Genomic DNA, 57,671 nt, shown 5'->3' on the forward strand with positions numbered 1-57,671 from the left:
CTCATGATTGATTTGGGTTGCAACGCACCTTCACATGGACGCAAACGTGGGAACGAAATCGAGTACCTTGTTTGCCAGTACGTACGCTCCAAGTAATCTAAATGCGCAGCCACATAAAAACAATCGGTGCGCCACTCTTCTAAACCAATCAAGGCACCAATACCTATTTTATCAATCCCTGCTTTGGCTAATCTGTCCGGCGTTTCTAAGCGGTAGTTAAAGTCCGTTTTGTTACCTCGCAAATGATGTTCCGCATACGTCGATGGATGGTAAGTTTCTTGGTACACCATCACGGCATCTAAACCCAATGTTTTTAGTTCTGCGTATTCGTGTTGATCTAATGGTTGAACTTCCATGGCCAAATAATTAAATGACCGCTTAATTTGAGGAACCGTATCACGGAAATAATTCATCCCAACTTTGGTTTCATGCTCTCCAGTCACCAAAAGTACACTGTCAAAATTCATCGCTTTAATCGCATCAATCTCGTTAGCAATTTCATCTTGATTCAAGGTCTTTCGTTTAATTCGATTCTCCATCGAGAACCCACAATAAGTACACGCGTTTGCACATAGGTTCGAAAGATAAAGAGGAATATAAAACCCCATGGTATGGCCAAATCGCTGGCGAGTCAGGCGCGCGGATTCTTGAGCCATTTGCTCTAAATACCCTTCTGCGGCTGGTGAGATTAACGCTTTAAAATCGTCTAAATTACGCTTTGGTTTGTTCAACGCTCTTTCTACGTCTTGCGCTGTTTTACTGTAGATGGAGAGTTTGACCTCATCCCAATTCAGTTTTTTCCATTCATCAGTAAACATCATCGTCTTTCCTTAGCCTCGGGAGTTAATCCAAAAATGCCGTTAATGGGCTCGATGCCACCGCTTGAGAACTCACAGACGCCAATCCATTTTCATACGCTAATCGTCCAGACTGAACCGCCAACTTAAATGCCGTAGCCATCGCCACTGGATTTCTTGCTGCAGCAATCGCGGTGTTCACCAATACCGCATCAGCACCCAACTCCATCGCAAAGGCCGCATGCGATGGTGCGCCAATTCCAGCATCAACCACAACGGGCACTTTTGCTTGATCGATAATAATCTCTAAAAAATCACGACTCACAATGCCTTTGTTTGACCCAATAGGCGCACCCAACGGCATCACTGCCGCACAACCTACTTCTTCAAGTCGTTTGCATAACACCGGATCAGCGTGGCAATAAGGCAAGACAATAAATCCTTGGCGAACTAATTCTTCCGCCGCTTTTAATGTCTCAATCGGATCGGGCATTAGGTATTTTGGATCTGGGTGGATTTCCAATTTCAACCAATTAGTTTGCAATGCCTCTCTGGCTAACTGAGCCGCAAAAATCGCTTCTCGGGCATTTTTAGCTCCAGATGTATTAGGCAGTAAATTTATGCCCGCTGTAATAATTGGCTTTAAAATGTCATCCTCAGGATTGCTCACGTCCACTCGTTTCAATGCCATCGTTGCGAGCTCAGAACCCGACTCAATTAATGCCTGCTGCATTATTAACGAATTGGGAAATTTTCCTGTTCCAGTAAACAAACGAGAAGAAAATGATGTATTTGCGATAATCAATGGTTGTGTCATATCAGCCTCCTGCAATGGCTTGGAATAAGGAAATCGATTCACCGTCAGATAAACCACGTTGTTGCCATTCACTTCGAGGAACGATTTGTTGGTCAATAGCTAACGCACACCCTTGAGTTTCTATTTGTTGATGAGATAGAAACATGAATAACGTCATTTTCTTTTCAACCCGATGCACAACCCCATTTAATTCCACACTAATTAAATTATTCACTGACCGATTCTCTCTCTTTATTACATGTTTCACGTGAAACATCGTTAAAATCACTTGGTGACTGACAGACAGGACAACAATGGTCTTTGGGAATACCCATCGTCGACCAAGATAATGACTTACCATTAAATTGATGCAGTGAACTCCATGCCATCCACTCAGGTTGCGTTAAATACTTAATTGTCTCTAAGGCTTGTAGATTACCGATCATGCCAACCACTGGCCCAATAATTCCGAAAGATTGACAGTTTTTCGTTTGTTGGCTTTCAATAAAAGGGAACAGACAGTGATAACAAGACGACGATGTGTTGCCTAACTCATCACTCTTATTTGAAAACAACATCAATTGTCCTTGCCAACCAATCGCTGCGCCAGAAATTAAAGGCACCTGATGTTGAACACAGGCGGCATTAATATTGTGACGTGTTGTTAAGTTATCAGTGCAGTCTAGAACAACATCTACCTGTGTAATGAATCGTGAAAGCGCAGGTTCTGTTAGGTGCTTCGTTATCACCTCAATCGTAATCGTCTTGTTTATTGATTGCAGTTCTTGAGCCATCGCTAACGCTTTGTTCTGTTTTATACTCTGCTCACGATAAACCACTTGCCTCTGTAAGTTACTAAGATCAACGTCATCGCCATCGGCAATAATCAACGTCCCGACACCTGCGGCAGCCAAATACATTCCAACAGATGATCCCAATCCTCCGCAGCCAACCATTAGCACGGTGCTATTTCGAAGAGACACTTGTCCTCGCTCACCAATATCAGGCAGCATGATTTGTCGGCTATAGCGAAGGAAATCTTGATCGTTTAATCCTTCCATCAACAAATTACTCATCCATCACCTCAAGTGCATTTTGCGTTTTAAGAAGGTAATCGGATGTTCTTGGTTGGGCTAAAATCGCAGAAAACTGATTGACGGCTTTTTCAATATTATCGGCTTGAGTGATAGCTCGAACGACCGCAATGCTATCAACGCCTGTTTGCCACACTTGCTCAGCCACCGTTAAATCAATACCACCGATAGCAACGGTTGGTATATCACCCGCTAATTTTCTGTTGTTCGCTAAGTTAACTAAACCTTGAGGTTCTGATGGCATGTCTTTGGTCGGCGTAGGGAAAATATGACCAAGAGCTAAGTAACTTGGGTTCAGTGCTTTAACGGTCATTAACTCACTGTCATCGTGAGTAGATAGTCCTAAACAAATACCGGCATCAGAGATGGCAAGTAAATCGGCCACTTCAATGTCTTCTTGTCCAAGATGAATACCAAACGCGCCATGCTTTATTGCTAGTTGCCAATAGTCATTAATAAAGACTTGGGCATCATACTCACGGCCGAGTCTAATCGCTTTGATGATCTGGTTTTCTAAATCAGGGTGTTCTGGGTTTTTAATTCGTAATTGAATGGTTTGAACATTAAGTTTAAGTAAGGTTTCTATCCATGCCACATCATCTACCACAGGGTAAAGGCCAAACTTTTCTCTATCTATTGCTGGGAAAAAATACATCGTTTGAACTCCATATCAGTGTTTCACGTGAAACACTGATAGTAATTTTATGGGTAAAAAGAGAATTAACTTTCCAGTGTTTCCGCACCAAACGCTGGATGATAAAGCTCAGAACCGGACGCCTTAAACTCTGCTGATTTTTGACGCATCCCTTCAAGTGGATCGTCAATCATCTTAATGTTTATCGCTTGGTCTAATGCAACTTGATCAATATCTTTGGCATACTCACGAACCTCTTGTGAAATTTTCATTGAGCAGAATTTAGGTCCGCACATTGAACAAAAGTGAGCTACCTTGCCCGACTCTTGAGGCAGCGTTTCATCATGAAATTCACGAGCCGTAATCGGATCAAGAGACAGATTAAACTGGTCTTCCCAACGAAATTCAAAACGGGCTTTTGATAAGGCGTTATCTCGAATTTGAGCACCCGGGTGACCTTTGGCTAAATCACCTGCATGAGCGGCTAATTTATAGGTGATCAAACCAATCTTAACGTCTTCTTTATTCGGTAGGCCTAAGTGCTCTTTTGGTGTGACATAACAAAGCATTGCACAGCCGTACCATCCAATCATGGCCGCACCAATTCCCGACGTTATATGATCATAGCCAGGAGCAATATCAGTCGTTAACGGGCCTAATGTATAGAACGGTGCTTCATGACAGTGCTTGAGTTGCTCGTCCATGTTCTCTTTGATCATGTGCATTGGCACATGACCCGGCCCCTCAATAATCACTTGAACATCGTATCCCCAAGCAACCTTAGTTAACTCACCGAGCGTTCTCAATTCAGCAAACTGTGCTTCATCATTGGCATCCGCAATTGAACCCGGACGTAAGCCATCCCCTAAAGAAAGAGAAACATCGTACTTCGCACAAATCTCACAAATCTCACGAAAATGCGTATATAAGAAACTTTCTTGATGATGCGCTAAACACCATTTTGCAATGATAGAACCGCCGCGAGAGACAATTCCGGTGACTCTTTTCGCCGTCATTGGTACATAACGAAGTAATAAACCAGCATGAATCGTAAAGTAATCTACACCCTGCTCCGCTTGCTCAATTAAGGTATCTCGCATCACTTCCCAGTTTAGGTTCTCAGCCACGCCATTTACTTTTTCAAGTGCTTGGTACATAGGAACAGTGCCAATGGGTACTGGGCTATTGCGTAAAATCCATTCACGAGTTTCATGGATATTTCGACCAGTAGATAAGTCCATTACGGTATCGCCGCCCCAACGCGTAGACCAAACCAACTTCTCGACTTCTTCTTCAATCGACGAACTGACCGATGAATTACCAATGTTGGCATTAACTTTAATTAAAAAATTACGACCAATGATCATTGGTTCTGCTTCTGGATGATTGATATTGGCAGGAATAATCGCTCGCCCTTCAGCGACTTCGTTACGTACAAATTCAGGGGTAATTTCTTTTGGAAGGTTGGCACCAAAACTGTGGCCAGGATGCTGATGATTTAGTTGTTCATCTGCAAATTTTTGACGTCCCATGTTTTCACGGATCGCGATGTATTCCATTTCTGGGGTAATAATACCTTGGCGAGCATAATAAAGTTGGGTAACACATTGTCCTTTTTTCGCTCGACGAATGGTTGGTAGATTGCCATAACGAAGCTCATCTAATGTGTCATCAGCCAATCGTTCTTGGGAGTAAACCGAACTAACCCCACCTAGCATTTCTGTATCAGCTCGTTCCTCTACCCAACGCTCACGCAATTTTGGCAAGCCTTGATAAACATCAATGTCGTAATTTGGATCGGTATAGACCCCAGACGTGTCATACACCTGGATAGGTTCATTTGGTTCAAGAATTGGATTTTCTTTACTGCCACCGACTAAGCTATCAGCCAGAGAAATTTCACGCATAGGCACGCGAATATCAGAGCGTGAACCTTGAATATAGACTTTGCTTGAGTTGGGGTATGGTTGAACCGATAACGATTCGATATTAGTTTTAGCATCTAAACGTGCTTGTTTACGACTTGACGACATAGCAAAATTCCTTGGTAAAAATAGAATAATTGCTTGTCGGATTTGAGTTGTAGCAAGAGGTTCTCAGTATGAAATAAAATGTATCTGTAAGCTTTTATCACTCACGCCGATGTTACTTTCAATAATAATAAAATTATAATGATTCTATTACCTATCAAATAATTCAGCTATTTTTCATAACTAAGATGTAGATTATCTCTTGTTCCCTTCGCAGGTATTAGCCTGATCAGGTTCTACGGATCCCGCAATGCGGTCTCAGCTCGTACTTTAAAAAAGTACTAAGCACTCCGACAAGTTTCTTTCAGAATTTCTTGGTGAAAAACTGAACGTTATCGGAGTATAAAGAAAGTAAATTGAAATTGAAACGAAGAAAGGCATTGTTTCACGCTGGTTGGTGGAGTTTGCGAGTTAAAGCATGTCCAACTCTAACTCACAGACAACGGTAAATTAGATTCCAATCTACCGTAATAGCAATGTTCCACGTGAAACTACTTATCACCTTTCATCAATTTTTTAGCCATGTGCTTTAACGTCGATGAATTATATTCTCGATATGACCCAATTTTATTAGAGCCATCATGATCACGACCATGCTCTAATGTTTTAGATACCGCTACACGTTGAGATGAATAAATCCCAGTATGACCACTGAAGTAATAAGCGGTATAACACGCTAACGCAAAGTAAGGTAAGTAATCCGCGCCAAACAACTCAACCCCCATGATTGTACACGCTAGCGGAGTGTTAGTTGCTGCTGCAAATACGGCTAAAAATCCTAAAGCTGCAAACAGATCAACTGGCGCTCCCATCACCCAAGCTAAGAAGTTACCGAAGGTTGCACCAACAAAAAACAGTGGTGTCACTTCTCCCCCTTTATAACCCGCAGCTAACGTTATCGCGGTAAGCAATAACTTCAAAATCCAGCTATACCATTCTGCTCCGCCAGCACTAAATGCTGAGGTAATACTCACACCGCCATCCCGACTTGGGTATACCCCTATACCAATATAATCGTAGTTACCAATAAGTTGAGTGATACCAATCACCATTAAACCGCCAACAACCACGATGAGATATGGATTTTTTAACGTGGCATTAAATAGGTCTTTAAAACCATGGGTTAATTCGCCAAACAAATAACCCACAAAACCAAACGCAATCGCAGCAACAATTACCTTAGCCATCAATACCAGATCAATATCAACCACATGACCAAACAAGGTACTGACTTGATCAAAACTAATTAAGTAATGAGTATGATGAGCACCCCATGCAGAGGCGACGACATTCGCTAAAATTGCCGCTAACAAAGCAGGAATGATTGCATTGAATTTAATTCGACCAATAAATAACACTTCAAGCGCAAAGATAGCGCCAGTAAATGGGGTACCAAAGATAGAAGCAAAACCCGCAGCAACACCAGCAGTCAGCATCATTCGTCGGTCATCTTCAGATAACTTAAATACTCTTGATAACCAATCCGTTGTTGCACCACCAATCTGAACAGCGGTCCCTTCTCGACCAGCAGAACCACCAAATAGATGAGTAATAACGGTTGTGATCAGAACTAAAGGCCCCATTCGAACTGGAACCCCCTCACCAGCCTGATTTATCTCATCCATAATCAAATTATTACCACCGGCTGAGTTCTTACCCCAGTTACGGTAGCTATAAACAATCACTAACCCTGCAAGAGGCAAAAGGTAAATTAACCAAGGGTTATTGATTCGAGTCTGAGTTGCCTCGCTGAGCAACCATAAAAAGAAGGCATTAAATGAACCAACGAGCAAAGCAACCGGAAGTATAAGTAAAGACCAACGGAATACTTGGAAAATATTTTGAAAATTTCGATTAAGAGGATGTGCCATGAATTTCTATCTTTTAATATATGGTTAATCAAAAGGATAGACTATCTTAGAAGAGAAGAGAAATAACAAACAGCTCTACTATAGACGGATCTATCCAAAAACTATCAGAGTTATCTGATAAGGATACGCTACAGTAGGAATCATTATCTCTAAATTAGAGCGGTTAAAGGTGGAAATCCATCACCTGATGAACGGTACGCATACCAATCAACAGAAGAAATGCTACTCCTATCATTAATAAATGGCAAATAAAAAGGCGCTTAATTATTTAAGCGCCTTTTTAGTAACTCTTGTAAATAACTTACCAAGTAAGTACAGGAGTGTAACCACTCACCGCATTAACCATTTTAGTATTTACACTTTCGAATCCTTTCCAAAGTTTTTTAGTTACGTTTGATTTTTTCTTTCTTGATTGCTGTTTGCCATACATTTCTTCGTTCAGCATATTTTTTGCAGCAACTTGACCAAGATAGACAGAACCTAAATCGTAATTCATTGTTATAAAACCTTAGCGATTAATTAAGCAACGAATTGTACTGCTTACCTTCCAAAAAACAAGATCTAGATCACACTTTATTTACATAAAAAAATGAAATTTATCGCTTTGTTGGTGTTGCTAAGTATGTAGACTTACGAACATCGTCTCCAAATGTACTCTGGATTAACGCCGTCATCTCCTGCGAATGTATAGAATCAGCTGTCTTTTGAATATTCAATAACGCATCAATTCCATAGCCATGTATTGTGTACCTCGTAAATAGCCAGGCTTGTTGTGATGAGTTATTTTTCATCGGAGACAAATCAACCACTAACTGTTTTGCAGCAGAACGGGTTTCCTCTTCGGACACTCCATTTAATAAATCAGCAATCACTTTATCTATCGCTGATTCAATAAGCTCCGCATTTTTTGGGGCAACTTGAGCACCAACAATCCAATTACTTCGTAACTCACCATCAAAATTTATGATTTCTGCATAAGGTGCATAATCTAAGCTCAGCTCTTCACGCACATAAGACATCAAACGTTTAGATACAATGCGTTGCATCATATCGTTCATAAACAAGGTTTTTGCAGATAGCTTCTCATCAGCCTTATTCGCAATAAAATGAGCGATATAGTGACTGTTGTTTTCGGTATTAACTGCCATTGTAAAGCTAGGCTCAAATGATTCTTTGTAGCCTGCGGCATAGTTAACTGGTTCAGAATTAGCGAATTGAATACTAGCCACATATTGGCGAAGTAATGGTTTTAACTCTGTTGGTTTAAGATCAGCAACAATCACTAACTGATAATTTCTATTCTGTTGGAATAATAATTGATGTATTTGTTTTATTTGATCATCAGTTACGTCAGCCACTCCAGTGCCTTCCAGTAATCGATGGCTACTCGTTACTACATACGTATTGTGGTTAATCGCTTGAGTAAATTTACCTAATGGCGTTTCTAGGTATGCACTGCGGTTTTGATTAAACTCCTGTTTTACTGCTTTAAGCTGGTCAGCATCGACTTTTATCTCAGACATCAACGTTGATAAGATAGCAAAACTTTCTGCAACCCCTTCTCTATTGGTGAAGACTTCAATGCCATGATGAGTAAAGTTAATATATGGATAAAGCTCAATATCATTACGTCTTAGATGGGCATCTAATTGAGACCCAGTAAGGTCGCCTAATCCACTGCGACTAACAACAGGAATCGCAATGTTTGCAGCCGGGATTAAGTTTGAAGTCAATGCTGCCATTCCCCCTTTGCTTGCTAACGAGATACTGATGTCATCCCCTGAGTTCACATCTCTTAAATACAGTACATTAATGCCATTATCTAACGTCCAGCTTGTTAAGTTTCTTTCGCTCGATATTAATTCTTCTGAAAGAATACTTCCAGAAATAGCAGGAACAGGGAAAGCAGAGGTAACATTATTAAGTAAAGGCTTATTACCCTGCTTGTTATACAGAGATCTTAATTCAGGAATTCTTAGTTTAGTCGCATCAATACTTTCACTCGCATCTAAACCAATACCAAATTGGTAAGTGCTTGATAGCAAATCATCCATATGTTGATTAACAACCGTAAGATCTACCATAGAGATAAAAGCTTCCAAGCTTTCTTTATAATCTAAAATAGACTGACTTGGTTGCTGGTTAACGATATTCATTGATTTGTTTTCAGCATGATCAACCGCGTTTAAATCATCTTGGTTTTTACCAATATTATCTAATTCATATTGATAATATTTTACGATGTCTTCTAGCTCATTGGCCGTTGCACCATAGTCACGTAAAGAAGCCAACACCTCTAAAAATTGCGTTTCACTTTGCTCTCTGTAACGTGCGGGGAATGATACTGAAGAAATTGAATAGCGACGGTCTGAAACAAAATATTCTGTCGAATAAATCCACTGAGCTGGCATTGCTGCATCTAAAAATGCAGCATTCATTCTTTGTTCAATTAATTTTTGAGTAATGTAATCTAACCAAAGCTGATGTTGTTTTTCTCTGCTTTGAACATTCGCGTTTCCACGATCAATAATCATATTGATGCTTGGTGCTTCGCCACCCGCAATATAACCAATAAAATCAGATGTATTTAATACCTCCTTTTCCATTGTTGTTACCGTAGTGGTGCCTTTTTCCCAAGAAGTGAAGTGTTTTTTAACGAGTTTAGTCGCTTGCGCTAAAGTAACGTCTCCCGAGATAATGATTTCAACTAATTGTGGTTGATACCATTTCTTATAAAACTCGCTTAATGTTTCTGAAGACGCTGACACAACCGATTCTTTATCACCAAGAGGATCATAAGCATCATATGAATTGTTAGTCATGTGCTCATAAAATTGTGTCGATATGTTTTTCTCTTCAAGCCGAGAATATCGAAATTCACCAAGGATAACGTCTTTCTCTTTTTCTACTTCTTTAGAAGAAAGTTCAATACCATCTCCAATATCTCGCATCCAAGTAAGTGCGTTGTTTAATTCACTATTATTTGGAAGATCTAACTTATAAACGGTTTCCTCATAAGAAGTATACGCATTAATATCAGCACCGAAACTGAGTCCCGCATTTTCAAATAAAGAAATTACGTCATTTTGAGAAAAATGTTCACTTCCATTAAACGCCATGTGTTCTACGAAGTGCGCATATCCCTTTTGGTCTTGTGTCTCTTGAAATGAGCCAGCGTGAATAATCAGTCTTACTGAGACCTCTTTTTCTGTGTCTGGATAAATATGGTAACGAAGTCCATTATCAAGTTGTTCACTGACCCAATTAGGATCTGCTTTTATTGGGGTCTCGGGGTGAGTTGCGCAGCCTATAACGAATAAAGAAAAAGCTATTGGTAACCAATAAGTTTTCATAATGCATCCTGGTAATTATATTTATATTTTATAAGATCGTAATCTAAATATAAATCACACATAAATGCAACAGATAGATCTAAACGATTATTATTACGGACGTTTATTTTGTAATTTGCGAGATAAGTACTCCCAACACGCGTGTTCTTATAGTGGGGGGGATCCGTGGCTCTTTTCTCAAATCGCAGATAGCAAAAAGGCTCATACCTTTCGATATGAGCCTTCTCTAAATATGGCAGGGGTGGAGAGATTCGAACTCCCAACACGCGTGTTCTTATGGTGGGGGGATCCGTGGCTCTTTTCTCAAATCGCAGATAGCAAAAAGGCTCATACCTTTCGATATGAGCCTTCTCTAAATATGGCAGGGGTGGAGAGATTCGAACTCCCAACACGCGTGTTCTTATGGTGGGGGGGATCCGCGGCTCTTTTCTTAAATCGCAGATAGCAAAAAGGCCCATACCTTTCGATATGAGCCTTCTCTAAATATGGCAGGGGTGGAGAGATTCGAACTCCCAACACGCGGATTTGGAATCCGCTGCTCTGCCAGTTGGAGCTACACCCCTGTTGTGCGTGCTATTGTAATGACTTCCACAATAAAATCTACACTTTGAACGCTAAAAATATGAATTTAAAACAAAAATCCTACTTCTATCGCACTATTATTCCGAAAACGAATAGAATTTAATCGTGTTTTATCTTATCAACAAATTGATCGACTCGTTTCCAGTTCGTATATTCAACTTCTTTAGTTGGATCCGTCTCCCCCCCCGTCATTCTCATGATGAGTTGAATCATAAAACGATCAAAGAAATTATAACGAGGGTAAAATAACGCACCAGCAAACGTATCTTGCAAAGCAGGCACCCAAGAAGACTTCAATAAAAACTTCTTAAAATACGCACTGGTTTCTGGGGTATCTTTACCCTCTTTACGAGCAGTCAGATTCACAATAAAAAATGCAGACTTCGCTTGCTCCAAAGCCACTTGATGTTGAGAGATAAATTGATACAACTTCTTATTCAAGTGACCGTAACGGATAGAAGCACCAATCACAACACGATCATAATCTGAAAACGAAACCGTTAACGGCTGATGTAAATCCACTAATTCACATTGGACATCACTCCCTAACTTAGTCGCAATATAATCCAATATCTTAATGGTTTGACCTTCACGACTTGAGTGAAGAAGTAATACTCTTTCCACAGTAAACCCTTTTATCTTTCTAATACTAAAAACTAACTACGCCAAAACGTCGGCGTAAACAAAATAAGTAAGGTAAAAACTTCCAAACGACCAAATAGCATTGAGATAATTAAAATCCATTTTGCTGAATCATTTACCTCTCCAAAATGCACCGCAACCTCCCCCAACCCCGGACCTAAGTTATTTAGTGTTGCAGCAACCGCTGAAAACGCGGTTAATTCATCAATGCCAGTCGCAATTAATGCCAGCATACAAACAACGAACACCAATGCATAAGCAGAGAAAAACCCCCACACTGCATCAACCACTCGTTGAGGTAAGGCTTTTGTCCCAATCTTAATCGTAAAAATAGCTCTTGGGTGAATAAGGCGCTTTAGTTCACGCATCCCCTGCAGAGAAAGTAACAATATACGGATAACCTTCATCCCGCCACCGGTTGACCCAGCACAACCACCAATGAACGAAGAAAACAGCAATAAAACAGGTAAAAACAATGGCCACTCAGAAAAACTGGTTGTCGTAAAACCTGCCGTCGTTGAAATTGATACCGTCTGGAACAAAGCTTGATCTGCCGCAGCACCAATTGAGTCATAAGTACTGTGCTTTAGTAACAATAAGAAAGTAACTAAAAACAATAATACTTGGATAAAAATAAACGCTCTAAACTCAGGGTCTTTCCAATAATATTTAGGATGAACACCGCCGGAGGCGAATGCAGCAAAGTGCAATGAGAAATTACAGGCAGAAATAAGTAAAAAGACCACCGTGATAGCGTTAATTATAGGACTATTAAAATGCCCCATACTCGCATCATAAGTAGAGAAACCACCAATAGCTATCGTTGAAAAGCTGTGAGAGATGGCATCAAACCAATCCATTCCTGCTGCCCAAAATGCCAAAGCACACGCAATGGTTAAAGTAAGATATATATACCAAAGTACTTTTGCGGTTTCTGCAATTCGTGGCGTCATTTTGGAATCTTTAACCGGCCCAGGGATCTCAGCTCGATACAGCTGCATACCACCAATACCCAACACTGGTAAAATTGCCACCGCTAAAACGATGATCCCCATACCACCAAACCATTGAAGAAGCTGGCGATAAAATAGAATCGCTTTTGGCAAATGGTCTAATCCCGTAAGAACCGTAGCACCTGTTGTCGTTAACCCAGAAAATGATTCAAAAAAGGCATTGGTTATCGAAATATCAGGTGTTCCTGATAGCAAAAATGGAAGCGCACCAGCACTACCGATTACCATCCAAAACAAAACCACGATGAGAAAGCCATCTCGAGATTTTAACTCTTGTTTATGTTCACGGTTAGGGAACCAAAGTGCACCACCTCCTGCTAATAATAAAAAAAAGGTAATAACAAAAGGCACACCCGCACCATCACGATAAATAAACGCGACAAGAGCTGGGGCTAACATGAAAAAACTAAAAACCGCGAGTAATGTACCCACGATTCGAATAATTGAACGAAACTGCATGATTTATTTAACGCTTTGCGTCACTCGCATTCTAATGGTTTATATGAATTGAATTACTCTGTTGGAAATTCAATTTTGGCACCGCTTTTATTAATCACCGCGGTTTGAAATTCAGTAATGACACGTTTCTCTAGTTCTAATGTCATTACAACCTTATCACTATAATCCGCTGCCACCTGTTGTCCTTCATATTGGTGCAGTAATGTTTCGACCAAACTCACTAAGTTATAGTCACAATGCAAAATAATATGAGTTGTAATGCGTTTTTCTTCTGTTTCTATCAATTTAAGAGCTTGCTGAACTCCACCACCATACGCTTTAACAAGACCACCCGTTCCTAGCTTTATCCCACCAGAGTAGCGAGTCACCACTGCGGTGATTTCCCCAATACCACTGCCACTGAGTTGAGCAAGTATTGGTTTGCCTGCAGTACCTGATGGTTCACCATCATCGCTAAAACCCCATTTCATAGAATCTTCAGGCCTTCCTGCAACAAATCCCCAACAGTTATGCCTTGCATCAGAATGCTTTGTTTTTATTTCAGCGACAAACGCTTTGGCTTCATCAATTGATGCCGTTCTAGCGAGGTAGGTAATAAAGACACTCTTTTTGATCTCTTCTTCAAATACCGCCATCGCTTTTGGTACTTGATATGGTTGATCACTCATAGACTACACTGTTAGTAAAAATGGAACTTTAAAGTGTATCACTTCTAATGACATTTACGCTTTCTAAGCTGAATTTATTCGCCAAACGAAGAAAGCAAATTTGTGATCAAACAATATAAACGTAAACAAAATGTTAAATTTAATTTGATATCTGTTTACTTTAGCATCACTATTAACTGGTCAAACCAGATTATCATAATAACGAATACTCGGATCTGGTTCTTATTTCATGGAGATAGAAAATGATTTATCAAGGTGAAAACCTCTCTGTAGACTACATCGAATCAGGCATTGCTCACCTAGTGTTTAATGCGACAGGCAATGTGAATAAGCTCAACCTTGCCACCGTACATTCTCTTGGCGAAGCTATTGATGCGCTTTATAAACAAGAGGATTTACAAGCCCTCCTGGTTTCATCAGGAAAAAGTGCTTTTATTGTGGGGGCGGATATTACTGAGTTTCTAGGGTTGTTTGATATTCCACCAGAAGAACTAAGCGATTGGCTTCATCAAGCCAACGTTATCTTTAATAAACTAGAAGACCTCCCCGTACCAACACTAACGGCGATTACCGGCTTTGCTCTAGGCGGTGGTTGTGAATGTGTCCTTGCTACCGATTTCCGCTTAGCAGATGAAACCGCATCCATCGGTTTACCAGAAACACAGCTTGGCATTATGCCTGGTTGGGGTGGCTCTGTTCGTTTACCTCGCTTAATCGGTGCCGATCCTGCAATGGAAGTGATCACAACTGGGAAACCTAAACGAGCAAAAGATGCGCTTGCATTAGGCATGGTTGATGGGGTTGTTTCACGTGAAACCTTGATAGACGCGTCTATTTCTATGCTTAAGCAAGCAATTGCAGGTGAATTGAATTGGCAACAGCGTCGTGAACAAAAGAAATCGCCATTACAGCTATCCCCATTAGAAGCCGCAATGTCATTTAATGTCGCTAAAGGCATGATAATGAAAATGGCAGGTAAACATTACCCTGCGCCAATCACTGCGGTTAAATCAATCGAGCAAACCGCCGGAATGAACCGCGATGAAGCACTGGCGATTGAGAACAAAAACTTTGTTGCTCTAACTCGCACCGAAGTAGCAAAATCATTGGTTGGTATTTTCTTAAACGATCAATTCGTTAAGAGTAAAGCAAAACAAGCAATTAAAAATAGTGAACCCGTAACAAGTGCTGCGGTTTTAGGTGCCGGGATCATGGGCGGTGGTATCGCTTATCAATCGGCATCAAAGGGCGTACCTGTTTTAATGAAAGACATTGCTCAACCGTCGTTAGATTTAGGTATGAATGAAGCCTCTAAACTACTGAATAAGCAGTTAGAGCGTGGGCGTTTATCTGGTTTGAAAATGGCTCAGGTACTCTCTTCTATTACTCCCTCTTTAAACTACGGTGGTATAGATAGCAAAGACGTTATTGTTGAAGCGGTTGTTGAAAATCCAACAATTAAAGCGGCAGTATTAGCGGAAGTTGAAAATGAAGTTAACGAAAATGCGATCTTAGCGTCGAATACTTCAACTATTCCAATTTCACTATTAGCAAAATCACTAAAACGTCCTGAAAATTTCTGTGGTATGCATTTCTTCAACCCTGTGCATCGTATGCCGCTTGTCGAAGTTATCCGTGGTGAAAAAACGTCACAACAAACCATTGATCGTGTCGTTGCTTACGCCTCTCAAATGGGTAAAACCCCTATTGTTGTTAATGACTGTCCAGGCTTCTTTGTAAATCGTGTTCTTTTCCCTTATTTTGCGGGCTTTAGTTTATTACTTCGTGACGGCGGAGATTACCAACAAATAGATAGAGTAATGGAAAAAGAATTTGGCTGGCCAATGGGACCTGCTTACTTACTTGATGTGGTTGGTATTGATACGGCTCATCATGCTCAAGCAGTGATGGCACAAGGGTTCCCTGAACGCATGGCTAAAAACGGTCGTGATGTAATTGATGCGATGTTTGATGAAAATCGCTATGGCCAGAAAAATGGCACTGGATTCTATGCTTATGCCGTAGATAGAAAAGGTAAACCAAAGAAAAATGTGGATGAAAACACTCACTCAATCATCGCAACAGTAACAGACACAACTCAACCTTATACCTCAGAGCAAATCAGTGCTCGAATGATGATCCCAATGATAAATGAGGTTATTCGTTGTTTGGATGAAGGCATTATTGCCTCACCAGCAGAGGCTGACATGGCACTTGTTTACGGCCTAGGCTTCCCTCCATTTAAAGGAGGTGTGTTCCGTTATCTTGATTCTATTGGGTTACCAACCTATTTAGAAATGACAAAAGAGTTTGAGCAATTAGGTGCTGTTTACCAAGTACCAGAAAGCATTAAACAAAAAGCAGCGGCTGGCGAATGTTATTACCCAGCGCCTAAAGCATCATCTGCATCGGTTTAAGGAAGAATTTATCATGAAAAATGTCGTTATTGTTGATTGTATTCGTACGCCGATGGGACGTTCTAAAAATGGCGTATTTCGTCATACTCGTGCGGAAGATTTATCTGCACATTTAATGAAGGGCTTACTCGAACGAAACCCAAAAGTCGATCCAACTCAAATTGAGGATATTTATTGGGGCTGTGTTCAACAAACGTTGGAGCAAGGCTTCAATATTGCACGTAATGCCTCTTTACTCGCGGGATTACCAAAATCTATCGCAGCAACCACAGTTAACCGTTTATGTGGCTCATCTATGCAAGCACTGCATGATGCCTCTCGCGCCATCATGGTGGGTGATGCAGACATTTGTATTATTGGCGGTGTTGAGCACATGGGACATGTTCCAATGAATCATGGTGTCGACTTTCACTCAGGATTATCAAAGAGTGTAGCCAAAGCCTCTGGCATGATGGGATTAACCGCTGAAATGCTAGGAAAAATGCACGGCATTACTCGTGAACAACAAGATGCTTTTGCGCTTGCTTCACACCAAAAAGCACATAGAGCAACGATTGAAGGTCACTTCGACTCTGAAATTTTACCGATTGAAGGTCACGATGAAAATGGTGCACTCACCTTGGTAAAACACGATGAAGTCATTCGCCCTGAAACCACACTAGAAGGGTTAGCCGCGCTTCGTCCTGCGTTCGATCCTGCGAATGGCACCGTAACTGCGGGCACCTCATCTGCATTATCAGATGGCGCATCAGCAATGCTAATAATGAGTGAAGAAAAAGCCAACGAATTAGGCTTAACCATTCGGGCTAAAGTTCGATCAATGGCAGTATCTGGATGCGATCCTTCCATCATGGGTTACGGGCCAGTTCCTGCCACCCATAAAGCACTAAAGCGAGCAGGTTTATCGATTGATGAGATTGATTTGTTTGAATTGAATGAAGCGTTTGCTGCTCAATCTTTACCTTGTATTAAAGATTTAGGTTTACTTGATGTCATGGAGGAGAAGGTTAACTTGAATGGTGGAGCAATTGCCTTAGGTCACCCACTTGGCTGTTCAGGATCTCGTATTTCCACCACATTAATCAATAACATGGAGCGTACAGGCGCTAAACTTGGTGTAGCTACAATGTGTATAGGTTTAGGCCAGGGTATCGCTACGGTATTTGAACGACCTTAAAAAACATACAATCTGAATAAGTCATTATTCAAACGCTAGAAACTAAAAAAGTCGCCTTCTTGGGCGACTTTTTTCGAGTTGATACCTAATTTGGTATCGCTTTTATCATCTTATTTTTTTGAGATTATTTTTGTATCACGCGCTTGGTGGAACCAAAAACGCTTTCTGCCTGTTGATTTAGACATGAGATATCCTTCTTAACTTTAGTATAAACATGCATCAATACGATGCGCTTGTTTAGCCTGAGAAGAGATATTTATCTTATGTAATTTATACATAGAGAAGTTGTACGTTCTTTACCTTTTCCATCTACTTAATTTAAAATTAAGCAGGTAGCCTAATAACGATATTAGGTATAAAGCCAACGCATTTCACAACTTCGATAGCACACGGTCATATTACATTATAAATAGATCCAGTTAGGCTTATTCGTTGCTAACGATCTGCTGAAATGTTCAATTATTAATGATTGGAAAAGTGAAATGAAACACGGAGATAATAGCTTTTTCGAAGATATTTTTCTGAGGGTTTGACTTGTACTTATTGCTTGTATTAATAACTCTGTACATCAGAGCAAGTGAGCAAAATAACACGATCCAAAAAAAAGTAAAGATCTTATTTACTCTTTTCGATTTTATTTCATACAATGAACTATGCACAAAATGCATAGTTTCCATGTTTAAGTATCATTTTTTTTCTGAAAACTACAAGCCTATACTTAACTCATCAATCAAATACGCAGTTTGATTCTCTATTTAATATTATTGGAGTTTATTATGTTTAAAGCACTCGTTTTAAATCAAGAAGAAAGAAACACTATTGCTGCAATTACTGAGATCGATGAATCTCAACTTCCTGAAGGCAATGTGAAAATTGATGTAAGTTATTCTTCTTTAAACTACAAAGATGGCTTAGCGATTACTGGTAAAGGGCGCATTGTTCGTAACTTCCCTATGGTACCTGGTATTGATTTAGCCGGTGTTGTATCTCAATCAGATGATCCTCGTTATAAAGCCGGTGATGAAGTTGTTCTTACTGGTTGGGGTGTTGGTGAAGGTCATTGGGGCGGCATGGCTGAAAAAGCGAGCCTAAATGGTGACTGGTTAGTGCCTATGCCAAAAGGCTTAGATGCTAAAAAAGTAATGTCGATTGGTACTGCTGGCTTCACCGCTATGTTATGTGTTCAAGCGATTGTTGATGCAGGGATCAAACCAGAAGATGGCGAGATCCTAGTCACTGGCGCAAGCGGTGGTGTAGGTAGCGTATCTATCACTCTTCTTAATCAACTTGGTTATAAAGTTGCAGCGGTAACAGGCCGAGCTTCTTCAAATGGTGAACTGCTTAAATCACTAGGTGCATCACGCATTGTTGAGCGTAGTGAACTAGAAGAACCAGCAAAACCATTAGAAAAACAACTATGGGCAGGCGCAATTGATACCGTTGGTAGCAAGGTACTGGCTAAAGTCTTAGCGCAAATTGATTACAACGGCGCAGTAGCAATATGTGGTCTTGCGGGTGGCTTTGATTTACCAACAACGGTAATGCCATTCATTCTACGTAATGTTCGCCTACAAGGTGTAGATTCAGTGATGTGTCCTCGTGAAAAACGCATCAAAGCATGGGAACAATTGGCTGAACTTCTACCTGAGTCGTTCTACGCTCAAGCAACAAAAGAAGTAGCATTAGACGATGCGATTCAAGCAGCGGAAGATATTACTAATGGCCAAATTACGGGTCGTGTGGTAATTAAAATTTAGTATTACCCACTAAAATAATTTAATACTAAGCCCTACCTAGCTTAGTATTAATGTGAAAACATCAGTAAACCAAGGCAGCCTAATCGCTGCCTTTTTTCTTATCTAAACAACAATAAATTAAACAAACCCAATGTCTTCGATACGCTTTTCAATTAACTTACCGCACTCTTCTTTTACTACGCGTCGAAGCCAGGTTTGAGCTGGTGAAGAATCACAACGAGAATGCCAAATTAAAGAATAATCAAACGGGGTAAATTCAAACGGTAAAGGTTTAATCACTAAGTCATAACGATCAGCCATTAAATAAGCAAGATCGGCAGGGACGGTGATCACCAAAGGCATTTTATCAACGATCGCTAATGCCGCTTCTAAATGATACGCCCTCAAGACCTGTCTTCTTTCTCTTTGACCTAACAATGCACTATCTAATAACGCTTTTACACCATCACTAATTGCAATCATTGCGTGAGGCAACGATAAGTAATCATCTAAGGTTAAGCGAGATCCTGAAAGCGGATGATTTTTTGAAAGTAAGCACAGCACTCCAACTTGACCTAACACGTCCTGTTTTAATGGAGACACAGATCCTATCGGACGGCAGATCGCCATATCCACCTTTTCAGTACTGAGTTGTTTAAACAAATTCTCATGATTTAGAGAAGTAAATTCCAATGAAATATTCGGTGCTTGCTCATAAATCTTAGGGAGCGCATAAGGTAAAATGGTTTGCATTGCATAGTCAGTGGTCGCAATCAAAAAATGCTGATCGCAATGCATCGGTGTAAAGTCACTTGGAGTTAGCAGTTGGCGAAGCGACTCTAACGGTTGATTAATTTGAGCATTAATTTCCAATGCTTTTTGTGTGGGAACTAAATGCTGTCCCTGACGAGTAAATAATGGGTCACCAAGTAAATCACGCAGTCGACCCAACACACGACTCATTGCCGATTGGCTCAAATTCAATCGGATCGCCGCTTGGCTTACACTGTTTTCTTCTAACAATACTTTTAATGCGATAAGTAAATTTAAATCACGGCGATAAACTTCTTCTAATTCCATTATCTAAACCTATGTTTGAAATAACCTGACCGGTTTTTATTAGTGTAACGGTTTTTTTAATAAAAAAAATCCCGCAATTTATTCACTTCTTAATTTGGGGTTAAGAATGATAAAGAGACGGGAAAGCTGGAAAGTGTGTAATATCTTATTTTATGAATTCTAGGTTAATAATCTTGTTCTTCTGCTTCCGTTTCTGACCATGTTTTTAATTCGATCGTAAGTGCGAGCATCACAGAAGCAAGGCTAATTAAAGGAAAGAGGTTAATATTTTCTGGCGTACTTAGAACTAACGAACAAATCGTAACAAAACAAAGAATACAATAAATAGTTAGGCGATCTATTTGAGTAAGCATAATGTTGATCCTTCTGTTTTTTGAACATCTAAAACAACAAGTTAAGAACTTATGTTAATCTGTTGTTAACAATAAAGTTACTCCCTTTTAAGTTCTTTGCCAACGTGTATTGATTATTTTTTTTACCACAGTATGATCCTTGTCGTCTTTCAACGTAACAGAGATGTAACCATGACCATCAATTTTGATACAGCCACACAAACACTAGAAGCGGAAGGATTACGCTGCCCAGAGCCTGTCATGATGGTTAGAAAAACAATCCGACAGATGCAAGATGGCGATACCTTGTTAATTAAAGCCGATGACCCGTCAACAACTCGTGATATCCCAAGCTTTTGCCGCTTTATGGACCATGAGCTTATAGCTGAAGATACAAATTCTCTTCCTTATCGGTTCTTAATCCGCAAAGGGCTTTCAAAATAAATAAAGGCGACCAATGTGGTCGCCTTTATATTAATGTTCATTATAAATGAGTCACTATTGAGTTTGTGTACTGATATCTCGCACTTGCTTTTGGATAGCTTCAATTTCATGCTGCAAATTACGCATTTCTTTTTTCATCGGTAAGATATAGTGAACTCGAACCCAAGCATCGACAGACAAGGCTGTGGTTACTATGGCTCCAACCACCATCGCTACCCACATATCAGTTAATACCATTCCGAGTAAATTAAGCGCTAATGCTACCGTAAATAAGTAGCATTGACTTTGGGGTGATATAGCTAAAAAACGAGTCATGATACGCTCCTTCCTTTAAGAAACATCGACCAATACAACTAAATTCTAACTATAGATTATCACCTCTACATCAAAACCTATGTGTCTAGTATCACACTCTTATTCTGATAATATTAAACTTTGATTACACTAAAGGTTCAGCTTTAACGTCTTACTCCCCCGTATAAACGATCATCACTTTATCTGATTCATTCTTACGTATGAAGGCATAATAAGGCTCTTTTTTTACCACTTGATACTCACCTTGTGAGATGGACGAATGATTGGTTCTGAAGGCTAATAATTTCTTCCAATGAGATTGCAAAGATAAACGGCTTCCTGTTATCTCACTCCAATTCATAAAACTATACGCATCACCCGATTTTGCACTTTCATCACCATACCAAACAACGATACCACCCTTAGATAGTAACAAGGCCGACGCGGCATCTTTATATTGAGCGTCATTACTCGCAGAAAAATCCCTTAACCCTCTTTCTTCAAACCAGTTAATAGCACTCATCGTTGGAACCTCTTTCGCTATAGAAGAAGAATGAGCCAACTGACTAAAACACACTTCCTCCCCCTGTTGAGGAGCTATCATTTCCACTGAAAATTGAGGACTATCTAGCGCCATAACAAAAAAAGAAGATGCTTCTAAGACTTTATATTGATTATGTTTTTTCCATAATTCAAACGCACTCGTTCCTCCACTCTTAATTTTACTTGCTAGTTGAGAGCTTGAATCAGATAGCACGACACCATCAACGCCAAATTTAGCGACCCATGTACTCACCCATTGAGTTAATAAGTCTTCTTTAGTTTTGCTAACTTGAGCGACACTCGTCATCGGTTTATTTATGAAAAACTCTGGTGTGGATATATACCCTTCACTGTTTGAACCAAACCAATCAGATGACCACCATTGTGGGATCTGACCATTTTCATCTTTAAAGGCATCAAGATAATTCGTTAAATTCTGACCCTCTTTGGGCTGCCAGTCATTCCAATAACTTGGTAAAACACTCTTATCTTGAGGTTGAATGTTCAATTGCTGTAAATCAGAAAGGCTTGGTTGAGAAGGTTTAGTATCAATACTCCACACGACTCGCATACCCAGTTGGTGTGCTGAATCAATAAAAGTTTGCATTTCCTGCTTGCTACCCATGTTGGTATCAAGTTGAGTCCAATCTAACGTTGCCCCGCCTGCATATGGGTATTCTGGCGTATTACCATCTTTACTCGGAAGCCAGCCATGAATTTGTTCCAATGGTGTTGAAAGCCAAAGAACATCGACGCCCAATTCAGCTAAATAATCTAACTTTAGGGTTAGCCCTGCAATATCACCCCCTTTAAAACCTTGTTCTGAACTTTGGCGGCCATAACTGTGATCATTCCAACTATTACCATTATAAAAACGATCAGTGACGATATGATAAAACGTAGCGCTCTGCCAATCGAAATCAACCTTCTCTACTTTTGATTCCGACACGGATCTTGATTCTAATAAGAGTAAACCACCACTATGGCGACTTGGGGTTAAGGTTATTTGCCCATTTTTTACCTGAGCAATATTGCCGGTGTAAGCATCAGTAACCACTTCGCCTTCAGGCCATAGTTCAGAAACCGTCACAGTTACTGGCTGTATTCCTAATGAAGGACATACTGTCTCTTTATAAATATCTTGGCTCGATGAAGTCGTCTCAATGGTTGTTGGGGTATGGGCATTATCCGTAGATGGTAATGAATTACTTTGACATCCAACCATAAGAGAAAGGGAGATGAATGTTGCACAAACAGATAGTTTCATCGAAATAAGCAGCCTAAATAAAAGAGAAGGTGCTAATTGTAGTCACCGTTATCAATATAATTAACCTCTAACTTTCGAAAACACGATATTTAGACAAAAAAATACCCCGCCATAGCGAGGTATTTCATCAGATATATGAATTTCTATTTTTGAAGAAGAGAAATATCAGCAATATCTAAGAATAAGTTACGTAGCTTATTCAGTAACGTTAAACGGTTAAGCTTAAGTGCTTCATCGTCAGCCATTACCATTACACCATCAAAGAACGCATCGACAGGCTCACGTAGCTCAGCTAGGCGGCTTAATGCTTCTTGATAATTACCAGCCATAAATACTGGCTCTAGTGCTTCCGCTAGGATCTCTACTTTCTCAGCCAATACTTTCTCTGCGTCTTCTTGAAGAAGAGCAAGATCGATTTCTTGAGCCAGTTCGCCATCGAATTTCGCAAGGATATTACCTACACGCTTATTCGCTGCCGCTAGAGACTCAGCCGCATCTAATTCACGGAAGTGAGATACCGCTTTAACACGTTGATCAAAATCAGCAGGCTTAGTCGGACGACGAGCAAGTACCGCTTGAATGATGTCTACGCTGAAACCTTCATCTTGGTACCATGCACGGAAACGGCCTAACATGAAATCAATCACATCAGTGTCTACGTTTGCATTCGTTAATTTATCGCCAAACAAAGATTGTGCTTTAGCAACAAGGTCAACTAAATCTAAGTTGTACCCTTTTTCAACGATGATACGTAGGATACCCAACGCGGCACGACGAAGTGCAAATGGATCAGAACCTTTAGGAGCTTGACCAATACCGAAGATACCCACAAGCGTATCTAACTTATCAGCCATTGCTACTGATGCAGACACATCCGTACTTGGTAGATCATCACCCGCGAAACGAGGCATGTATTGCTCGTAAAGTGCTAATGCGACTTGTGCATCTTCACCATCGTGAGTTGCATAGTGCATACCCATAACACCTTGAGTATCTGTAAATTCAAATACCATTGATGTCATTAAGTCACACTTAGCTAAAAGACCAGCACGCTGAGATTTCTCAACATCCGCACCGATTTGCTCAGCGATGTAGCCAGCTAGCTCAGTAATACGGTCTGTTTTATCTTTGATCGTACCCAATTGCTTTTGGAAGATAGCTTGCTCTAATTCAGGTAGACGGTCGATAAGCGGACGCTTACGGTCTGTATTGAAGAAGAATTCAGCATCAGCAAGACGTGGGCGAACCACTTTCTCATTACCTTCGATAATATGACGAGGTTCTTTCGATTCGATGTTAGTAACAAAGATGAAGTTAGGAAGTAGGTTCTTCTCTTGGTCGTACACAGGGAAGTACTTTTGATCGCCCTTCATTGTGTAAACCAACGCTTCAGAAGGAACATTCAAAAACTCTTGTTCAAACTTAGCGGTTAATACCACTGGCCATTCAACCAAAGACGTTACTTCTTCAACCAAATCATCTTCTAGATCCGCAATACCACCCACCGCTTCTGCTGCTTTTTTAGCACCAGCAAGGATGATCGCTTTACGCGCATCGTAATCAGCCATTACTTTGCCGCGTTCTTCTAAGATCGCAGGGTATTGGTCAGCAGAATCAATCGTAAACTCGCTTTCACCCATGAAACGGTGTCCACGAAGAGTACGAGCAGAAGCAACACCTAAGATAGTGCCTTCAATCAATTCTTCACCCAATAGGATTGTCAGTGTTTTCACCGGACGAATAAATTGAATGTCTGAGTTACCCCAACGCATTGCTTTAGGAATTGGTAAGCCAGCTAATGCTTTTGCTGCTAATTCAACAACAAGCTCTTGTACTGGTTTGCCTTTCACGGCTTCTTTATGAAGTAGCCATTCGCCTTTGTCTGTTTTTAGACGCTCAGCTTGTTCAACCGTAATACCATTACCGCGAGCCCAACCTTGAGCTGCTTTGGTTGGATTACCGTCAGCATCAAACGCAGCAGCAATAGCAGGGCCGCGTTTTTCAACAACCTTATCAGCTTGACCTTCAGCCAATTTAGACACTTTAAGCGCTAAACGACGAGGTGTTGCGTACCATTTGATGCCTTCGTGATCTAAACTTTCAGCTTTAAGGCCAGCTTCAAAATTTGCAGCAAACGCTTCCGCTAATGAACGAAGCGCTTTCGGTGGAAGCTCTTCCGTACCAAGTTCGATTAAAAAATTCTTCGCCATGATTACTTCTCCTCTGTCGCTGTTGGTTTAGTAGAGCGACACATTGGGAAGCCTAGCGCTTCACGTGATGCGTAGTATGCTTCTGCAACCGATTTAGTTAGGTTGCGAATACGAAGAATATAACGCTGACGCTCTGTTACAGAGATCGCTTTACGAGCATCTAACAGGTTGAATGCATGGCCTGCTTTTAGAATGCGCTCGTACGCTGGAAGCGGTAATGGCTTTTCAAGCTCAAGCAATTCTTTACATTCTTTTTCACACTGATCGAAGAATCCAAATAGGAAATCAACGTCTGCGTGTTCAAAGTTGTAAGTCGATTGCTCTACTTCATTTTGGTGGAAAATATCACCGTAAGTAACTACGCCTTGAGGGCCATGGTTCCACACAAGATCGTAAACCGAATCTACTTCTTGAATGTACATAGCAAGACGTTCGATACCGTAAGTGATTTCACCAGTAACAGGTTTACACTCAAGACCACCCACTTGTTGGAAGTAAGTAAATTGCGTTACTTCCATGCCGTTTAGCCAGATTTCCCAGCCTAGACCCCAAGCGCCCAATGTTGGGTTTTCCCAGTTGTCTTCTACGAAACGAATATCATGAACAAGCGGATCGATACCAAGCACTTCTAAAGAACCTAAGTACAGCTCTTGAATATTATCTGGAGAAGGCTTTAACGCTACCTGAAATTGATAGTAGTGCTGCAGACGGTTAGGGTTTTCACCATAACGGCCATCCGTAGGACGACGAGATGGTTGAACATAAGCGGTTGCCATTGGCTCTGGGCCAAGTGCACGCAGACATGTCATTGGATGAGATGTACCTGCACCCACTTCCATATCTAATGGCTGTACAATCGTACAACCTTGTTGTGCCCAATAATCCTGCAGCGCGAGGATCATTCCCTGGAAGGTTTTGATATCGTATTTTTGCATAATTTAATTCGCGCGATGGTTGATAAATATAACCAAGAAGTATACCTCGCTGACCCCTTTGGGAGTAGCAAAAATAAGCACTTTATGAAAAATCACGTTGAGTTTACGGCCTAAGGAGTGAAATAAGGGCTTATCTTGGCTCTTTATCTCTGTTTGGTGTTGAGGTATGTTGTTAAAACAATCAGTACATCCACTCTCTAATTATCACGGTAGTCGTAATGAAGTTTACTCAATTTGGCGAAAAATTTACTCGTTACAGCGGGATCACCCAACTAATGGATGACCTAAATGATGGCCTACGCACCCCAGGCGCAATCATGCTCGGTGGCGGTAACCCAGCAGGCATTCCCGCCATGCTCGACTACTTTAAAGACGCCTCACAAAAAATGCTCGATTCAGGTGAATTGGTAGCAGCAATGGCCAATTACGATGGTCCACAAGGTAAAGACAGCTTTGTGAAAGCGCTAGCTAGCCTACTTAAAGAAACCTACGGTTGGGATATCAGCTCTAAAAACATCAGCCTAACCAATGGTTCTCAAAGTGCATTTTTTAGCTTATTCAATTTATTAGCGGGTACTTATGCTGATGGATCTAAAAAGAAAATTTTATTGCCTCTTGCGCCTGAATACATTGGTTATGCGGATTCTGAATTAGAAGTTAATAGCTTCATTTCTTATCGTCCAGAGATTGAATTGCTCGACAACGGTTTGTTTAAATACCATGTCGATTTTAGTCAGCTTAACGTTGATGATTCTGTTGGCGCTATCTGTATTTCACGCCCTACAAATCCGACAGGCAATGTAATTACTGATGATGAAGTGATTAAGCTGGATAAGCTAGCGCGTGAAAATAATATTCCCTTAATTCTCGATAATGCTTATGGTACCCCTTTTCCGAATATTATCTTTGAAGAAGTTACGCCATTTTGGAATGAAAACACCATTCTTTGCATGAGCCTTTCAAAGCTTGGTTTGCCGGGCTTACGCTGTGGCATTGTGATTGCCAATGAGAAAATGACGGAAGCGATGACCAATTTAAACGGCATTATCAATTTAGCGCCGGGAAGTATGGGACCTGCTATTGGTCTGCACATGATTGAGTCGGGTGATTTATTGCGTTTAAGTGAAGACGTAATTCAACCCTTCTACCGTCATAAATCTCAAGCTGCCGTTAAGATGCTACAAACGGCGATTACCGATCCTCGTTTCCGTATTCATAAACCTGAAGGCGCGATTTTCTTGTGGCTATGGTTTGATGAACTGCCAATCACAACCATGGAACTGTACAAACGCTTGAAAGCTCGCGGTGTCTTAATTGTCCCTGGGGAATATTTCTTTATTGGCCAAGATGACAGCTGGGATCATGCTCATCAATGTTTACGTATGAACTATGTACAAGATGAAGTCATGATGCAAAAAGGCATCGATATTATTGCAGAAGAAGTGCTGAAGGCGTATTCAGAGTAAATAAAAAGCGGTGAGTTGTGTGCTTATGACTCATTGCTTTTCCATCACCAACAAATGGCAATATCAAGTGTTGAATGAGCATCAATGACAAACAGCATTGGTGATTCCAAAGCAATAAGTCATCACTATTTCTAATACCCGCTGTAATAAAATACAGACACAAAAAAGGCGCTATCACAGCGCCTTCATTTCAAACTTTTACCAAGCTACGATTAGCTTTCCAGTAAATTACTGCCGTTAATGGCAATCTTACGTGGTTGCATCGCTTCTGGAATTTCACGTTCTAAATCAACATGCAGTAAACCATTTTCCATGATTGCGCCCACCACTTTCACGTAATCCGCTAATTGGAATTTACGCTCAAAGTTACGCTCTGCAATACCTTGGTATAAGTAGGTTTTTGTTTCATCAGCATCAGGACGTTCACCACGCACAATCAGCATATTTTCGTGTTGAGTCAAATCGATTTGTTCTTCAGCAAAACCCGCCACCGCCATGGTTATACGGTAGTTATGTTCTGATTTTTGCTCGATATTGTACGGAGGGTAACCGCCATTTGTTTTTGCCGTGTTATTTTCCATTAGATTGAAAAGACGATCAAAACCAATTGCTGAACGGTACAGTGGAGTGAAATCTACATTACGCATAATACTATCCTTTACTTTAAGCAATAGTGAGCACAACTACCCCTAACATGGGTCCTTAGTTGACTCTATCAAATTATAAGACTTTCCATTTTGGACAAGTCATTTTTCAGAAGACCCTTTCGGCATCCCCTTCATAACTAGATATGTGGCTCAGTGATTTTACTTTCAAGAGATGCTGGCTATTTATTTTTCGATTTAAACCAAAAATACCGCTAACCCTCTGAACAATAAATAAAAATAAACCCCAAATTTCAGACAAAAAAAAGCACCGCCAACAGCAGTGCTTTCTAATAACTCTAAATTCTAAGTTGAGATAAATTGCCGCTGTAATCGCTTAGTTCAAGGAGAAGGCGCGGAGCTTATGAATATAAGCGAGCACCTTCGACGCAGAAATTAGTGATTACAGCAAATATTTACTCAGCTTAGACGTCTAAGTTAGCAACGCGTAGTGCGTTTTCTTCAATGAAGTTACGACGCGGCTCAACATGATCACCCATTAGCGTAGTAAACAACTCATCCGCACTTACTGCGTCATTAATCGTTACTTGCATCATACGGCGAGAATCAGGATCCATCGTTGTTTCCCAAAGCTGCTCAGGGTTCATCTCACCTAGACCTTTGTAACGTTGTAAGTAAACGCCACGACTAGAGTCTTTAATTAACCATGCAATCGCTTCATCCAATGTTTCTACTGGTTGCTTACGCTCACCACGTTGTGCGTAAGCGCCTTCTTCAATCAGACCATTAAGCATTTCTGATAAATCAGCGATACGACCGTACTCTTTCGAGTTAAGCAGATCGGCACTTAATATGTGTTCGTGTTGAACACCGTGAGTACGAACAACAAGCTTAGGCTGATGAATATTTAACTCTTCGTTAAAGTCTAGAGCTGCGTTGTATTGGCTTGCACCGACTTCATGCTCGTTAAGTTCAGTCACTAATGCTTCAGTCCATGCTTGAACTGTCGCTTCATTAGCACACTCATCTTGAGTTAGACGAGGCGTATAAATCAAACGATTCAATAGCGCTGATGGGTAACGACGACTCATGCGCTCAATTAATTTAACCACACCATTGTATGTACGAATTAAATTCTCAAGCTCTTGACCAAAGATCGATTCATCTGGATTAACAAATAACGCCGCATTGTCTAACGCTTGTGTAATTTGGTATTCACCCTTCGCTTCTTCATCTTTAAGATATTGCTCTTGTTTACCTTTTTTCACTTTGTAAAGTGGTGGTTGAGCAATATAGATGTAGCCACGTTCAATCAGCTCAGGCATTTGACGGTAGAAGAAAGTCAAAAGTAGAGTACGGATGTGAGAACCATCGACATCGGCATCGGTCATGATGATAATGTTGTGGTAACGCAGTTTATCCGGATTGTATTCGTCACGACCAATACCACAACCTAATGCAGTAATTAGCGTACCAACCTCTTGAGAAGAGATCATTTTATCAAAACGTGCTTTTTCTACGTTTAGAATTTTACCTTTAAGCGGAAGGATCGCTTGGTTTTTACGGTTACGTCCCTGCTTGGCTGAACCGCCAGCAGAGTCCCCTTCCACTATGTATAGTTCAGATTGTGCAGGATCTTTTTCCTGACAATCAGCAAGCTTACCAGGAAGACCTGCGATATCTAACGCGCCTTTACGACGAGTCATTTCACGAGCCTTACGAGCGGCTTCACGAGCACGAGCCGCATCAATGATTTTAGAACAAACCATTTTAGCTTCGCCTGGGTTTTCCGCTAAGAATTCAGCTAATTTTTCATTCATTGCTGATTCAACCGCAGACTTCACTTCTGAAGAAACCAGTTTGTCTTTAGTTTGGCTTGAAAACTTAGGATCAGGCACTTTAACAGAAACAACGGCTGTTAGGCCTTCACGAGCATCATCACCTGACGCTGATGATTTTGCTTTCTTAGAAAAGCCTTCTTTGTCCATGAACGAGTTCAAAGTACGCGTTAACGCAGAACGGAAGCCAGATAAGTGAGCACCACCATCGCGTTGTGGGATGTTATTGGTATAACAGAAAATGTTCTCTTGGTAAGAGTCATTCCACTGCATCGCTACTTCAACAACAATACCGTCTTCTTTACGCTCGGCATCAAAATAAAATATTTTCTGATGTACTGGTGTTTTGTTACGGTTCAAATGAGTAACAAACGCTTTAATGCCGCCTTCAAACATGAAGTGATCAGATTTATCTTCTTCACGCATGTCTTGCAGACGGATAGATACGCCAGAGTTTAAGAAAGAAAGCTCACGTAAGCGTTTCGCTAGAATGTCATACACAAATTCAATGTTTGCGAACGTTTGATCACTAGGCCAAAAACGGATTTTAGTACCCGTAGTATCAGTTGTACCAATAACGGCTAATGGCGCTTGAGGAACACCATGACAATAAATTTGTTGGAAAACTTCGCCTTTACGATTAATCGTCAGCTCAACTTTCTCTGATAATGCGTTTACAACTGAAACACCAACACCGTGAAGGCCACCCGATACTTTGTATGAGTTATCATCAAACTTACCACCAGCGTGAAGTACCGTCATGATAACTTCTGCAGCAGATACGCCTTCTTCTTCGTGAATTTCAGTTGGTATACCACGACCGTCATCACTTACAGAAACAGAGTTATCTTCATGAATCGTAACTATGATGTCGCTACAGTGACCAGCAAGAGCTTCATCGATTGAGTTATCGACAACCTCAAACACCATGTGGTGAAGACCAGTACCGTCGTCGGTGTCGCCGATATACATACCCGGACGCTTACGTACTGCATCCAGACCTTTTAGTACTTTAATACTCGATGAATCATAATTTTCTGACATGAGTTACTCTCGCGTTTTTATCCTTGGGCTATTTTGCCATGTTCTATCTCAAACATCTTGCTTTCTTCATCATGCATATCTGCAATCTGTTCAGCAGTAATTGAACTAATAAACACCTGAGCCTTTGTCTGCTTCAAATATTGAGCTAACAATTGACGGCGGTGACTATCCAGTTCAGAAGCAAAATCGTCTATTAAATAGATGCACTGTTTTCCTGTTGCTTCTGTTAAATGCTGCCCTTGCGCTAATCGTAACGCGCATACCATCAACTTAAGTTGACCTCTGGACAACACATCTTCAACAGGAGTGCCTGCAACTTTAATTCGTAAGTCGGCTTTATTTGGGCCGCCGACGGTATAACCCAGCTGTTTATCTCGCTCAAAATTTCGTTTAAGCAATTCCGCGTAAGGAGTCTCTCTCTCCCAACCTCGGTAGTATGACAGCTTTATGTCGAATTCTGGTAAGAATGCCTGACATATTTGTTGAGTTGCTTCAGATATGTGATTGATATAATCCACTCGCCACTGATCAATTTTCTCAGCTAGCTGTGCAAGTTCCAAATCCCAGTAACTCAACTCTCGATAACTTTGTGCCGTTTTTAATAACGCATTTCGTTGTTTGGTTAACCGTTTAACCCGGCTCCATGCATCGTAAAATGCAGGTTCCACGTGAAACACTCCCCAATCAATAAAGGCACGACGAAACTTAGGACCATCGGTAACTAATTCAAACCCCTCAGGGTGAATAAGTTGAAGTGGTAAAACCTTGGCTAATTGTGCCAGTTTTTGTCCACTTTCTCCGCCTATTTTTACTTCAGTTGTGCCATCTCTCTGTTTATTTATGCCTATTGGCAATTCAAACTGTTCTGGCGTAGTAAATCGACCATGAATAAAAAGCTCGTCACAGCTATTTCGAATAATTCGACCTGTTAACGAGCTTTTAAAAGAACGCCCGTGTCCGAGCAAGTATATCGCTTCAAGGACACTGGTTTTCCCACTTCCATTAGGACCGATAACAAAATTAAAGCCGGTAGATAATTGAATATCACACGTTTCAATATTGCGAAAATCATTAATAATTAAACGTGATAACGGCATCTATTTTTGTCTTTTACAGACGAATTGGCATAACAACATATTGCGCTTCATCATTCGCACAATCTTCCACTAATGCACTCGCATTTGCGGTTGTCATCGAAATTCGTACTCGTTCACATTTCAACGTATTAAGTACATCTAGTACATAGCTAACGTTAAAACCAATTTCAATGTCTTCACCTTGGAAATCGACATCTAAAATTTCTTCCGCTTCTTCTTGCTCTGGGTTGTTCGCTGTAATACGCATTTGGTTGTTTGCCAAATTAACACGAACACCTCGGAATTTTTCATTCGATAAAATAGCAGCACGAGCAAACGCTTGACGCAATTCGTCACAATCGGCTTCTAGTGTTTTATTACTACTTTGCGGCATTACACGGCGATAATCAGGAAAACGACCATCTACAAGCTTAGACGTAAATACAAAATTATTTACTTCAGCACGCACATTTGAATTACCAAACTGTAACGTAACACTCTGTTCTGGCGAGTCAAGAAGACGAACTAGCTCTTGAATACCTTTGCGTGGCATGATCACTTGTTGTTCAGGTAGTTCTGACTCAACGGGCATATTACATACTGCCATTCGATGGCCATCTGTCGCTACTGAACGGAAAATATTACCTTGAGTTTCAAACATCATACCATTAAGGTAATAACGAACATCTTGGTTCGCCATCGAAAACTGTGTACTTTCTATTAGCTTACGCAGTTGAGCTTGAGATAGCGTGATCTCAACTTCACTCTGCCAACCTTCAATATTAGGGAAATCATTCGCAGGTAAGGTCGCCAATGTGAATCGGCTACGACCCGAACGCACTAAAACACGATCGCCTTCTAATGCGATCGTAATATTTGCGCTATCAGGTAACCCGCGACAAATATCAAGGAACTTACGAGAAGGAACCGTAATTGTACCGGCTTCAAAATCCCCTTCTAATGTGATTTTACTGATCAATTCTACTTCTAAATCGGTTGCGGTCATAGACAACTGACCATTTTCTACCTGAAGTAAGATATTACCTAAAATTGGCAATGATGGACGGCCACCAAGGGCACCAGATACTTGTTGCAGTGGCTTTAATAGCAAGCTGCGTTCAATAGAAAATTTCATAATACTCGTTTATTTAAAAGTAGATAATGACTTACGATGACAAAGTTCGAATCAAGTTGGAATAGTCTTCTTTTATATCATGACTCTCTTCACGAAGCTGAGCTATTTTTCGACAAGCGTGAAGTACCGTTGTATGGTCTCGGCCACCAAATGCATCACCGATCTCGGGTAAGCTATGGTTAGTTAACTCTTTTGATAGCGCCATTGCAAGTTGGCGTGGACGAGCAACCGAGCGAGAACGACGTTTAGATAATAAATCCGCCATCTTAATTTTGTAGTATTCCGCTACGGTTTTTTGAATATTATCAATCGTCACTAGCTTTTCTTGAAGCGCTAATAAATCTCGTAGGGCTTCTCGCACAAAATCAATCGTAATTGCACGACCAGTAAAGTTTGCATTAGCAATAACACGGTTAAGAGCACCTTCTAATTCACGTACATTAGAACGTAAACGTTTTGCTATAAAGAAGGCAACTTCATCTGCTAGGTGAATCTGATGATCTTCTGCTTTCTTCATTAAGATAGCAACCCGAGTTTCTAATTCTGGCGGCTCAATCGCAACGGTAAGACCCCAACCAAAACGAGACTTAAGACGATCTTCTACGCCGTTAATTTCTCTTGGGTACTTATCCGAAGTCAAAATGATTTGTTGATTACCTTCCAATAACGCATTGAAGGTATGAAAGAATTCTTCTTGAGAACGTTCTTTATTTGCAAAAAATTGAATATCATCGATTAATAATGCATCGACACTACGGTAATAACGTTTAAATTCTTCAATCGCATTATTTTGTAGAGCTTTAACCATATCTTGTACAAAACGCTCAGAATGCATGTATACCACTTTCGCATCTGGTTTACGTTCAAGAATCGCATTACCTACGGCTTGCAATAAATGGGTTTTACCTAAGCCTGTCCCACCGTATAAGAAAAGTGGGTTATACGCCGTTCCTGGATTATCAGAAACCTGACGAGCAGCAGCCAAACCAAGTTGGTTTGATTTACCTTCTACAAAATTCGTAAATTTATGCTTAGGGTTCACGTTTGAGCGGTGATTTAGATCATCAACAGGCTCTGGTCCTCTTGATTCCCATGGCTTATGCACTGATTGTCGAGCTTGAAGTTGTGCAGGCGCTGATGTAGAAGCAGCAACATCTGCAGCGGTTCTTTTAGGTGCAGGTGGTGCAGATATAGGCTTGCTTCCCACTTCAAAACGTAATGTAGGAACATCGCTACCGCAGAACTCATTTAATAACGAGTTAATGCTATTTAGGTATTTATCACGCACCCAATCCAATACGAAGCGGTTCGGCGCAAATAGCGTAAGGGTATTGTCATTTAATTCAGCTTGCAGTGGTCTAACCCACATGCTGAATTCTGCGGAAGGTAATTCTTCTTGAAGGCGCTGTAAACACTGCAGCCAAAGCGATGAAGACACGGACAACCCCACTCATAATTAATTTTAAAAGGTTGTCGATTTTATACTGTGGATAACTATTGTGCCAGTGTTAGATCGTTGATCCGGTGAATAAGATCGAAGTTATTCACACCGATCACGGTTTTTTACCTAGATCAACACACTTTTTACCCGAGTTATACCCATATTAATCAACAATGATTAAAAAAAATACGTTATTGAGCATTTGGTTATTACAAATAACTAGAGAGTATTTAGACGTGAATCGCAAAAAAAGTATGATAAACCCACAGATGAATAATGGGAGTATCAATCATGAAATGGACAAAAAATATCCTTACTGGATTAGCGTTAACTTTAGCTGCTACACAATTTGCACAAGCAGCCACAGAAGTAAAAGTAGGGATGTCAGGTCGTTATTTCCCATTTACCTTTGTTAAGTTGGACAAACTGCAAGGTTTTGAAGTTGATTTATGGGATGAAATTGGTCGTCGTAATGACTACAAAGTAGAATATGTTACTGCGAGCTTTTCTGGCCTATTTGGTTTATTAGAAACGGGTCGTATTGATACCATTTCAAATCAAATAACAAAAACAGAAGCACGTGAAGCAAAGTATCTTTTTGCTGACCCTTATGTTGTCGATGGCGCTCAAATTACCGTCCGTAAAGGTAATGACAGCATTAAAGGTATTGATGACTTAGCTGGTAAAACAGTAGCTGTGAATTTAGGCTCTAATTTTGAGAAGTTGTTGCGAGATAACGACAAATCGAATCAAATTAACATCAAAACTTATGATACGGGTATTGAACATGATGTTGCTTTAGGTCGTTCAGACGCTTTCGTGATGGATCGTTTATCTGCTGCACAATTGATTAAAAAATCAGGCTTGCCCCTACAACTTGCTGGCGAACCTTTTGAAACCATTGAAAACGCTTGGCCGTTTGTGAAAAATGAAAAAGGTCAAAAACTTCAACAAGAAGTAAATAAAGCTCTGTCAGAAATGCGTACTGACGGTACCTTGGCTGAAATATCTCAGAAATGGTTTGATACTGACGTAACAAAATAACCTATAGTGTATTAAGTAAGCGTTCACTTCGGTAGAGCAATCAAAACCCACTATCACTGTAGTGGGTTTTGTGTTTATTGCTTATCAAAAATATATAGTCAACACTGTTTACTCATCACTTTTCTTATACTAAATAACAGAGAGACATCATGGGATTTGATTTTGCGTATATGATTGAACTCCTACCTATACTATTTAAGTATTTAGGTACGACATTGGAAATGGCGATATGGGGGTTATTCTTTGCACTGGCTCTGGCGTTAGTACTGGCTAACTTAAGAATATTTAAAGTGCCTGTATTGGATCAACTTAGCCAGCTGTACATCAGTTTTTTCCGTGGAACACCTCTGCTTGTTCAATTATTCCTCCTTTATTACGGCTTGCCTCAAGTGTTCCCTATTTTTGTGGGACTGGATGCATTCAGTGCTGCCGTTATTGGTCTAACACTACATTTTGCTGCGTATATGGCAGAAAGTATTCGTGCCGCTATCATTGGAGTTGATCGCAGCCAGATGGAAGCGAGCTTATCGATAGGCATGACAACCTCTCAAGCAATGCGTCGTATTATTCTTCCTCAAGCGACAAGAGTTGCCCTACCTTCATTAATGAATTACTTCATTGATATGATTAAATCCACCTCATTAGCCTTTACGCTTGGTGTGTCTGAAATCATGGCAAAAGCGCAAATGGAAGCGTCTTCCAGCTTTAAGTTCTTTGAAGCATTCTTAGCTGTCGCCCTTATTTATTGGGGTGTCGTTATTATTCTTACCCGAGTACAAACTTGGGCTGAAACTAAACTAAATAAGGCCTATGTACGATGATAAAAATAACGAATCTACATAAAAGCTTTGGTGACACAGAGGTCCTCTCCGGCATCGATTTAACGATCAATAAAGGAGAGATAATTGCTGTAATCGGATCCAGTGGCACAGGTAAGTCAACTCTATTAAGATGTGTGAATTTTCTTGAAGCTGCAGACAAAGGAACCATCACTATTGGTGATGTCAGCGTTGATAGTGAAAAAAATACCAAAGCAGAAATATTAGCTTTACGACGAAAAACAGGCTTTATCTTCCAAAACTATGCCTTATTCTCTCATTTAACCGCACGACAAAATATTGCGGAGGGCTTAATAACTGTCCACAAGTGGAAAACGGCTGATGCACTGAAAAGAGCCCAACAAATATTAGACGATATAGGCCTTAGTGATAAAGGCGATAGTTACCCTGCAGCACTCTCTGGAGGGCAACAACAACGTGTCGGTATTGGCAGAGCAATGGCATTAGAAGCTGAGCTACTATTATTTGATGAACCCACGTCAGCACTCGATCCTGAGTGGGTCAATGAAGTGCTAGCATTAATGAAAAAACTGGCAACACAGCACCAAACGATGTTAGTGGTTACCCATGAGATGCAATTTGCGAAAGAAGTCGCCGACAGAGTTATCTATATGGCTGATGGAAAAATCGTAGAACAAGGAACACCAGAGCAAATTTTTGGTTATCCACAGGATCTAAAATTGCAGAAATTCTTGAATCAAGTAGGGATCGCATAAAGATCCTTGCGCTCTCTCTCACAAAAAGTATAATTCATCGTCCGGAAAATACGTGGAACCTCTTATTGACTATTTTTCTGCCAATGATTACAATTCCGCCTCTTTGTTGAGAGGCGTCGGAATGTACGTCCCACGCCGGGTTTAAATTAAACCTAAAAACTACTGATCAGTAATAAGGTAATACCAATGAAACGCACTTTCCAACCTACAGTTCTTAAACGTAAACGTTCTCACGGTTTCCGTGCTCGCATGGCAACTAAGAACGGTCGTAACACAATTAACGCTCGTCGTGCTAAAGGCCGTAAGCGTCTATCTAAGTAATCACCAGATTATTTTGATGAATTACGACTTCTCTCGGGAGTTACGCTTGTTAACTCCCGAAGATTACAAATCAGTTTTCAAGCAAGCTCACCGAGCAGGCTCACCTCACTTCACCATTCTTGCCAGAGAAAACTCACTATCACACCCTCGTTTAGGTCTTGCTGTTCCTAAGAAGCAAATTAAAACTGCTGTTGGTCGCAATAAGTTCAAACGTATTACACGTGAAAGTTTCCGCAATAAGCAACATTCCTTACCTGCGAAAGACTTTGTGGTTATCGCTAAAAAGAGTGCTCAAGAATTGAGTAACGAAGACTTTAACAAGCTACTAGATAAATTATGGCATCGCCTGTCTCGCCCTTCTCGTGGATAGCAATCGGTCTAATCCGTTTTTATCAACTCGTCATCAGTCCAATGATTGGACCTCGCTGTCGATTTACTCCAACGTGTTCACATTATGCAATTGACGCACTAAAGTCACACGGTTTAGTAAAAGGGTGTTGGCTAACTGGCAAACGTCTATTAAAATGTCATCCTTTGAATGATGGGGGCTATGACCCCGTCCCACCCAAGCAGCATAAAGACAGAGAACAATAACGATGGATACCCAACGTAATATTCTGTTGCTTGCACTGGCTTTAGTTTCTTTTTTACTTTTCCAACAATGGCAAGTAGAAACTAATCCGCAGCAACCAGCTACAGTTAATACCGTTCAACAAACTCACACGAATGGTGATGTTCCAACTTCTTCGACAGCAAACAGTGATACTCCAGCAGATTCAGCACAATCTGATAAGCTGATTACAATCACAACTGATGTGCTTACTTTAAAAGTAGATACGTTGGGTGGTGACATCATTGAATCTGTTCTTAATCAATACGATGCAGAATTAGACTCTAAAGCAAAATTCGTTCTTCTTAGAAACGATGCTGATCATAGCTATATTGCTCAAAGTGGTTTAATCGGTCCTCAAGGCATCGATTCAAACACGGGTCGTGCACAATTTACAGCGCAAAAAACAGAGTATGTTTTAGCGGATGGCCAAAACGAATTACGTGTTCCGTTAACATTAGTGAAAGATGGTATTACTTATACTAAAACACTAGTGCTTAAACGTGACAGCTACGCTATTGATGTTGATTACACGGTTGATAACCAATCTTCAGCGCCAGCAACCGTAGAAATGTACGCAAACTTAAAGCAAAACTTATTGGATGACGGTGGCAGCTTAACAATGCCAACGTACCGTGGTGGTGCTTACTCTACTGAAGATACACGCTATAAAAAATACAGCTTTGACGACATGGAAGATAAAAACTTATCTATCGACATGACAAATGGTCAAGGTTGGGCGGGTATGCTACAACACTATTTCGCATCAGCTTGGATCCCACGTAACGTGAATGACGCAACACTAACATCACGTGTTGCAGGCGATTACGGTTACATTGGCGTTCGTATGCCTTCTGTAACAATTCCTGCTGGTCAAGAAGCGACGCTTACAGCAACGCTTTGGACAGGTCCAAAACTTCAACCAGAAATGGCAGCGACTGCTAAATACTTAGATTTAAGTGTTGATTACGGTTGGTTATGGTTCATCGCTTCTCCTCTTCACAAACTACTGTCTTTCATTCACGGTATTGTTGGGAATTGGGGTCTTGCGATCATGTTCTTAACGTTCATCGTTCGTGGTGCAATGTACCCACTAACGAAAGCACAATACACGTCAATGGCTAAAATGCGCATGCTTCAACCTAAGTTGGCAGCAATGCGTGAACGCATCGGTGATGACCGTCAGCGTATGAGCCAAGAAATGATGGAGCTTTATAAGAAAGAAAAAGTAAACCCACTAGGTGGCTGTTTACCAATCGTTCTTCAAATGCCAATCTTCATTTCACTGTACTGGGCACTAATGGAGTCAGTTGAACTTCGTCATTCTCCATTCTTTGGTTGGATCACGGATTTATCAGCACAAGACCCATACTACATCCTGCCATTACTAATGGGTGCAAGTATGTTCTTAATCCAGAAGATGAGCCCAACGACAGTAACGGATCCAATGCAACAGAAGATCATGACATTCATGCCTGTAATGTTCACAGTGTTCTTCTTATGGTTCCCAGCTGGCCTAGTTCTTTACTGGTTAGTATCAAACATCGTAACGTTAATTCAGCAAACTCTGATTTACCGTGCACTTGAGAAAAAAGGCTTACATACTAAGTAAGTTGACTTTCTAAAGAAAAAACAAAAGGCGGCCATTGGTCGCCTTTTTTGTTTTATCGGCTTACAATATGCTCAAGCAATAGACATTAAGAATAATCATGACATTACATACAGACACTATCGTTGCACAAGCAACAGCTCCTGGCCGAGGTGGCGTAGGCATCATTCGAGTATCAGGACCTAAAGCTCAACAAGTCGCTCTAGAAGTGGTAGGAAAGGCCCTAAAGCCACGTTATGCAGAGTACACTCCATTTAAAGATGACAGTGGTCTAGAACTTGATCAAGGCATAGCCCTGTATTTTCCTAATCCACATTCCTTTACTGGTGAAGACGTTTTAGAACTTCAAGGTCACGGCGGCCCTGTTGTCATGGATATGCTCATTAAACGTATTTTGAAAATAGATGGTATTCGTACTGCACGACCAGGTGAATTTTCAGAAAGAGCGTTCTTAAACGATAAAATGGATTTAGCCCAGGCAGAAGCCATTGCCGATTTAATCGATGCAAGTTCAGAAGAAGCCGCTAAATCAGCACTTAATTCACTACAGGGTGTTTTTTCTAAGAAAATAAATACCTTAGTCGAATCGCTTATTTATCTTCGCATTTATGTTGAAGCTGCCATTGATTTTCCTGAAGAAGAGATCGATTTTCTGGCTGATGGAAAAGTTAGCGGTGACCTACAAGGGATCATTGATAATCTAAATGCTGTGCGCAAAGAGGCAAATCAAGGTGCCATCATGCGTGAAGGCATGAAAGTGGTAATAGCAGGACGTCCCAATGCCGGTAAATCAAGTCTATTGAATGCCTTATCAGGTAAAGACAGCGCTATCGTTACCGACATTGCAGGAACCACCCGCGATGTACTTAGAGAGCATATTCATATTGATGGTATGCCTTTACATATCATTGATACCGCAGGCCTTCGTGAGGCCTCTGATGAAGTAGAACGTATTGGTATTGAACGAGCTTGGCAAGAAATAGCCCAAGCTGATCGCGTTTTATTTATGGTAGACGGTACAACAACCGATGCCACTGACCCTAAAATTATCTGGCCAGAATTTCTTGATCGTTTACCTGAGAGCATGGGTATGACCGTGATCAGAAATAAAGCCGATCAAACAGGCGAAGATCTTGGTATTTGCCATGTAAATGATCCGACTCTTATTCGCTTATCTGCAAAAACGGGTGAAGGAGTAGATGCATTACGTAACCATCTAAAAGAATGCATGGGGTTTTCTGGTAATCAAGAAGGTGGCTTTATGGCACGCAGACGTCATCTCGAAGCATTAGAAAAGGCATCTGAACACCTTGATATCGGTCAGCAACAACTTGAAGGCTATATGGCAGGTGAAATTCTTGCAGAAGAATTAAGAATCGCCCAACAACATCTAAGTGAAATTACTGGTGAATTCACCTCTGACGATTTACTCGGTCGCATATTTACCTCTTTTTGCATAGGTAAGTAACACTAAATAATACAAACAATAATGGGCTATTAAGGCCCATTTTTTATAGGGAAAATTCATGAAAAACGTATCTATTATTACAGGAAGCACTCTTGGTGGTGCCGAGTACGTTGGTGATCATCTTGCCGATTTACTAGAAGATATGGACTTTATTACGGATATCCATAACCAGCCTAATTTAGATGAAATAGACAATAATAGTCTTTGGATTCTTATTATTTCCACTCATGGAGCTGGGGATTATCCAGACAACATCAAACCTTTTATCCAACAACTCACAAAAGACACCTTAAACACATCAAAAGTAAGGTTTGCTGTCGTTGCGATTGGTGATTCAAGTTACGACACTTTCTGTGCGGCTGGTAAATCATTACAAAATACCCTCTTAGAATTAGGTTGTATTGAAGAATTTCCACTTTTAGAGATAGATGTCACTCAACATAGTATCCCTGAAGAACCTGCAGAGTTGTGGCTAAAAGAGCATATTTGTTAACAACTCGTTTATTAAGGTAAGTAAAAGTTATTAAATAGGAAACACCTAATATGTGGATAACTATAGATAGATCCAGTGATCAAGTTATAGTTATCCATTGAATAAGATCTACCTCACTCCCCCCTTGTGGATAACCTATCCTTTTATCCTCAGGTCATCCGATCGAAGATCAAAGAAAAGTAACAAGTTTCGATCGATCTAAAGTCTATGATCCAATTGATCATTTATCACTTATCCACAGAGATCGACGATCTATATAATAGATCTAATAAGAGATCTCTTTAAAAGATCTTAAATATATTAATGATCTTTCTTTTTTGAACTTCATCACTTTTTCGTTTCTTTCCAAGCTAGAAAAAGGGTAAAATAGATCTCTTAAGTTAAATTCTTCTAACTCTTTCCATTACACCTAAGGTCTAATCATGTTTTACCAAGAAAACTTTGATGTCATTGTTATTGGCGGTGGTCATGCGGGTACTGAAGCAGCACTTGCTGCAGCAAGAACTGGGCAAAAGACACTTCTACTCACTCATAACATTGACACATTAGGTCAAATGTCGTGTAACCCAGCGATTGGTGGGATCGGCAAAGGCCATCTGGTAAAAGAAGTTGATGCCTTAGGTGGATTAATGGCACAAGCCATTGATCACGGTGGTATTCAATTTAGAACTCTGAACGCATCAAAAGGTCCAGCAGTTCGAGCAACTCGAGCTCAAGCTGATAGAGCATTGTATAAAGCATTTGTCCGTTCAGTATTAGAAAACCAACCAAATCTAACCTTATTTCAACAAGCAGTTGATGATTTGATCATTGAAAATGATAAAGTTATCGGTGCCGTTACTCAAATGGGCCTTAAATTCCGTGCTAAATCGGTTGTATTGACCGCTGGAACCTTTTTAGGGGGTCAGATACATATTGGTATGGAAAACTTCTCAGGAGGTCGTGCAGGAGATCCTTCTTCGATCACTTTAGCGCAACGTTTACGAGATCGTCCATTTAGGATCGGCCGTTTAAAAACAGGTACACCTCCTCGTATTGATGCTCGTACTGTTGATTTTTCAGTATTAGAAGCTCAACCAGGTGACAACCCAACCCCTGTATTTTCATTTTTAGGTAATCGAACTCAACACCCTAAACAAGTAAATTGTTTTATTACTCATACCAATGAAAAAACGCATGATGTAATCCGTAAAAACCTTGATCGTAGTCCAATGTATGCGGGTGTTATTGAAGGAATTGGTCCTCGTTACTGCCCTTCAATTGAAGATAAAGTAATGCGCTTTGCAGACAAAGATAGCCACCAAATCTTTATTGAGCCTGAAGGCTTAACAACACACGAATTATACCCAAATGGGATTTCAACCAGCTTACCATTCGATGTTCAATTACAAATTGTTCAATCAATGAAAGGCTTCGAAAATGCACACATCGTGCGTCCAGGTTACGCGATTGAGTATGATTTCTTTGATCCTCGTGATTTAAAATCAACGTATGAAACTAAGTTTATTGAAGGTTTATTCTTCGCAGGTCAAATCAATGGCACAACCGGATATGAAGAAGCGGCCGCTCAAGGTTTAATGGCTGGCTTAAACGCAAGTCTATTTTCTCAGGGCAAAGAAGGTTGGAGCCCACGACGTGATGAAGCATATATGGGGGTATTGATTGATGATTTATCAACACTTGGTACTAAAGAACCTTACCGTATGTTTACTTCTCGTGCCGAATATCGATTGTCTTTACGTGAAGATAATGCCGACTTACGTTTAACAGAACAGGGGCGTGCTCTTGGTCTAGTTGATGATGTCCGTTGGGCTCGTTTCAGTGAAAAAGTAGAAAATATTGAGAAAGAAAATCAACGTTTAAAAGATATTTGGGTTAATCCTAAGTCTGAAAATATTGATCAAATAAACTCGATCTTAAAAACTCCGATCGTTCGTGAAGCAAATGGAGAAGATCTTCTTCGTCGTCCTGAAGTGACTTATTCATCGTTGATTTCTCTTGAAAACTTTGGACCGGCTATTGATGATCGTCAAGCGGCTGAGCAAGTTGAAATTCAAGTGAAATACGCAGGTTATATTCAGCGTCAACGTGATGAAATCGAAAAATCATTACGTCATGAAAATACCAAACTGCCGTTAGATTTGGATTACAGTAAAGTCAAAGGCCTTTCAAATGAAGTCGTTGCTAAATTAAGTGATGCAAAACCTGAGACTTTAGGGATTGCTTCTCGTATTTCAGGTATTACGCCAGCAGCAATTTCAATTTTATTAGTACATTTAAAGAAACACGGTTTATTAAAAAAAGGTGAGTAACGTGACCGATTTATCTCAACAATTCGATCGTTTGATTGCTCAAACCGATTTAACTGTCTCTGAATTACAAAAAGAACAGCTATTAGGTTATGTAGCTCTGCTTCATAAATGGAACAAAGCGTATAACTTAACATCGGTAAGAAACCCAAGTGAAATGATAATAAAACATATCTTGGATAGCATAGTGGTTAGTCCAAAGTTATCTGGTGAGCGTTTTATTGATGTTGGTACAGGGCCTGGTTTACCAGGAGTACCATTAGCTATCATGAACCCTGAAAAATCATTTACACTGCTTGATAGCTTAGGTAAACGAATTCGCTTTATCAAACAAGTAATTCATGAGCTAAAAATTCACAATGTTATGGCTATTCAAAGTCGTGTAGAAGAGTTTCAGCCTGAAGAAAAGTTTGATGCAGTCCTAAGTCGTGCCTTTGCATCAATGACAGACATGGTGAATTGGTGTCATCATCTACCAAAAGAAGATGGTGTATTTTTGGCATTAAAAGGGATCTACTCAGAAGATGAAGCAAATGATCTTCCTGAATGGTGCTCAGTCAGAGATGTAGTGGCATTGATCGTTCCGGAGTTAGAAGGTGAAAGACATTTAGTCACCTTAACCGGAAAAAAATAATGGAATGAGGTTAATGTGGGAAGAGTTATCTCTATTGCGAACCAAAAAGGTGGCGTAGGAAAAACAACGACAGCGGTGAACCTTGCCGCTTCAATGGCTGCAACAAATCGTAAAGTATTATTGATTGACTTAGATGCTCAAGGTAATGCAACTATGGCCAGTGGCGTAGATAAGTACGATGTAGATGCAACTGCTTATGAGTTGTTGGTTGATGAAGTACCTTTTGAAAAGGTAGTAATAGAGAAAACGTCTGGAGGCTATGATTTAATTGCAGCAAACGGTGATATCACCGCAGCTGAAATTAAATTAATGCAGATCTTTGCGCGTGAAGTTCGTTTACGCAATATGATCTACCCAATTCGTGGTAACTATGATTTCATCTTTATTGATTGCCCTCCCGCATTAAACCTCCTTACAATTAACGCCATGGCTGCGTCTGATTCTGTTCTTGTCCCTATGCAGTGTGAGTATTATGCACTCGAGGGATTAACCGCTTTGATTGATACAATTAGTAAATTAGCGGCTGTAGTGAATGCCGATTTAAAGATCGAAGGGTTATTAAGAACCATGTTTGATCCTCGCAATCGCTTAGCTAATGATGTATCGGATCAATTAAAAAAACATTTCGGAGATAAAGTGTATCGCACTGTGATCCCTCGGAATGTGCGTTTAGCAGAAGCTCCAAGTCATGGTAAACCTGCAATGTATTATGATAAATACTCAAATGGTGCAAAGGCCTATTTAGCCCTTGCCGGAGAGATAATTCGCCGTGACGAAGTTGAAAAAGAAAGGGAAACAGAAATTCATGGGTAACAAACGTGGTTTAGGTAAAGGATTAGACGCCCTATTAGCAACAAGCTCGCTAGCTCGTGAAAAACAAGCGGCAGCAGAACAAAGTGAATCTATTTCAAAGGAGACGCAATTAATTGAATTGGGAATACATCAATTAAATGCAGGTCAATACCAACCAAGAAAAACAATGGAAGAAGAAGCATTAAATGAGTTATCGGCTTCTATTCGTTCTCAAGGTATTATTCAGCCTATCGTTGTACGTCAAATTTCTCATCAACAATATGAAATTATCGCAGGTGAAAGACGTTTTAGAGCTGCTAAGAAAGCAGGATTAAAGCATGTTCCATGTGTCGTTAAAGTCGTTGAAGATAAAGCAGTAATAGCAATGGCTATCATTGAAAATATCCAACGTGAAGACCTTAATGCGATAGAAGAAGCACAAGCGTTAGAACGTTTACAGCAAGAGTTTGAATTAACTCATCAACAGATCTCTGACGTTATTGGTAAATCTAGAACGACAGTTACTAATTTACTGCGTTTAAATGCGCTTTCGGATGAAGTTAAAGCTCTTGTTGAAAATAAATTGTTAGAAATGGGTCATGCGAGAGCATTGTTAGCATTAGATGCTGATTCTCAAATTAATCTTGCTCATTTAGTGATAAAAAAGAAACTAACTGTTCGTCAAACAGAACAGCAAGTTAAAGCTCTTTTAGCACCTAAAAAAGAAGAAAAATTAATAAAACAAGATGTAGAAATGATCGAGATGTCAGATAAATTATCTGCAATGCTTGGTTCTAAAGTTGTGATTAATAGAAATTCATCAGGTAAAGGGAAGTTAACGATTACCTTTGATGAGGTTCACAAATTGGAACAACTTATCGCAAAACTAGAAAGCGAAGTGTGATATAAAATGGTGTTTAAAAGCAAAATTGCATTTTACGGAGTAAAAGTTACTGCTTTGTTCTCATAAATGTAACTTTTTAATGCTATTTGATTGCATTCATATTGGTCCGACGTATAATTTTTGCAAAATCTTCGCTTTATGTTGATTTATATCAAAGCGAAGATGCTTTAAAAGGAAGAATACATGGTAGTTACGCTGGCTAAACCTGGGCGTTTGCTTGCTAAGCGATTGTTATTGATTCAGCTTAGTGTTACTACAGTTATGGCAATAGGGATGAGCATAGCCATTAGTGCTAGTTGGGGAATGTCTGCATTGGTTGGGGGTAGTATTTTTATTATCGCTAATACAGTGTTTTCAAAATGTGCATTTATGTTCAGTGGAGCAAGAGCGGCTAAAATGGTTGCGGCTTTTTTCTATTTGGGTGAAGTGCTTAAAATTCTTATAACAATTGTCTTATTTTCTATTGTTTACGTGTATACGGAGGTGGAACTTGTTCCCCTCAAACTAACCTATTTGCTGGTACTGGGTAGTAATATCTTTGCACCAGTTTTCTTTATTAACAACAGGAAATAGGAAAAGTTATGTCTGCGTCAACGCCTACTGAATATATTAATCATCACTTGCAGAATCTCTCTTTAGGGAAGTTAGGCATTGTTGATGAATTAAGTTTTTGGAATGTGCATATAGACAGTTTGTTTTTTTCTGTGCTAACAGGTGTGTTATTCCTTTGGGTATTTCGTTCTGTAGCTAAGAAATCAACGACTGGAGTACCAGGTAAATTACAGTGTTTCGTCGAAATGGTAGTTGAATTCGTTGATGGTAACGTAAAAGAGACTTTCCACGGCAGAAATCCTTTGGTTGCTCCATTAGCTTTAACCATATTTTGTTGGGTAATTATAATGAATGTCATGGATTTAGTTCCTATTGATTTCATTCCTTACTCTGCTGAACATTTGCTAGGCATCCCTTATCTTAAAGTGGTTCCAACAGCTGATGTAAACATTACTATGGCGATGGCTCTTGGTGTGTTTGCTTTGATGATTTATTACAGCATTAAAGTAAAAGGCCTAGGTGGTTTTGCAAAAGAATTAGCATTACATCCATTTAATCATTGGATCATGATCCCATTCAACCTACTTATTGAAGTTGTTTCGCTATTAGCTAAACCTCTTTCTTTAGGCATGCGTTTGTTTGGTAACATGTTTGCTGGTGAAGTGGTATTTATACTAATTGCTGCAATGTTACCGTGGTATTTACAATGGGTCGGTGCGTTACCTTGGGCTATTTTCCATATTTTGGTTATCTTAATCCAAGCATTTGTTTTCATGATGTTGACAATCGTTTATATGTCAATGGCTCATGAAGATGGCGATCATTAATTTTTAATTTTTAATACAACTCTATCTATTCAATTGGAGAATATAAATGGAAACCGTTCTTAGTTTTTCAGCTATCGCAGTAGCTATTATTGTTGGTCTTTGTGCTGTTGGTACAGCAATTGGTTTTGCTATTCTTGGTGGTAAGTTTTTGGAAGGCGCAGCTCGTCAACCTGAAATGGCTCCAATGCTACAAGTTAAGATGTTCATCATCGCTGGTCTATTGGATGCGGTTCCAATGATCGGTATCGTTATCGCGCTACTATTCACATTTGCTAACCCATTTGTTGGTCAACTAGCAGGCTAATCTAGCCATTTGCTAATTGAATTTTTGTAGCTGATTCTTAACGAGGGGTAGCTGTTGTGAATATGAACGCAACTCTGCTTGGTCAAGCAATTGCTTTCGCACTGTTTGTTTGGTTCTGCATGAAATATGTATGGCCACCAATCATGGAAGCGATCGAGGAACGTCAGAAGAAAATTGCTGACGGCTTATCTGCCGCTGAACGCGCAGCTAAAGACCTTGATTTGGCACAAGCCAATGCTTCTGATCAACTGAAAGAAGCAAAACGCGCTGCAACTGAGATCATCGAACAAGCGAATAAGCGCAAAGGTCAAATTTTAGAAGAAGCTCGTGAAGAAGCTCTGACTGAACGTCAGAAGATTCTTACACAAGGTGAAGCTGAACTTGAATCTGAACGTAAACGCACTCGCGATGAACTGCGTAAACAAGTTGCAACTCTGGCTGTGATTGGGGCTGAGAAGATCTTAGAGCGTTCTATTGATGTAGAAGCGCAGAAAGATATTCTTGATACCATCACTGCGAAATTGTAAGTAAAAGGGGCAAAGATATGTCAACAATGACAACCATCGCACGCCCCTACGCGAAAGCAGCTTTTGACTTTGCGGTCGAAAAAGGCGAATTGAACCAATGGGTTCAAATGCTAACTTTTTGTTCAGAAGTCACAAAGAATGAAGATTTTGCTCAGTTACTAGATGGTGCTATCGCATCTGAAAAACTGTCAGAAATCTTTATTTCAATTTGTGGTGAACAACTGAACGAGTTTGGAAAAAATCTAATTCATGTAATGGCTGAAAATGGTCGTTTGAAGATTTTACCTAGTGTGTTAGAGCAATTTATCTTTTTAAAGCATGAGCTTGAAAAAGAAATTGATGCTGAAGTTATTTCAGCAATTGAACTGACAGAACAGCAAAAAGCTGACATTAGTGCCAAACTTGAAGCTCGTTTAGAGCGTAAAGTGAAGCTGAATTGTAGCGTAGATGAGGCCCTGTTAGCTGGGGTCATAATTCGAGCCGGAGACCTAGTCATTGATAACTCAGTACGTAGCCGTTTGAGCCGTCTGAGTGAAACATTGCAGTCTTGATGGGGAATGGAGCATGCAACTTAATTCCACGGAAATTAGCGATCTAATCAAGCAACGTATTGAAAAGTTTAACGTTGTAAGTGAAGCTCGTAATGAAGGTACTATCGTTTCAGTAAGTGACGGTATTATTCGTATACACGGCCTAGCAGATGTTATGCAAGGCGAAATGATTGAATTACCAGGTGGCCTTTATGCGCTAGCACTTAACCTTGAGCGTGACTCAGTGGGTGCAGTTGTAATGGGACCATATGTCAACCTACAGGAAGGCATGAAGGTAACAAGTACTGGTCGTATCCTTGAGGTACCAGTAGGCCCTGAGATGCTAGGTCGTGTTGTAAACACACTTGGTGAGCCTATTGATGGTAAAGGTCCTATTGATGCTAAATTAACTTCTCCAGTAGAAGTGATTGCACCTGGTGTAATCGATCGTAAATCAGTAGACCAACCATTACAAACTGGTTACAAATCAGTCGATTCAATGATCCCAATCGGCCGTGGTCAGCGTGAGCTAATCATCGGTGACCGTCAGACTGGTAAAACAGCAATGGCGATCGATGCGATCATTAACCAGAAAAATTCTGGTATTTACTCTATCTATGTTGCGATTGGCCAAAAGGCATCAACAATTGCTAACGTAGTACGCAAATTAGAAGAGCACGGTGCGTTAGCTAATACTATCGTTGTTGTTGCTTCTGCTTCTGAATCTGCTGCGCTGCAATATCTTGCACCGTACTCAGGTTGTGCGATGGGTGAATACTTCCGTGACCGCGGTGAAGATGCTCTGATTGTTTATGATGATCTATCTAAGCAAGCAGTAGCTTATCGTCAGATTTCTCTACTATTGAAACGTCCACCGGGCCGTGAAGCGTTCCCTGGCGATGTATTCTATTTACACTCCCGTCTACTAGAGCGTGCTGCTCGTGTAAGCGAAGCGTATGTTGAGAAATTCACTAATGGTGAAGTGAAAGGTAAAACAGGTTCTTTAACTGCTCTACCTATCATCGAAACTCAAGCTGGTGACGTATCTGCATTCGTACCAACCAATGTAATCTCGATTACTGATGGTCAGATTTTCCTACAAACAGAACTGTTCACTGCTGGTGTTCGTCCTGCGGTAGATCCAGGTATCTCTGTATCTCGTGTAGGTGGTGCTGCGCAAACTAAGATCATTAAGAAACTGTCTGGTGGTATTCGTACTGCTCTTGCACAGTATCGTGAACTTGCAGCATTTGCTCAGTTCTCATCTGATCTTGATGACGCGACTAAAAAGCAACTTGATCACGGTGAGAAAGTAACTGAGCTTATGAAACAAAAGCAGTACGCTCCAATGTCTGTTTTTGATCAAGCGTTAGTTATCTTTACAGCTGAGAAAGGCTACTTGAATGATATCGAGCTTTCTAAGCTTGCTGATTTCGAAGAAGCGTTGCTGTCGTATGCTCACGGTCAATTTGCCGATCTAGCAACAGAGATCGACTCATCGGGTGCTTGGAATAAAGAAATTGAAGCTCAGTTCGTGAAACTGGTTGAAGATTTCAAAGCAACCCAGACCTGGTAATTCGTTGGTGGCCTGTTATGGGTCACCCGAAAACGGAGAGTAACGATGGCCGGTGCGAAAGAGATTCGTAACAAGATCGGGAGTGTAAAAAGCACTCAAAAGATCACGAAAGCAATGGAAATGGTAGCCGCTTCTAAAATGCGTCGCTCGCAAGAGTCGATGGCAGCGTCTCGTCCATATGCTGACACAATACGTAAAGTAATCGGTCATTTAGCGCTTGGTAGCCTTGAGTATCGTCATCCGTATCTTGACGAACGTGAAGCTAAGCGTGTTGGTTACATTGTTATTTCTAGTGATCGTGGTTTGTGTGGTGGCTTAAACATTAACTTGTTTAAAAAAGTCATGACAGAAATGAAAACATGGTCTGAAGATGGTGTTGAAATTGATTTGGCCGTTATCGGCTCTAAAGCAACAGCATTCTTTAATAGTTATGGCGGTAATGTTATTGCTCAGAATTCAGGCTTAGGCGATAGCCCTAGTATTGAAGAACTGATTGGTAGCGTTGGTGTGATGCTGAAGAAATACGATGAAGGCCAACTGGATCGTTTGTATGTAGTGAACAATAAGTTCATTAATACAATGATACAAAAGCCAACAATTGACCAATTACTTCCTTTGCCTAAATCAGAAGATGAAGCAATGAAACGCACTCACTCTTGGGACTATATATATGAGCCCGAGCCTAAACCATTACTAGATGCACTACTGGTTCGATACGTTGAATCACAAGTATATCAAGGTGTGGTTGAGAATTTAGCCTGCGAACACGTAGCGCGAATGATTGCGATGAAAGCGGCAACTGATAACGCTGGTGACATTATTGATGAACTGCAACTTGTGTATAACAAAGCCCGTCAATCGGCGATTACACAAGAGCTTTCTGAGATTGTTTCAGGCGCATCAGCGGTTTAAGCATAGGTATTTAAACAGTTTAGAGGATTAACGATGACTACAGGTAAGATCGTACAGATCATCGGTGCGGTAGTCGATGTAGAGTTCCCACAAGGCAGTGTACCTCGTGTATACGATGCTCTGAATGTTGTTGAAGCAAAAGAACGTCTTGTTCTTGAAGTTCAACAGCAAATTGGCGGTGGCGTTGTTCGCGCAATCGTAATGGGTAGCTCAGATGGTTTACGTCGTGGCTTAACAGTAGAAAATACTGGCGCGCCAATTACAGTTCCAGTGGGTACTAAAACATTAGGTCGTATCATGAACGTTCTTGGGGACGCGATTGATGAGTGTGGCGAGATTGGTGCTGAAGAGCATTATTCAATTCACCGTGCCGCGCCTAGCTACGAAGAGCAGGCAAACTCGACATCTCTTCTAGAGACAGGTGTTAAAGTAATCGACTTAATTTGTCCATTCGCTAAGGGTGGTAAAATCGGTCTATTTGGTGGTGCAGGTGTAGGTAAGACCGTTAATATGATGGAACTTATCAACAACATCGCACTACAACACTCTGGCCTATCTGTGTTTGCAGGTGTAGGTGAGCGTACTCGTGAAGGTAACGATTTCTACTTTGAAATGCAGGAAGCTGGTGTTGTAAACATCGAGAATCCTGAAGAATCAAAAGTAGCAATGGTTTACGGTCAAATGAATGAGCCACCAGGTAACCGTCTACGTGTTGCTTTGACTGGTCTAACAATGGCTGAGCGCTTCCGTGATGAAGGCCGTGATGTTCTATTGTTCATTGATAACATCTATCGTTATACACTAGCGGGAACTGAAGTATCAGCTCTATTAGGTCGTATGCCATCAGCAGTAGGTTACCAACCTACACTTGCTGAAGAGATGGGTGTTCTTCAGGAACGTATCACTTCAACTAGCAGTGGTTCTATCACTTCAGTTCAAGCGGTATATGTACCTGCGGATGACTTAACGGATCCATCTCCTGCGACAACGTTTGCTCACTTAGATGCGACAGTTGTACTTAACCGTAATATCGCATCAATGGGTTTATACCCAGCGATTGACCCGTTAGATTCTACATCTCGTCAACTTGATCCACTTGTTGTTGGTCAAGAGCACTATGATATCGCACGTAATGTACAATCTACATTACAGCGCTATAAAGAGCTAAAAGACATCATCGCTATCCTAGGTATGGACGAGCTATCTGAAGAAGATAAGCAAGTTGTATCTCGTGCTCGTAAGATTGAGAAGTTCTTAACTCAACCTTACCACGTAGCAGAAGTATTCACAGGCGACCCAGGTATTTACGTACCACTTAAAGACACATTAGCTGGCTTTAAAGGGTTATTAGCTGGTGATTACGATGACGTTCCTGAGCAAGCCTTCATGTACTGCGGTAAAATTGAAGAAGCGCTTGAGAATGCGAAGAAGCTATAAGGCTGATTAGGAGGCGATATGGCAGCAATGACCTTTCACCTGGACGTTGTAAGTGCTGAAAAGAAATTATTTTCAGGGCTAGTAGAAACGATGCAGGTGACCGGTAGCGAGGGTGAGCTTGGTATTTTCCATGGTCACGCACCGCTGCTGACCGCTATCACGCCTGGTATGGTGCGTATTGTTAAACAGCACGGTCATGAAGAGTACATTTATGTCTCTGGTGGCATTGTTGAGGTTCAACCTGGTTCAGCAACTGTTCTTGCAGATGCTGCTATCCGTGGAGTTGACCTAGACGCAGCTAAGGCAGAAGAAGCTAAACGCAAGGCTGAGGAGAATATCCGTAATCAGCATGGCGACATTAACTTCGCTCAAGCGGCTGGTGATTTGGCTAAAGCGATCGCACAGCTTCGAGTTATCGAACTGACAAAACGTTCGCGTTAATCAAGTACCATTAGAAAGAAGGCGGCCTATATGGTCGCCTTTTCTTTAATATAAGTTGTAATTCTTACTAATATCTCACCCTATAATGTATCTTTTATCATATAATTTAGTTCGAATATTAATCCCATTGGTTATTTATTAATAAAAATAATGCAGTAAATAATGGATTTAGTATTTTTGTATCAATGAGCTAGGCAATTTAAGTCAGCATAAAAATAAAATAGGCTTTCTATGAACTTCAGTGCAGTAATTCTGGCAGCGGGTAAAGGCACTCGCATGTATTCAAATAAACCTAAAGTACTTCATACTTTAGCGGGTAGACCAATGGCTAAACATGTAATCGATACATGTGAAGGTCTTGGAGCTAAAAATATTCATCTTGTTTATGGTCACGGTGGTGATCAAATGCAAGCTGAGTTAGGTCAAGAAAGAGTGACGTGGGTTCTTCAAGCTGAGCAATTAGGTACCGGTCACGCGGTTAATCAAGCATCACCAGAATTTTCTGATGATGAAAAAGTATTAATTCTTTATGGTGATGTTCCACTAATTAGTGCTGAGACAGTAGAGAATTTATTAGATGCTCAACCTACTGGTGGCATCGCTTTACTTACCGTTGTTTTAGATAATCCTATGGGTTATGGCCGTATTATTCGTCGTAATGGCCCTGTTATTGCGATTGTAGAGCAAAAAGACGCGACAGAAGAACAGAAGCTGATAAAAGAGATTAATACGGGTGTAATGGTTGCTACGGGCGGTGATTTAAAACGTTGGTTATCTGCTCTTAAAAATGAAAATGCACAAGGTGAATATTATCTAACAGATATCATTGCAGCAGCTCATGATGAAGGTCGTGCAGTTGAAGCGGTTCACCCTGTTAGCCCAATTGAAGTTGAAGGTGTGAATGATCGTGCACAATTAGCGCGTTTAGAAAGAGCATTTCAATTAGCACAAGCACAAAAATTATTAGAGCAAGGTGTTATGCTTCGCGATCCTAGCCGTTTTGATCTAAGAGGATCATTGCAGTGTGGTATGGATATTGAGATCGACGTAAACGTGATCATCGAAGGTAATGTAACTTTGGGTGATAATGTTGTTATTGGCGCTGGTTGTGTGCTGAAAGATTGTGAGATTGATGACAATACAATTGTTCGCCCATACAGTGTAATTGAAGGTGCTACCATTGGTGAAGATTGTACCGTTGGCCCATTTACTCGTTTACGCCCAGGAGCCGAACTGTGTAATGACGCTCACGTAGGTAACTTTGTTGAGGTGAAAAACGTACGCTTAGGTGAAGGTTCTAAAGCAAACCACCTTACGTATCTTGGTGATGCTGAGATTGGTAAACGAGTGAACGTTGGTGCTGGTGTAATTACTTGTAATTATGATGGTGCAAATAAGTTTAAAACAGTTATTGGCGATGATGTTTTTGTTGGCTCAGACAGTCAACTTATCGCACCAATTACGATAGCTAATGGTGCAACAGTCGGTGCAGGTTCAACAGTAACTAAAGACATTAGTGAAAATGAACTTTACATTAGCCGTGCGAAAGAGCGTCGAATTGCGAATTGGCAACGTCCGACTAAAAAATAATTTACACGTATATTATTGATAATAAAAAAGAAGCTATTACGGCTTCTTTTTTTATGCCTCTAATTTGATCTTTTAATCGTACAGCTCAAATTACAGATAAAAAAAATGCTGACCGAAGTCAGCATTTTTTAGAATTCAATTCGAAAGTTCGAATTACTCACCAACAACGTTAGCTGCTTGTGGGCCTTTTTGGCCTTGTTCTACTTCGAAAGAAACCTTTTGGCCTTCTTTCAGAGTTTTGAAGCCTTCAGATGCGATAGCACGGAAGTGAACGAATACGTCAGCGCCGCCGTTATCTTGAGTAATGAAGCCGAAACCTTTCTCTTCGTTAAACCACTTAACGATACCAGTTGTTTTAGACATAATAATATCCTAATTTTTTTAATTAAATAATTCGCGTAATGCGAAGTTGTAGCCATAAAGAATTATTTATTTGAGGTAAAACATATGTATAAAAAGCTTCAAGCATAACTGGTAAAGCAGTATAACGAAGGTTTCAAAAGCATAATATTACAGATAAATAGGTCTGTTTACAGGCCGAGAAAAATAATAGCATTTTTAAACTGATTGTATAGCATAATTTCAAAAATGAATGAAAATAAGGCTAAAAACTAATTAGCCTTATAAACGGCATACGCTATTAAGATAAAAAGAACTGATATGCAGGGTTATTACTTTCATCTTTCCACTGATAACCTAATTCTTTGAGATGCTTTGAAAAATTAAGAAGATCGCTGTCATCCAATTCAAAACCACATAAGACCCGTCCATAATCGGCTCCGTGATTACGGTAATTGAATAAGCTGATGTTCCAATGGGTACCGAGAGTGCTTAAAAATTTAACGAGTGCTCCGGGATACTCTGGAAATTCAAAGCTATACAATCTTTCTGTCAGAGGTTTTGATGGTTTACCCCCAATCATGTAACGAATATGAAGTTTGGCCATTTCATTATCAGAGAGATCGACTACAGGATAATCACCGTGTTGTAAGTCACTGATTATACTATCTAGCTCTTGTTGTCCCTCGAGAAGTCGGACACCTACAAAAATATTGGCTAGTTTGTCATCGTTATAACGATAGTTAAACTCAGTCACTGCTCGACCGCCGATAAGGTTGCAAAACTCAAAGAATGCTCCCTGACGTTCTGGAATAGTAACGGCAAGTAACCCTTCTCGTTTTTCGCCTAATTCACAGCGTTCTGATACATAACGTAACCCGTGAAAATTAGTATTTGCACCTGAAAGCACCGTACTTAGTTGCTTGTCTTTAAGTTGATGCTGGTCAGCGAATTTCTTTAATCCAGCTAAAGCGAGTGCCCCTGATGGCTCAGCAATAGCTCGAGTGTCTTCAAAGATGTCTTTGACTGCTGCACAAATCTCATCACTAGAAACGGTAATATGGCCATCAATATATTGTTGGCATAAACGGAAGGTTTCATCACCAATGCGCTTTACGGCAACACCGTCAGCAAACATACTCACTTGATCGAGAACTACAGGCTCACCGGCATCTAATGCGGCTTTTAAACAAGCTGAATCTTCAGGTTCTACGGCGATAATTTTTATTTCAGGCATCAGTTGCTTAATGAGAACGGCAACTCCTGCGGCTAAGCCACCACCACCCACCGGAACAAAAATATAATCTAAATGCCCATTTTGTTGCAGCATTTCCATTCCAATCGTTCCCTGACCAGCAATCACTAAAGGATGGTCAAATGGGGGAACAAATGTATAACCGTGAAGTTGTGATAATCGTTCTGCTTCTGCTTTGGCTTCATCAAAGTTACTGCCGTGAAGGATGACTTGGCCACCAAAACCTTTAACCGCTTCTACTTTTATATCAGGCGTGGTACGTGGCATAACTATCGTGGTTTTAATTCCGAGTTTAGTGCCTGATAATGCCATTCCTTGCGCATGATTTCCGGCAGAGGCTGCGATAACCCCTGCTTTCTGTTGCTCTTCGGTTAAGCTCGATACCATATTGTAAGCGCCGCGAAGTTTAAACGAGTGAACGGGTTGACGATCTTCTCGTTTTAATTGAACTCGGTTTTGAATGCGTTCAGACAAACGAGGCATGTCTTGAAGCGGCGTTACTGTCGCCACATCATAGACTGGTGCCCGTAAGATCTGACGCAGGTATTCTGCGCCAGTTTGATAAGAAGGTGTTGTCATAAATTTACCCTTCTAACTTAGATCTATCACGCACCGCTCCTTTATCTGCACTCGTCGCCATCATTGCATAGGCTTTTAGTGCAA

Annotated in this window: 53 protein-coding genes, 1 tRNA gene, 1 pseudogene and 2 riboswitches (2 of these 57 only partly in view); of the genes and pseudogenes, 28 read left to right on the forward strand and 27 right to left on the reverse strand. The window is 40.5% G+C overall.

Going from position 1 to position 57,671, the window contains the following annotated elements:
• From thiH to A6E06_RS01660, 13 genes and pseudogenes are all read right to left on the reverse strand, one after another.
• Positions 1-821, reverse strand: the 5' portion of a protein-coding gene (thiH, locus tag A6E06_RS01595) for a 2-iminoacetate synthase ThiH (RefSeq protein WP_065594518.1). 292 nt of this gene lie to the left of the window's left edge; 821 of the gene's 1,113 nt are visible here — the first part of the coding sequence; its start codon is at positions 819-821; its stop codon lies beyond the left edge, outside the window.
• Positions 822-843: 22 nt separating this feature from the next.
• Positions 844-1,614, reverse strand: coding sequence for a thiazole synthase (locus tag A6E06_RS01600; protein ID WP_065594519.1), 771 nt, complete (start codon positions 1,612-1,614; stop codon positions 844-846).
• Between the two features lies 1 nt (position 1,615).
• Entirely contained in the window at positions 1,616-1,828 is a 213-nt protein-coding gene (gene thiS, locus A6E06_RS01605; RefSeq protein WP_083190263.1) for a sulfur carrier protein ThiS, read from the reverse strand.
• Entirely contained in the window at positions 1,821-2,669 is an 849-nt protein-coding gene (locus A6E06_RS01610; protein WP_065594521.1) for a HesA/MoeB/ThiF family protein, read from the reverse strand. Before A6E06_RS01610 ends, thiS begins: the two co-directional genes overlap by 8 nt.
• Positions 2,662-3,333 (reverse strand): annotated as a pseudogene (gene thiE, locus A6E06_RS01615) (thiamine phosphate synthase); the annotation flags it as partial. The pseudogene thiE and the gene A6E06_RS01610, both read right to left, overlap by 8 nt.
• Positions 3,334-3,407: 74 nt before the next feature.
• The gene (gene thiC / locus A6E06_RS01620) at positions 3,408-5,354 is read right to left on the reverse strand and encodes a phosphomethylpyrimidine synthase ThiC (RefSeq protein ID WP_065594523.1); all 1,947 of its coding nucleotides are present in this window, start codon (positions 5,352-5,354) and stop codon (positions 3,408-3,410) included.
• A 186-nt stretch (positions 5,355-5,540) separates the two neighbouring features.
• Positions 5,541-5,654, reverse strand: a riboswitch (TPP riboswitch).
• A 188-nt stretch (positions 5,655-5,842) separates the two neighbouring features.
• Positions 5,843-7,222 (reverse strand): voltage-gated chloride channel family protein, encoded by a 1,380-nt coding sequence (locus tag A6E06_RS01625; RefSeq protein WP_065594524.1) that lies wholly within the window; start codon positions 7,220-7,222, stop codon positions 5,843-5,845.
• 127 nt (positions 7,223-7,349) lie between these two features.
• Positions 7,350-7,416: riboswitch (Fluoride riboswitch) on the reverse strand.
• A gap of 107 nt (positions 7,417-7,523) precedes the next feature.
• Positions 7,524-7,718 carry a hypothetical protein gene (locus A6E06_RS01630; protein ID WP_065594525.1) on the reverse strand — a complete coding sequence of 65 codons (195 nt, stop codon included), beginning with the start codon at positions 7,716-7,718 and terminating at the stop codon, positions 7,524-7,526.
• Positions 7,719-7,818: 100 nt separating this feature from the next.
• On the reverse strand, positions 7,819-10,575 hold the full coding sequence (locus A6E06_RS01635; protein WP_065594526.1) for a pitrilysin family protein: 2,757 nt from the start codon (positions 10,573-10,575) through the stop codon (positions 7,819-7,821).
• A 486-nt stretch (positions 10,576-11,061) separates the two neighbouring features.
• Positions 11,062-11,138 (reverse strand) — tRNA-Trp (locus A6E06_RS01645).
• Between the two features lie 118 nt (positions 11,139-11,256).
• Positions 11,257-11,781 (reverse strand): menaquinone-dependent protoporphyrinogen IX dehydrogenase, encoded by a 525-nt coding sequence (gene hemG / locus A6E06_RS01650; RefSeq protein WP_065594528.1) that lies wholly within the window; start codon positions 11,779-11,781, stop codon positions 11,257-11,259.
• Positions 11,782-11,813: 32 nt separating this feature from the next.
• A complete protein-coding gene (locus A6E06_RS01655; protein ID WP_065594529.1) occupies positions 11,814-13,271 on the reverse strand; it encodes a TrkH family potassium uptake protein in 1,458 nt (485 codons plus the stop codon).
• 53 nt (positions 13,272-13,324) lie between these two features.
• Entirely contained in the window at positions 13,325-13,939 is a 615-nt protein-coding gene (locus tag A6E06_RS01660; RefSeq protein WP_065594530.1) for a YigZ family protein, read from the reverse strand.
• 242 nt (positions 13,940-14,181) lie between these two features.
• Here A6E06_RS01660 and fadB point away from each other — a divergent pair, with 242 nt between their 5' ends.
• The 3 genes from fadB (at position 14,182) to A6E06_RS01675 (ending at position 19,290) form a co-directional block, all read left to right on the forward strand.
• Positions 14,182-16,356, forward strand: a complete 2,175-nt coding sequence (gene fadB, locus A6E06_RS01665) for a fatty acid oxidation complex subunit alpha FadB (RefSeq protein ID WP_065594531.1) — start codon at positions 14,182-14,184, stop codon at positions 16,354-16,356.
• A 13-nt stretch (positions 16,357-16,369) separates the two neighbouring features.
• On the forward strand, positions 16,370-17,533 hold the full coding sequence (gene fadA, locus A6E06_RS01670; protein WP_065594532.1) for an acetyl-CoA C-acyltransferase FadA: 1,164 nt from the start codon (positions 16,370-16,372) through the stop codon (positions 17,531-17,533).
• A gap of 776 nt (positions 17,534-18,309) precedes the next feature.
• Positions 18,310-19,290, forward strand: a complete 981-nt coding sequence (locus A6E06_RS01675; RefSeq protein ID WP_065594533.1) for an MDR family oxidoreductase — start codon at positions 18,310-18,312, stop codon at positions 19,288-19,290.
• A 117-nt stretch (positions 19,291-19,407) separates the two neighbouring features.
• On the opposite strand, the gene A6E06_RS01680 is transcribed toward A6E06_RS01675, so the two are convergent.
• Together A6E06_RS01680 and A6E06_RS01685 are read right to left on the reverse strand one after the other, a co-directional pair.
• Positions 19,408-20,349 carry a LysR family transcriptional regulator gene (locus tag A6E06_RS01680; RefSeq protein WP_065594534.1) on the reverse strand — a complete coding sequence of 314 codons (942 nt, stop codon included), beginning with the start codon at positions 20,347-20,349 and terminating at the stop codon, positions 19,408-19,410.
• A gap of 164 nt (positions 20,350-20,513) precedes the next feature.
• A complete protein-coding gene (locus A6E06_RS01685) occupies positions 20,514-20,702 on the reverse strand; it encodes a hypothetical protein (RefSeq protein WP_065594535.1) in 189 nt (62 codons plus the stop codon).
• A gap of 171 nt (positions 20,703-20,873) precedes the next feature.
• Here A6E06_RS01685 and tusA point away from each other — a divergent pair, with 171 nt between their 5' ends.
• Positions 20,874-21,125 carry a sulfurtransferase TusA gene (gene tusA, locus A6E06_RS01690; protein WP_065594536.1) on the forward strand — a complete coding sequence of 84 codons (252 nt, stop codon included), beginning with the start codon at positions 20,874-20,876 and terminating at the stop codon, positions 21,123-21,125.
• A gap of 54 nt (positions 21,126-21,179) precedes the next feature.
• Here tusA and A6E06_RS01695 read toward each other — a convergent pair whose 3' ends face one another.
• The 4 genes from A6E06_RS01695 to glyQ form a co-directional block, all read right to left on the reverse strand.
• Entirely contained in the window at positions 21,180-21,440 is a 261-nt protein-coding gene (locus tag A6E06_RS01695; RefSeq protein WP_065594537.1) for a hypothetical protein, read from the reverse strand.
• A gap of 151 nt (positions 21,441-21,591) precedes the next feature.
• Positions 21,592-23,229 (reverse strand): alpha-amylase, encoded by a 1,638-nt coding sequence (locus tag A6E06_RS01700; protein WP_065594538.1) that lies wholly within the window; start codon positions 23,227-23,229, stop codon positions 21,592-21,594.
• 143 nt (positions 23,230-23,372) lie between these two features.
• Positions 23,373-25,439 carry a glycine--tRNA ligase subunit beta gene (gene glyS, locus A6E06_RS01705; RefSeq protein ID WP_065594539.1) on the reverse strand — a complete coding sequence of 689 codons (2,067 nt, stop codon included), beginning with the start codon at positions 25,437-25,439 and terminating at the stop codon, positions 23,373-23,375.
• A gap of 2 nt (positions 25,440-25,441) precedes the next feature.
• Positions 25,442-26,374: a glycine--tRNA ligase subunit alpha gene (gene glyQ / locus A6E06_RS01710; protein WP_023604442.1), complete on the reverse strand. Its 933-nt coding sequence runs from the start codon at positions 26,372-26,374 to the stop codon at positions 25,442-25,444.
• 218 nt (positions 26,375-26,592) lie between these two features.
• Here glyQ and A6E06_RS01715 point away from each other — a divergent pair, with 218 nt between their 5' ends.
• Complete coding sequence (locus A6E06_RS01715) at positions 26,593-27,840, forward strand: valine--pyruvate transaminase (protein WP_065594540.1); 1,248 nt, start codon at positions 26,593-26,595, stop codon at positions 27,838-27,840.
• 212 nt (positions 27,841-28,052) lie between these two features.
• On the opposite strand, the gene ibpA is transcribed toward A6E06_RS01715, so the two are convergent.
• The 5 genes from ibpA to dnaA form a co-directional block, all read right to left on the reverse strand.
• Positions 28,053-28,487: a small heat shock chaperone IbpA gene (ibpA, locus tag A6E06_RS01720; protein ID WP_065594541.1), complete on the reverse strand. Its 435-nt coding sequence runs from the start codon at positions 28,485-28,487 to the stop codon at positions 28,053-28,055.
• Between the two features lie 422 nt (positions 28,488-28,909).
• Positions 28,910-31,327 carry a DNA topoisomerase (ATP-hydrolyzing) subunit B gene (gyrB, locus tag A6E06_RS01725; protein WP_065594542.1) on the reverse strand — a complete coding sequence of 806 codons (2,418 nt, stop codon included), beginning with the start codon at positions 31,325-31,327 and terminating at the stop codon, positions 28,910-28,912.
• A 17-nt stretch (positions 31,328-31,344) separates the two neighbouring features.
• Positions 31,345-32,424 (reverse strand): DNA replication/repair protein RecF, encoded by a 1,080-nt coding sequence (recF, locus tag A6E06_RS01730; protein WP_065594543.1) that lies wholly within the window; start codon positions 32,422-32,424, stop codon positions 31,345-31,347.
• A 13-nt stretch (positions 32,425-32,437) separates the two neighbouring features.
• The gene (gene dnaN, locus A6E06_RS01735) at positions 32,438-33,538 is read right to left on the reverse strand and encodes a DNA polymerase III subunit beta (RefSeq protein ID WP_065594544.1); all 1,101 of its coding nucleotides are present in this window, start codon (positions 33,536-33,538) and stop codon (positions 32,438-32,440) included.
• 31 nt (positions 33,539-33,569) lie between these two features.
• Complete coding sequence (dnaA, locus tag A6E06_RS01740) at positions 33,570-34,976, reverse strand: chromosomal replication initiator protein DnaA (protein WP_065594545.1); 1,407 nt, start codon at positions 34,974-34,976, stop codon at positions 33,570-33,572.
• Positions 34,977-35,270: 294 nt separating this feature from the next.
• On the opposite strand from dnaA, the gene A6E06_RS01745 reads away from it, so the two are divergent.
• From A6E06_RS01745 to glmU, 23 genes are all read left to right on the forward strand, one after another.
• Positions 35,271-36,023, forward strand: a complete 753-nt coding sequence (locus A6E06_RS01745) for an amino acid ABC transporter substrate-binding protein (RefSeq protein WP_065594546.1) — start codon at positions 35,271-35,273, stop codon at positions 36,021-36,023.
• 149 nt (positions 36,024-36,172) lie between these two features.
• Positions 36,173-36,844, forward strand: coding sequence for an amino acid ABC transporter permease (locus tag A6E06_RS01750; RefSeq protein ID WP_065594547.1), 672 nt, complete (start codon positions 36,173-36,175; stop codon positions 36,842-36,844).
• The gene (locus tag A6E06_RS01755) at positions 36,841-37,578 is read left to right on the forward strand and encodes an amino acid ABC transporter ATP-binding protein (protein WP_065594548.1); all 738 of its coding nucleotides are present in this window, start codon (positions 36,841-36,843) and stop codon (positions 37,576-37,578) included. Before A6E06_RS01750 ends, A6E06_RS01755 begins: the two co-directional genes overlap by 4 nt.
• A gap of 186 nt (positions 37,579-37,764) precedes the next feature.
• Positions 37,765-37,899, forward strand: a complete 135-nt coding sequence (gene rpmH, locus A6E06_RS01760) for a 50S ribosomal protein L34 (protein ID WP_065594549.1) — start codon at positions 37,765-37,767, stop codon at positions 37,897-37,899.
• A gap of 16 nt (positions 37,900-37,915) precedes the next feature.
• The gene (gene rnpA, locus A6E06_RS01765) at positions 37,916-38,269 is read left to right on the forward strand and encodes a ribonuclease P protein component (RefSeq protein ID WP_012548914.1); all 354 of its coding nucleotides are present in this window, start codon (positions 37,916-37,918) and stop codon (positions 38,267-38,269) included.
• Positions 38,236-38,493: a membrane protein insertion efficiency factor YidD gene (gene yidD / locus A6E06_RS19495; protein WP_081091604.1), complete on the forward strand. Its 258-nt coding sequence runs from the start codon at positions 38,236-38,238 to the stop codon at positions 38,491-38,493. Before rnpA ends, yidD begins: the two co-directional genes overlap by 34 nt.
• A 2-nt stretch (positions 38,494-38,495) precedes the next feature.
• Positions 38,496-40,121 (forward strand): membrane protein insertase YidC, encoded by a 1,626-nt coding sequence (yidC, locus tag A6E06_RS01770; RefSeq protein ID WP_065594550.1) that lies wholly within the window; start codon positions 38,496-38,498, stop codon positions 40,119-40,121.
• Positions 40,122-40,218: 97 nt separating this feature from the next.
• The gene (mnmE, locus tag A6E06_RS01775) at positions 40,219-41,586 is read left to right on the forward strand and encodes a tRNA uridine-5-carboxymethylaminomethyl(34) synthesis GTPase MnmE (RefSeq protein ID WP_065594551.1); all 1,368 of its coding nucleotides are present in this window, start codon (positions 40,219-40,221) and stop codon (positions 41,584-41,586) included.
• A 58-nt stretch (positions 41,587-41,644) separates the two neighbouring features.
• On the forward strand, positions 41,645-42,079 hold the full coding sequence (gene mioC, locus A6E06_RS01780; protein ID WP_065594552.1) for an FMN-binding protein MioC: 435 nt from the start codon (positions 41,645-41,647) through the stop codon (positions 42,077-42,079).
• Between the two features lie 422 nt (positions 42,080-42,501).
• Positions 42,502-44,391 (forward strand): tRNA uridine-5-carboxymethylaminomethyl(34) synthesis enzyme MnmG, encoded by a 1,890-nt coding sequence (gene mnmG / locus A6E06_RS01785; RefSeq protein WP_065594553.1) that lies wholly within the window; start codon positions 42,502-42,504, stop codon positions 44,389-44,391.
• Position 44,392: 1 nt separating this feature from the next.
• Complete coding sequence (gene rsmG / locus A6E06_RS01790) at positions 44,393-45,022, forward strand: 16S rRNA (guanine(527)-N(7))-methyltransferase RsmG (protein WP_065594554.1); 630 nt, start codon at positions 44,393-44,395, stop codon at positions 45,020-45,022.
• 15 nt (positions 45,023-45,037) lie between these two features.
• Complete coding sequence (locus A6E06_RS01795) at positions 45,038-45,835, forward strand: ParA family protein (protein WP_065594555.1); 798 nt, start codon at positions 45,038-45,040, stop codon at positions 45,833-45,835.
• Positions 45,828-46,718: a ParB/RepB/Spo0J family partition protein gene (locus A6E06_RS01800; protein ID WP_065594556.1), complete on the forward strand. Its 891-nt coding sequence runs from the start codon at positions 45,828-45,830 to the stop codon at positions 46,716-46,718. The genes A6E06_RS01795 and A6E06_RS01800 overlap by 8 nt, the downstream gene beginning before the upstream one ends.
• A gap of 183 nt (positions 46,719-46,901) precedes the next feature.
• Positions 46,902-47,291: a F0F1 ATP synthase subunit I gene (locus A6E06_RS01805; RefSeq protein ID WP_065594557.1), complete on the forward strand. Its 390-nt coding sequence runs from the start codon at positions 46,902-46,904 to the stop codon at positions 47,289-47,291.
• 8 nt (positions 47,292-47,299) lie between these two features.
• Positions 47,300-48,097 carry a F0F1 ATP synthase subunit A gene (gene atpB / locus A6E06_RS01810; protein WP_065594558.1) on the forward strand — a complete coding sequence of 266 codons (798 nt, stop codon included), beginning with the start codon at positions 47,300-47,302 and terminating at the stop codon, positions 48,095-48,097.
• Positions 48,098-48,143: 46 nt separating this feature from the next.
• Positions 48,144-48,401 carry a F0F1 ATP synthase subunit C gene (gene atpE, locus A6E06_RS01815; RefSeq protein ID WP_004411110.1) on the forward strand — a complete coding sequence of 86 codons (258 nt, stop codon included), beginning with the start codon at positions 48,144-48,146 and terminating at the stop codon, positions 48,399-48,401.
• A gap of 56 nt (positions 48,402-48,457) precedes the next feature.
• Complete coding sequence (atpF, locus tag A6E06_RS01820; protein ID WP_065594559.1) at positions 48,458-48,928, forward strand: F0F1 ATP synthase subunit B; 471 nt, start codon at positions 48,458-48,460, stop codon at positions 48,926-48,928.
• Between the two features lie 17 nt (positions 48,929-48,945).
• The gene (gene atpH, locus A6E06_RS01825) at positions 48,946-49,479 is read left to right on the forward strand and encodes a F0F1 ATP synthase subunit delta (RefSeq protein ID WP_065594560.1); all 534 of its coding nucleotides are present in this window, start codon (positions 48,946-48,948) and stop codon (positions 49,477-49,479) included.
• A gap of 13 nt (positions 49,480-49,492) precedes the next feature.
• The gene (gene atpA, locus A6E06_RS01830) at positions 49,493-51,034 is read left to right on the forward strand and encodes a F0F1 ATP synthase subunit alpha (RefSeq protein WP_065594561.1); all 1,542 of its coding nucleotides are present in this window, start codon (positions 49,493-49,495) and stop codon (positions 51,032-51,034) included.
• A gap of 45 nt (positions 51,035-51,079) precedes the next feature.
• Positions 51,080-51,946, forward strand: coding sequence for a F0F1 ATP synthase subunit gamma (gene atpG, locus A6E06_RS01835; RefSeq protein ID WP_065594562.1), 867 nt, complete (start codon positions 51,080-51,082; stop codon positions 51,944-51,946).
• Positions 51,947-51,979: 33 nt separating this feature from the next.
• Positions 51,980-53,383, forward strand: coding sequence for a F0F1 ATP synthase subunit beta (atpD, locus tag A6E06_RS01840; protein WP_065594563.1), 1,404 nt, complete (start codon positions 51,980-51,982; stop codon positions 53,381-53,383).
• A gap of 18 nt (positions 53,384-53,401) precedes the next feature.
• Complete coding sequence (locus tag A6E06_RS01845) at positions 53,402-53,824, forward strand: F0F1 ATP synthase subunit epsilon (protein WP_065594564.1); 423 nt, start codon at positions 53,402-53,404, stop codon at positions 53,822-53,824.
• A gap of 231 nt (positions 53,825-54,055) precedes the next feature.
• Positions 54,056-55,414 carry a bifunctional UDP-N-acetylglucosamine diphosphorylase/glucosamine-1-phosphate N-acetyltransferase GlmU gene (gene glmU / locus A6E06_RS01850; RefSeq protein WP_065594565.1) on the forward strand — a complete coding sequence of 453 codons (1,359 nt, stop codon included), beginning with the start codon at positions 54,056-54,058 and terminating at the stop codon, positions 55,412-55,414.
• Between the two features lie 153 nt (positions 55,415-55,567).
• Here glmU and A6E06_RS01855 read toward each other — a convergent pair whose 3' ends face one another.
• From A6E06_RS01855 to ilvD, 3 genes are all read right to left on the reverse strand, one after another.
• A complete protein-coding gene (locus A6E06_RS01855) occupies positions 55,568-55,777 on the reverse strand; it encodes a cold-shock protein (RefSeq protein WP_060993481.1) in 210 nt (69 codons plus the stop codon).
• A gap of 277 nt (positions 55,778-56,054) precedes the next feature.
• Positions 56,055-57,587, reverse strand: a complete 1,533-nt coding sequence (gene ilvA / locus A6E06_RS01860) for a threonine ammonia-lyase, biosynthetic (RefSeq protein WP_065594566.1) — start codon at positions 57,585-57,587, stop codon at positions 56,055-56,057.
• A gap of 4 nt (positions 57,588-57,591) precedes the next feature.
• Positions 57,592-57,671 carry the 3' portion of a dihydroxy-acid dehydratase gene (gene ilvD, locus A6E06_RS01865; protein ID WP_065594567.1) on the reverse strand. The gene runs 1,777 nt beyond the window's last position, so the window shows 80 of its 1,857 coding nt (coding positions 1,778-1,857); the start codon falls outside the window, past its right edge; its stop codon occupies positions 57,592-57,594.

The organism is Aliivibrio sp. 1S175, from assembly GCF_001690985.1.
Classification (GTDB): domain Bacteria; phylum Pseudomonadota; class Gammaproteobacteria; order Enterobacterales; family Vibrionaceae; genus Aliivibrio.

Bases quoted from the DNA above. Each gene is read 5' to 3' on its own strand.
- A6E06_RS01600 (WP_065594519.1), bottom strand. From the start codon at position 1,614: ATGACACAACCATTGATTATCGCAAATACATCATTTTCTTCTCGTTTG.
- A6E06_RS01610 (WP_065594521.1), bottom strand. From the start codon at position 2,669: ATGAGTAATTTGTTGATGGAAGGATTAAACGATCAAGATTTCCTTCGC.
- thiC (WP_065594523.1), bottom strand. From the start codon at position 5,354: ATGTCGTCAAGTCGTAAACAAGCACGTTTAGATGCTAAAACTAATATC.
- A6E06_RS01625 (WP_065594524.1), bottom strand. From the start codon at position 7,222: ATGGCACATCCTCTTAATCGAAATTTTCAAAATATTTTCCAAGTATTC.
- A6E06_RS01630 (WP_065594525.1), bottom strand. From the start codon at position 7,718: ATGAATTACGATTTAGGTTCTGTCTATCTTGGTCAAGTTGCTGCAAAA.
- A6E06_RS01635 (WP_065594526.1), bottom strand. From the start codon at position 10,575: ATGAAAACTTATTGGTTACCAATAGCTTTTTCTTTATTCGTTATAGGC.
- A6E06_RS01655 (WP_065594529.1), bottom strand. From the start codon at position 13,271: ATGCAGTTTCGTTCAATTATTCGAATCGTGGGTACATTACTCGCGGTT.
- A6E06_RS01660 (WP_065594530.1), bottom strand. From the start codon at position 13,939: ATGAGTGATCAACCATATCAAGTACCAAAAGCGATGGCGGTATTTGAA.
- fadB (WP_065594531.1), top strand. From the start codon at position 14,182: ATGATTTATCAAGGTGAAAACCTCTCTGTAGACTACATCGAATCAGGC.
- fadA (WP_065594532.1), top strand. From the start codon at position 16,370: ATGAAAAATGTCGTTATTGTTGATTGTATTCGTACGCCGATGGGACGT.
- A6E06_RS01675 (WP_065594533.1), top strand. From the start codon at position 18,310: ATGTTTAAAGCACTCGTTTTAAATCAAGAAGAAAGAAACACTATTGCT.
- A6E06_RS01680 (WP_065594534.1), bottom strand. From the start codon at position 20,349: ATGGAATTAGAAGAAGTTTATCGCCGTGATTTAAATTTACTTATCGCA.
- A6E06_RS01685 (WP_065594535.1), bottom strand. From the start codon at position 20,702: ATGCTTACTCAAATAGATCGCCTAACTATTTATTGTATTCTTTGTTTT.
- tusA (WP_065594536.1), top strand. From the start codon at position 20,874: ATGACCATCAATTTTGATACAGCCACACAAACACTAGAAGCGGAAGGA.
- A6E06_RS01695 (WP_065594537.1), bottom strand. From the start codon at position 21,440: ATGACTCGTTTTTTAGCTATATCACCCCAAAGTCAATGCTACTTATTT.
- A6E06_RS01700 (WP_065594538.1), bottom strand. From the start codon at position 23,229: ATGAAACTATCTGTTTGTGCAACATTCATCTCCCTTTCTCTTATGGTT.
- glyS (WP_065594539.1), bottom strand. From the start codon at position 25,439: ATGGCGAAGAATTTTTTAATCGAACTTGGTACGGAAGAGCTTCCACCG.
- glyQ (WP_023604442.1), bottom strand. From the start codon at position 26,374: ATGCAAAAATACGATATCAAAACCTTCCAGGGAATGATCCTCGCGCTG.
- A6E06_RS01715 (WP_065594540.1), top strand. From the start codon at position 26,593: ATGAAGTTTACTCAATTTGGCGAAAAATTTACTCGTTACAGCGGGATC.
- ibpA (WP_065594541.1), bottom strand. From the start codon at position 28,487: ATGCGTAATGTAGATTTCACTCCACTGTACCGTTCAGCAATTGGTTTT.
- gyrB (WP_065594542.1), bottom strand. From the start codon at position 31,327: ATGTCAGAAAATTATGATTCATCGAGTATTAAAGTACTAAAAGGTCTG.
- recF (WP_065594543.1), bottom strand. From the start codon at position 32,424: ATGCCGTTATCACGTTTAATTATTAATGATTTTCGCAATATTGAAACG.
- dnaN (WP_065594544.1), bottom strand. From the start codon at position 33,538: ATGAAATTTTCTATTGAACGCAGCTTGCTATTAAAGCCACTGCAACAA.
- A6E06_RS01745 (WP_065594546.1), top strand. From the start codon at position 35,271: ATGAAATGGACAAAAAATATCCTTACTGGATTAGCGTTAACTTTAGCT.
- A6E06_RS01750 (WP_065594547.1), top strand. From the start codon at position 36,173: ATGGGATTTGATTTTGCGTATATGATTGAACTCCTACCTATACTATTT.
- A6E06_RS01755 (WP_065594548.1), top strand. From the start codon at position 36,841: ATGATAAAAATAACGAATCTACATAAAAGCTTTGGTGACACAGAGGTC.
- rpmH (WP_065594549.1), top strand. From the start codon at position 37,765: ATGAAACGCACTTTCCAACCTACAGTTCTTAAACGTAAACGTTCTCAC.
- rnpA (WP_012548914.1), top strand. From the start codon at position 37,916: ATGAATTACGACTTCTCTCGGGAGTTACGCTTGTTAACTCCCGAAGAT.
- yidD (WP_081091604.1), top strand. From the start codon at position 38,236: ATGGCATCGCCTGTCTCGCCCTTCTCGTGGATAGCAATCGGTCTAATC.
- yidC (WP_065594550.1), top strand. From the start codon at position 38,496: ATGGATACCCAACGTAATATTCTGTTGCTTGCACTGGCTTTAGTTTCT.
- mnmE (WP_065594551.1), top strand. From the start codon at position 40,219: ATGACATTACATACAGACACTATCGTTGCACAAGCAACAGCTCCTGGC.
- mioC (WP_065594552.1), top strand. From the start codon at position 41,645: ATGAAAAACGTATCTATTATTACAGGAAGCACTCTTGGTGGTGCCGAG.
- mnmG (WP_065594553.1), top strand. From the start codon at position 42,502: ATGTTTTACCAAGAAAACTTTGATGTCATTGTTATTGGCGGTGGTCAT.
- A6E06_RS01800 (WP_065594556.1), top strand. From the start codon at position 45,828: ATGGGTAACAAACGTGGTTTAGGTAAAGGATTAGACGCCCTATTAGCA.
- A6E06_RS01805 (WP_065594557.1), top strand. From the start codon at position 46,902: ATGGTAGTTACGCTGGCTAAACCTGGGCGTTTGCTTGCTAAGCGATTG.
- atpB (WP_065594558.1), top strand. From the start codon at position 47,300: ATGTCTGCGTCAACGCCTACTGAATATATTAATCATCACTTGCAGAAT.
- atpE (WP_004411110.1), top strand. From the start codon at position 48,144: ATGGAAACCGTTCTTAGTTTTTCAGCTATCGCAGTAGCTATTATTGTT.
- atpH (WP_065594560.1), top strand. From the start codon at position 48,946: ATGTCAACAATGACAACCATCGCACGCCCCTACGCGAAAGCAGCTTTT.
- atpA (WP_065594561.1), top strand. From the start codon at position 49,493: ATGCAACTTAATTCCACGGAAATTAGCGATCTAATCAAGCAACGTATT.
- atpG (WP_065594562.1), top strand. From the start codon at position 51,080: ATGGCCGGTGCGAAAGAGATTCGTAACAAGATCGGGAGTGTAAAAAGC.
- atpD (WP_065594563.1), top strand. From the start codon at position 51,980: ATGACTACAGGTAAGATCGTACAGATCATCGGTGCGGTAGTCGATGTA.
- A6E06_RS01845 (WP_065594564.1), top strand. From the start codon at position 53,402: ATGGCAGCAATGACCTTTCACCTGGACGTTGTAAGTGCTGAAAAGAAA.
- glmU (WP_065594565.1), top strand. From the start codon at position 54,056: ATGAACTTCAGTGCAGTAATTCTGGCAGCGGGTAAAGGCACTCGCATG.
- A6E06_RS01855 (WP_060993481.1), bottom strand. From the start codon at position 55,777: ATGTCTAAAACAACTGGTATCGTTAAGTGGTTTAACGAAGAGAAAGGT.
- ilvA (WP_065594566.1), bottom strand. From the start codon at position 57,587: ATGACAACACCTTCTTATCAAACTGGCGCAGAATACCTGCGTCAGATC.